Below are 56,027 nucleotides of genomic sequence, written 5' to 3' on the forward strand. Positions count from 1 at the left end.
GGAACCGGCTGGACCTGCCACACTGCGACCTTCTCCCAGGTCTCCGGAGCGGACGCGCCCGTCGGGGGCGAGTGGCGAAGCCGAATGACCCGAAGGCGAGCCCGTACGCGTCGAGGTCTCGCTGACCGTCGGCACGGCCGACAGCGCCGGCCGCAGGGCCGCGGCGAGCGCGACGGTCTGCCAGCGTGGTCGTCACCCCGGAGACCAGGGTGGCGCAGGCTGTGAAGAACGCCGCACGATCGGCCTCAACTCACCCTTGAACCAGGGGATTCCCTCACGCGCGCTTCACCGGCCCTCCTCATCGGCGTGCTTCACTCTCAGCTCAAGATCAACATCCCAACCAGACAGGCCGACAGTGAACATACGTGCGACCCGACGAGCGGCTGCAACCGCCCTGCTCTCCGTTGTGCTCCTCCCCGCCACCCTCGCCACCGCCAACGTCGCGCAGGCTGAGACGCCGTCCCCCAAGCCGAAGCTGACCATCGGCAAGCAGACCACCGACCCGCAGCAGGTGCGGGACTACTGGACTGCCGAGCGCGTCAACCGTGCCCTCGCCAACGAGAAGAGGGACCAGGCCGCCTTCAACAAGAAGGCGGCGGCCGCGACCGAGGCCGGTGACCGGAAGCCCGTCAAGCAGACGCTGCCGGCGCAGTCCAGGCCCGCGGTTTCCAGCAAGACGCTCACGCCTCTCGCCACCAGCACCACCACCGCCTCGGATGTGCCGGAGATGCCGTACGCTCAGCCGGTCCCGTTCCCGCAGTCCCAGCCTGCTGTCATGGTCGGGAAGATCCTGTTCACCGCCAAGGACGGCACCACGCACGGCTGCAGCGGATCGTCCATCGTCACCGCCAACAAGAACACCGTGTGGACCGCCGGTCACTGCATCCACCCCGGTGACGGAACCGGTGCGGAAGGCTTCTACCGGAACATCCTCTTCATCCCCGGCTACAAGAAGAACGACCAGGCCCCCAAGGGTTATGACGCTCCGTGGGGCGAGTGGGCCGCCAATGCGAAGGTCGCGCCCACTGCGTGGACTGCGGACGGGGACATGTTCTGGGGCGACATGGCAGCCTTCACGGTCGTTCCCCCGACCGGCTACACGAACCTGACCGACTCCGTCGGCGCCTTCGGCTACAACTTCGGCTCGGGCCCCAACTGGTCGGACATCATCGACTCGGGCTTCCCCGGTGACGGCTACAAGCGCACCGACATGGACGGTTACACGCAGTTCTACTGCACCGGCAACGCGGAGGACGCCACCCGGTTCTTCCCCGTGGATGACCGGCTGAAGTTCGACTGCGACATGGGCCATGGCGCCTCCGGCGGCCCGATGTCCACCCCGGAGGGTCAGATCGTCGGCGCCAACTCGCACGGCGAGGACGACGGAGCAGGCAACATCACCGCACCGCTCCTGTACAGCTCGGCACACGCTGACAACGCGATCGACGTCATCAACAGGATCGGCACGCTCAACTAGCAGCACGACACAAGGAAGCGGGCACCAGCCGAACATGGGCTGGTGCCCGCCCCCTTGACGTCAGTTGTCCGGGTTCTTGAAACCCGGGTCGAGCGCCGGGCCCGTCGGCGGCGGACCCGCGTTGGCCAGTTCCTGGCTCACGTACTCAGTCCGAATCTGGTTCGTCGACATCTTCTCCCAACCCTCGGGAAGCTTCAGGCCGGCATCAGCAAGCGACTTCTCCCACCGCGAGACCAAAGCCTGTCGCGTGCGAGGGATCTCATCAGCCGGCGGCGTGCGGCTTACGGTCACCCCCGACGATGGTTCGGCCAGCTCGGATACCGTCACCGCGGTCCCCACACCCAGCAGGAAGGCTGCTGCTATGGACAACCACGCCTTACGCCCCATCCCACTTCCCTCCTCCGTGCCAATCTGGCTGTGCTGAAGGAGCGTACCGGCATCGGTCAGCGGGCTTCCGAGCACGTCAGCGTCGCCAGGACTCTCCCCGAGGCCGGCGCTCAGGTGCCACGGCCGTGCCGTCAGGCCGGCGGGGGTCTGCACGAAGGCGGACGTATCTCTCGCGGATGAGAAACATGAGAACCGCACATTCATGACTTCTCCTTTACTTCCGCTGAGGTTCGTCCCGGCTGGTCAGCATGGCAAAGCGCCGCCCTCCCCGGTCGGCCGAACACCACCGCTCACCACTCCGCCCGGGAGACGAGATGCCGCTGAACCGCAGGGAATTGCTGAGCCGATCGGTGCTGGCCGGCGCCGGAGTCATGCTCGTCGGCAGTGCGGAGGCGCTGCTCACGGCGCCCGGGGCCGTGGCCGACACGGGCGCGACGGGCAGCGCCGTCGGCTACGGCCCGCTGGTCCCGGACCCCAAGGGCATCCTCGCCCTGCCCGAGGGCTTCTCCTACCGGATCCTGACCCGCACCGGCGAAACCACCCTGGAGTCGGGCCACACCACCCCGAGCAACCACGACGGCACGGGCGCGTTCGCAGTCGGCGGCGACGGCGATGATGACGACGACGCCGTGACCCTGCTGGTGAACAACCACGAGATCGACGACCCCATGGGCGTGGCCGAGCATCCCGTTCCGCACCTGGACGGGCTGGTCTACGACCCGGCGGCGGCCGGCGGGTGCACCGTCGTCGAGGTGTCCGGCGACTCCGTACGCGAATGGGTCGGCATCGCCGGCACCTCCACCAACTGCGCCGGCGGCGTCACCCCATGGGGGACCTGGCTCACCTGCGAGGAGACCGAGGACAAGGCCGGCATCAACGGCATGACCAAGGACCACGGCTACGTCTTCGAGGTCGACCCCGCACACGGCAGCGCCGCCAACCTCGACCCCGAGCCGATCAAGTGCCTCGGCCGCTACGCCCACGAGGCGGTCGTGGTCGACGAGTACCGCGGCCACCTGTACCTCACCGAGGACGCCTCCAAGCCCAACGGCCTGCTCTACCGCTGGACCCCGCCGGTCGGGTTCGCCCACGGCCCCGGCCAACTGCGGGCCCTGGCCGCCAACGCGGGCGTGCTGGAGGCGTTCAAGTGCTTCGACGCCGCCGGTCAGTACGTCGACGACCTCTCCCGCGCCGCACGGGCCGGCACCACGTACCGCGTGGACTGGGTCAAGGTGCCGGACCGGGACGCCCGCACCACGTCCGTGCGGAGGCAGTTCCTGGCCGGTGAGATCACCCGCTCCCGCAAGCTCGAAGGCATGTGGTGGGGCGACGGCGGCGCGTACTTCGTGTCCAGCTACGCCCGTACCGAAAGCCCGGGCACCCCACACGACGGACAGGTGTGGTTCTACGACCCGCGCAGCAGCACGATCACCCTCAAGGTGCTGCTGGCGGTCAACCCGGACACGTCCAAGGACGGTGCCTACGACGGCCCCGACAACATCACCGTCTCGCCGTTCGGCGGCCTGGTGATCGCCGAGGACGGCGAGGGCGTCTCCCACCTCTTCGGCGCCACCGCCGACGGCCGGACTTACCCCATCGCCCGCAACGAGCTGAACGTCGGCACCGCCGAGGCACCGGAGTACAGCGAGTTCGCGGGCGTCACCTTCTCCGCCGACGGCAAGACACTGTTCGCCAACATCCAGGACCCGGGCGTCCTCCTCGCCATCACCGGCCCGTGGTCGGGCGACGACGACTAGCCCCCGGGTACTTCCCCCGGTTTCCGCCCCCCACGGTTCGACCGGCTCGACCGGCTCGACCGGCTCAACGGCAGCGGCTCAACGGCGAGCCACTGCCGGACCCCCGCCAGTGGCACCTCTCCTCTCGAGGAAGCTGACATGCAAACCCTCATCGCACACGCACGGGCCTTCGCCCAGGCCCAGGGCGCCGAACTGGGCGAACTGGCCGCAGGGCAGTCGCCGTACGCCCTCTTCATCACCTGCTCCGACTCACGCGTCATCCCCTCGCTCATCACCGGTTCCCGCCCCGGTGAGCTCTTCGAACTGCGTACGGCGGGCAACATCGTCCCGCCGTACGGCGCGGGTCCCACCTCCGAGGCCGCGACGATCGAGTACGCCGTCGAGGTGCTCGGTGTCTCCGACATCGTGGTCTGCGGGCACTCCCACTGCGGTGCGGTCGGCGCGCTGGTACGCGGCGACGACCTGTCGGCCGTACCCGCCGTACGCGACTGGCTCGGTCACGCCGGCGGGCCGCCGGCCGGCGCGCCGGACGACCCGCTCGTCGCCGAGGCGGTCCAGCACCACGTGCTGGCCCAGGTGCTCCGGCTGAAGTCGTACCCGTGCGTGGAGACTCGCCTCCACGACGGGCGGCTGCGGGTCCATGCCTGGTTCTACGAGGTCCACACCGGCGGCGTGCTGGCGTACCGGGCCGAATCCGACTCCTTCGAGACGCTGTGAGGCATCCGATGAACACCGCTTGGTTCAAGCAGGACTTCGCCGCCTCCGTCGTCGTGTTCCTCGTCGCCCTGCCGCTGTGCGTCGGCGTGGCGGTCGCCTCCGGTGTGCCGGCCGAGCTCGGCATCGTCACCGGCATCGTCGGCGGTCTGGTCACGGGCATGCTGCCGGGCAGCAGCCTTCAGGTGTCGGGCCCCGCCGCCGGTCTGACCGTGCTGGTCTTCGAGGCCGTACACGCGCACGGGCTCGCCACGCTCGGCGTGGTCGTGCTGGCCACGGGCCTCTTGCAGCTCGGCATGGGGGCGCTGCGCTGGGGCCGCTGGTTCCGGGCCATCTCCGTCGCCGTGGTCGAGGGCATGCTCGCCGGGATCGGTCTGGTACTCATCGCCGGCCAGTTGTACGCGATGACCCACAGCACGGCACCGTCCTCCGGCATCGACAAGATCGCCGGGCTTCCGGGGATGCTCGCCGGCTCGCTGGACTCCGCCCCAGCCGTGGCGTCGCTGCTGCTGGGCGCGGGAACCGTCGCCGTACTGCTGCTGTGGCCGAAGCTGCCGAAGAAGGCCCGCCTCGTGCCGGGCCCGCTCGCGGCCGTCGCGCTCGCCACCGTCGCCTCCCTGGCCCTCGGCCTCCCCGTCACCAAGGTCACGGTGGAAGGCCTCGTCTCGGTGATCCAGCCGCCCGCGCCCTCCGCCTTCGCGGAGCTGGCGGACATCGGCGTGGTGAGCACCATCCTGGCGTTCACGCTGATCGCCTCGGCGGAGAGCCTGTTCAGCGCGGCGGCCGTGGACCGGCTGCACGACGGTCCGCGCACGCACTACGACAAGGAGCTGATGGCCCAGGGCGTGGGCAACACGGTGTGCGGACTGCTCGGCGCCCTGCCGATGACCGCGGTGATCGTACGCAGTGCGGCCAACGTCCAGGCGGGCGCCCGGACCAAGGCATCCCGGGTGATGCACGGTGCCTGGCTGCTGCTGTTCGCCGCCCTGCTCCCGGCCGCGCTGGGCGTCATCCCGATCCCGGCGCTCGCGGCCGTCCTGGTGTACTCCGGCTTCAAGCTGATCCCCGTGAAGGGCCTGGCCGCCCTCTGGCGCGGGCACCGCGGTGAGGCCGTGATCCTCGTCGTCACCGCGGTGTCGATCGTCGCGATCAGCATGTTCGAGGGCGTACTGATCGGCCTCGCGCTCGCCGTGGTCAAGACGGCCTGGGAGGCGTCCCACGTCAGGCTGGAGATCGTCGACAAGGGTGCGGGCCCCGTGCAGGCCCACCTGAGCGGCAACGCCACCTTCCTCCGGCTGCCGAAGATCCTCGACGCCCTGGAGGCCATCCCGCAGGACCGCCCCGTCGAGCTGAACCTGTCCCGGGTGCACCACCTCGACCACGCCTGCCGTACAGCCCTGGAGAACTGGGCGGAGCGGCACGGAGTGGCCGACACCGCATCGGCCAAGGTCATCATGGCCGTCTGAGCGGACGCGGGGGCGGCGCCGTAGGGGTGCCGCCCCGGCGTACCCGGCCGGCGCATCGCTCACACACAAAGTTCAAGAGCAGGTAATGCGGTCAGCGGGCCGCCGCCGGGCTCCTCTGGTACCCCTTCAGACGGGTCCGGCGCCGCACGGCCCTTTCAACAGGACACCCAGGACACCCAGGAGGTCGTACCCGCGTGACCCGCAGCCGGCGTCTCGCCGCTCTCGCGGCCGGCGCGATTCTGCTCGTCGGGATCCCCGTCTCCGGTGCCCATCAGGCGCCGCCGCCGGATCTCGGCGAACCCGTCGTCGTCGGCCGTACCGCACCCGGCCCCACGAGCAGTTCCGTACCGTCCCCGGGCAGCCGGGCAACGGTGACCCGGACCCCGACCAGGTCACCGTTGCCCGGCGCGACGACACGGACCTCCGACGCATACGGCGGCGAGGGCGCCGTGCCCCCCGCGCCCACCGGTGCGGAGCAGCCGGACGACACGGCCCCCGGCCGGGCGGACGAGGCGCGGCCCGTGTCACCGAAGGCCCCTGTCCCCGCCGGGGAGGCGTCCGACGACGATCCGACGCCCACCTACAGCCCGGTGGCATCAGCCTCCGGGACGCCCAGCACACCGGCAGGCGACGACGACGGAGACGACGAGGACACCGGTGAGGACGGCTGAGCCCGCACCGCCGAAGCGGGCCGCCGGCACGCCCGGGTGCCACCCGTTCCGGTCGATCCGCGTGCGCCTGCTCGGGCGGATGGTGGTGCTCGTCGGGCTGACGCTGGCGAGCCTCACGGGTGCGGAATCGTTCATCCTCACGGCTCGCCTGAACGAACGCGTCGACCGCGAACTCGCCCACGACACCGAGGCGTTCCGCTCCTTCGCGACCGGGACCGCGACCGCCACCGGGACCACGACCGCAGCCGGCTCCGGGCCGGCCCCCGGCGGAGTCCGCGCACTCTTCGTCTCCTACCTGGAGGGTTACGTACCGGAGCACGGCCAGACCCTGATCACCCTGGTCGACGGAGATCCGTACCGCCGCTCCGCCAAAGAGCCGCCGGCCCGCCTGGACACCGATCGCGCACTGATGCGACGGGCCGCCGGGGTCCGCTCACCCTCCTACGGGGACGCGAAGAGTGCCGCCGGCCCGGTACGGTTCGTGGCCGTGCCCGTCGGGGTGGCGGGCGACTCCGCACGGGGCGTCCTCGTCATCGCCACCTTCACCCAGCAGGAGCGCGACCACATCAACGAGTCGATCCGCACCCAAGTCTCTCTGGGCCTCGGCTCCCTGCTGCTCTCCGCCTCCGTCGGCTGGATCTTCGCCAGCCGTATCGTCGCGCCGCTGCGGCTCCTGGGTGACACCGCCCGCTCGATCCACGAGTCGGACATCACCCGCCGCATCCCCGTCCAGGACAGGGACGAGATCGGCCAACTGGCGAGCACCTTCAACGACATGCTCGATCGCCTCGACGACGCCTTCTCCACCAAGCGGCAGTTCATGAACGACGTGGGCCATGAACTGCGCACCCCCATCACCATCGTGCTCAGCCATCTGGAGACACTTCCCGACGACCCCGCCGGCCGCGACCGGACCGTGGCCATCGTCACCGGCGAACTCCAGCGCATGCACCGCATGACGGAGGAGCTCCTCATGCTGGCCAAGGCACGCCGCCCGGACGCCCTGCGCCCCGAGGACCTCAGCCTCTCCGAACTGATCGAGGAGGTGTACGTGAAGGCCGCCGCGCTGGCCGAACGCCGCTGGCTCCTCGACTTCGTGGAGAACCCGCACCGCGACACCCTCCACGCCGACCGTCAGCTCCTCACCCAGGCCATGATCCAACTCGCTCAGAACGCCGCTCAGCACACCGAGGAACACGGCCGGATCTGGATCGGCGGACGGGCCGGAGCCGACAGGGTGGAATTGTGGGTCAAGGACACCGGCCCCGGCATCCGGCTCGCGGACCAGCAACGCATCTTCGAGCGGTTCGCGCGTGCCGAGGAGAGCCGGGGCAGGTCCGGGGCGGGCCTCGGACTCGCCATCGTCAAGGCCATCGCCGAGGCGCACCACGGCGAGATCCAGGTGGACAGCAGCCCGGGCCGGGGCGCGACTTTCACCTTGCGCGTTCCGTACGTCACGCACGCCCTGAACGGCGGCCCCCGGAAACCATGAGCCAGAGCAGACAGCCCCGCCGCCACATCCTCATCGCCGAGGACGAGGCCCACATAGCCTCCTACCTCTCGGAACGCTTCACAGCCCATGGCTTCCGCACCACCGTGGTCACCGACGGAGGGACGGCGCGGCGCGCGGCCATGTCGGGCAGGTACGACCTGATGGTCCTGGACATCGGGCTGCCCGGCGAGGACGGCTTCACCGTGGTCACCCGCCTCCGCGCGGCGTCCAGTGCCCTCCCGGTCATCATCCTCACGGCCCGGGACACCGTCGCCGACACCGTGCACGGCCTGGAGGGCGGCGCCGACGACTACATGACCAAACCCTTCAGCTTCGAGGAACTCCTCGCCCGGGTCCGGCTGCGCCTGCGTCTGCGCGAGACCGACAGCTCCGTCCTGCGCCGTGCCGGAATCGCCCTGGAGACCCGCACCCGCCAGGCCTACGCCGACGGCCGGATCCTCCAGCTCAGTGCCCGGGAGGCCACCTTGCTGGAACACCTCATGCGCAACGCCGGCAACGTGCTCAGCCGCGAAGAGCTGCTCTCCGACGTCTGGGGGTACGAGGCGACCGAGGGCTCCAACATCGTCGACGTGTACGTCCGCTACCTCCGCCGCAAGCTGGGCGCCTCCAGGATCACCACGGTACGCGGGCAGGGCTACCGGCTGGAGGGCGACGAACTCGGGTGACGGGGGCAAGGCGCACAGCCACTACGCGCTCGACGACGCTGTACGGCTCCGGCGCTGCTCCTCGGCCGCCCCGCGAGCGGGCCGGCCGCCAGGCCGGGGCAAGGCGGGAACGCGCCTCGGGGGCCGCGAGGGGCCATGCGCATCGGCTTGCGGCGCCGGCCGGCCAAACGCCACTTGAGAGCCGGTACTCCCCCTCCCGTGACGCGCGCACCCATGCGTCGTTGATGGATCATGAGTCTTTCTGATGATCCCCCGGCCGTGGGTGTGTGTGACGACTCGAACGAGGCGGTTGTCTCAGCCGTCCGACAGCTCACCCGGGGCACTGCCTGGAGCGTGGTCGATCGTGTGCCGCTGGGCTTTCCCGCTCACCACCCGCAGGGAGTGACCCGAGGCTCCGACCACCGGCTGTACCTGTCGACTGCGGAGATCCTTGAGCCGACACGGGCCTACGAAAGCCCCGTGGACGGCTTCGACCGTACTCCTGGCCAAGGCGTTGGACACGTCGTTGTCACCGATGCCGGTGGTGGTGAACTCGGCCACGTGACGGTGGGCGAAGATGCCATCTACCATCCGGGCGGAATCGACTTCGACGGCGAATCCCTGTGGGTCCCCGTTGCGGAGTACCGGCCCGACTCCCGTTCCATCGTCTACCGGGTGGACCCCGAATCCCTGGAAGTCCGTGAGGCGTTCCGGTTCGGGGATCACATCGGTGGGATCGTCCGTGATCGCCAGAGCGGCCTGCTGCACGCGGTGACCTGGGGTTCCAGGCGTCTGCTCACCTTCACGCCTGACGGGCGTCTCACTCACCAGGTCGAGAACAAGAGCCACTTCGTCGACTACCAGACCTGCGTCAGCGTGGGCGGCGGTCGCATGGTGTGCACGGGCATCGCCGAATATCCCGTCCCCGGCGGCGTGTTCAGCCTCGGCGGCATCGCCGTCGTCGATGTCGACTCCGGACGGATCGAGCACGAGGCACCGATGACCGAGCTGTCGCCCGCGGGCCGAGTGGTCACATACAACGCCGTTCACCTGGAGACCGACGGTAGCGTCCTGCGGATGTTCGCCGTGCCGGACGACGGCGCGTCCTCGGGCGAATCCCACCTGCTCACGCTGGAAGCCGCACTGGCATGACCTGCCCGCCCCCGGCTCGCGGTCCGGCCGGGGGCTCCTGCCGCCTTCAGACGCGGACCGCCAGGAAGTACCGCCCGCAGTACATCAACGCCCCGCCCAGCTCCGCACGCAGGCTCTCGGGCGTGAAACGGCGCCGGAATATGGGGTATGTGGCTCCGGCGACGGTTCTCAACTCGATCTTCTCCTCATGTTGGTCGCCGTCACTGCGCAGGTCGATCACGACCAGTTCCTTTGCCGTCCGGGGTGCCTCCGCGAGAAAGGCCGCGCGCTCGTCAGGCCGCAACAGCCCGTAAAAGTTCGCGGTGACGATCCGGTCAAACGCGCCGTCGACAAACGGGAGTGGTGGGAACAAGGCCTGCACCGGCAGTACATGCGGCACCCGAGCACGTGTGAGTGTCAGCATCTCCGCGCTCTGGTCCAAGGCGATCACCGGGCCGCGCAGGAACTGTGTCCACACGCCCGTCCCGCAGCCCACGTCCAGCACCCGCCCCTCGGGCAGTACGGCGAGCAGCTTTCCGATGTCCGCTGTCTCCTGGTCCAGCCCGGCGTTCACCACGGCGTCGCCGCGGTAGCTGGTCACGTCATAGACCGGGGCACGATGCCGGTAGTACTGCTCCCGCACAGGATCACGCATGGCGGGAGCACTACCCCACGGCGAACAACAGGCAAACGAGGACTGTCGACCGGGTGTGGGAACGGCCGAGAATCTGTCCTTATCACGCTGGTGCGACGATTGGGTCCGTGGCTGTAATGCCCCGCTGCGCCTTTGGTGCCGAGTTGCCTCCGGGCACGTGCGTCGACCTGTTGGCCGGGCCAGGCCTCAGCTCAGATGAGGAGGGGGTGGTGTCCAGCGGTGCGTGTGAGCTGCGTAGGAGGGGACGTCGAAGTCCTTCTTCAGGTGTTCCGGGATGGCGTAGTGCATGACACGCCCACGGGTGAGCGAGCTGAGTTCGAAGAGGGTCGTCAGGTGGCCCAGCCGGTCCAGTGCCCAGGCGCCGACGGGTGAGCGGTCCTCGATGGTCTCCAGCACGTTGAGGAGGGCCGGGGCGAGTTTGACGACCGTGTCCCAGGAAGTGCGCGGCACTCGCAGCCAGTCGGCGCAGGTGTCGCCGATGAGGTAGCGGATGAGGGCGGATACGACGGGGTCGAAGAAGGTGCCCGGGACGACCTCCTCGTACAGGTCGATGAGCTGGCGTGTCAGCTCGGCGCCCTCCTCGCTGGGGCCCATGTGCCGGACCATGTACAGGTCGGAGAACGCGCGGGCGGCCTCCAGGTCGTGTGGGACGTGCTCCTGGTCGACGCCGAGCATCGCACCGACCACCCGCCAGGCGTAGTAGTACGACTCCGCGCCCTCGACGCTCATGTGGATGCCCAGGCGGTGCAGCGCGTCCAGGACCTGGATGGAGAACATCATCTGGCCGCCGATCATGTCCTCCTGGCAGATCGGCGTGCCGAGCGCAGCGGTGTCCCAGCGGTCCTCGCGTGCGAGGTGGTGGCGGATGGAGGCGTGCAGCAACCGCACCTTCTGGGCAGCGGGAATGAACCGGCTGCCGGCCTCGAAGGCATCGGGCTGCATGAGGTAGACGGTGAACTGGCCCGTCTCGGCCATCCGCTTGGAGGGGTACTTCAGCGAGTGGGTCGCCGACAGCAGCTTCGCCACGTGCGGCACAACGTAACAGGCGGGCATCGAAGCGAACGACAGTGCCGTGGAGATGTGGACGTTGTTGTCGATGAAGAACAGCCGTGCCTTCTCCATCTCGCCCCAGTCCACCCAAGCGGGCGGGCTGCTGGTTTCGTGCAGGTACTCCCGGGCCACGTCCGGCAGCCCGTCGGGCAGTTCCTGTCCGACGGTGGAGACGTAGCGCATGAGGGTGTTGAACTTGCCCACCTCTCCGCGCTCGAACAGCGTGGCCACGGTGGCGTCGGCCAGTTCGTCGCCCACCAGGCGCAGAGCGTCCAGGGACTGCTCGGTGTAGGTCATCAGGAGCTCCTCGTTCATCGACGCGCGCGGGTGCAGCACCGGTCGGCCGGGAGTGGTCAGCGCTCGCGTTCGGTGGCGGTACGGGCAAGGCCGGTGAGCGCGCGGGTGGCCTCGGCCGGCAGGTGCGCCTGGCCCAGGGCGCTGAGGGCGGCCCCGACCCGCTCGTTGATCATGTCCTCCACGCGGTGGGGCGCTCCCGTGCGGAGCATGACCGCCCGTACCCGGTCCACGTCCTCAGCGGTCAGGTCACGCCGGCCCAGGAGATCCCGCAGCTCACGCCGTTCGGATTCGCCGGCCTCCCGCCACGTGTGGGCGAGCAGCGCCGTGGGCCGTTGGGCGGCGATGTCGTCCCCGTTCGCCTTGCCGGTGCGCTCCGGGTCGCCGAACAGCCCGAGCAGGTCATCCCGGAGCTGGAACGCCTCGCCCAGAGGCAGCCCGTAATCGGAGAACGCCTCCCGCACATCAGCGGCGGCACCGGCCAGGGCGCCGCCGATGTGCAGAGGGTGCTCGACGGTGTACTTGGCCGTCTTGTAGCGGACCACCTTGAGGGACGCGGCCGTGTCGGGTCCGGCGCCGGTGCGCAGGATCTCCAGGCACTCCCCGGCCACCAGCTCCCGGGCGAGCACGCCCCACAGCGGGCGCGCCCGCGACAGGTAGGCCGCCGGCAGGCCGCAGGTGGTGAACATCTGCCCGGCCCAGGAGATCAGCAGGTCCCCCACCAGCATGGCCAGCGAGCGCGCAGCCGGTGCCGCCGCCTGCTGGCCGGCCACGGCCGCACGCAGCGCGTGCTGGGCGGTCGGCATTCCGCGGCGCAGCGGGCTTTCGTCGACGAGGTCGTCGTGGATGACCGCCGCGGCATGCACCAGCTCCATGGCCGCGGCGGCACACACCATCGCGTCGCTGTCGGGCTGTCCGCCCGCTCGCCATCCCCAGTAGCAGAACGCCGCGCGCAGCCGCTTTCCGTGCCCCGTGGCGATCCGCAACTGTTCCACCACCGGCGCCAGGTCCGCGTCGATCGCCAAGAGCTGGTCGGCCTCGTCCTCGACGAAGGCGAGCAGCACCTCATCAACACGGTCCTTGAGAGCGGCGTGCGTCCCGCCCTCAGACATCGCCGACCCCGGTGCGACGGGCCATCGCGTGCCGGGCCAGCGTCTCCATGTGCGGCGGCGTGGCCGCGGGAAGCCGGTGCAGAACCAGACGCCCACGGGCCGTCAGCTCGCGCCGCCCCTCCGCTGCCAACTCGGGCACATCGGCGCGGCGCAGCAGCCCCCGCGCGCTCCGGAAGGCGGACGACAGACCGCTGAAGGCCAGATCGGCGGCGCCCGCCGCCAACTGCACCAGCTCGTTGCCCGCGAGAACGCCGTCTCGCTGCTTCTGGTACCCCACTCTGCCCCCTGCTCGTCGGAAACCGGCGACCCTCCCCGACAGGATCCCGGACTCCCACGCGTGCACGCCGAAGATCAACGATCGAGTGACCTGGTGGACAGGCGTTCACGCGGAGGGTTGTGGGGACGCTGCCCCTCAGTCGAGACAGAATTCGTTGCCCTCGACGTCCTGCATCACGAGGCACGACTCGTTGTAGTCATCGGCGGTCAGGAGGCGCACGCGTACCGCGCCGAGTGCGACCAGTCGTGCGCATTCGGCCTCAAGTGCGGCCAAGCGCTCCGCACCCACGAGCCCGGTGCCGACCCGCACGTCGAGATGCACCCGATTCTTGACGACCTTGCCCTCGGGAACGCGCAGGAAGAGCAGTCGCGGGCCCACTCCTGAGGGATCAACGCACGCGAACGCTGAACCCTGACGCTCAGGCGGCAGCGAGCGGTCGAAATCGTCCCAAGTGGCAAACCCCTCCGGCGGGGGCGGTACGACGTAACCCAACACCTCGCACCAGAAACGGGCGACGCGCTCGGGCTCTGCGCAGTCGAAGGTGACTTGGAACTGCTTGATCGACGCCATCGGTCCACCATAGTGGCGCATGCTTCACCGCGGCCCTGGGGTGTCATCGCCGCGCCGGTCGAGGTCTCGCGTGACATGAGTGGCGTCCAACGGACCGGATCGCCGGAGGTTCGATGGCACAGGACACACGATTCGTCAGACCGTGTCCTCATCGGCGGGCTACCGTCGGACACGCCGCGTTGTCCACGATCGCCCGAGGAGGAATCCTGTGTCATCGCCCTGCGACCCTCAACACGCTCCCGCCGGCGATGTGGGTGCTGCTCTCATGGTGATCGACTCTCGGCTCAAAGCCCTCTACGACGGCGAGGCCGAGACCGACCCCGAACAGCAGCGGCTGAGCGACCAGTTCACCGCGTCACTCGGCCCCAATGAAGTCGATGACTTGCTCGACGGCACGTGCACGCTCATCTACATGTTCATGCGGTGGCTGCGGATGGCCTACGAGGACCACGACAGGGACGTCATTGAGTACGTCCTGCCCGGCTTCGTGGCCTCGATGCGCATGATGCCCAAGAGCGTTCGTCCCGAGGTCATCCCCACCATGGCCGGCCTGGTCGTCGCGGCCGGCACCGGCCTGAGCCCCAACCTGTGGCGCAAGCAGTACGGCGACTGGACCGGGAGCGAGATGAATCCCCTGGAAGCCACGGCCGTGCTGCTCGCAGAGCACATCAACCGGCTCACTGACGACCGCGACTTCGCCACCCGCGTGATCGCCGAAGCTTTGTCCAGCTCATCGCAGGACCCATGACCGGCGTGATCACTTGTCCGCGCGCGTTTTCGGCAGGCCCGCACTCAAAGGCAGGGGTGGAGGGCGCGCTCGGGCCGAGCGGCAGGTCCGGATGCGGGTCTCCGACCTGACGCGGGTGCCGCCGCCCCGAGGGGCGCCTAGCCGGCGGGGTGGAGGCGGTGGACGCGGGCGAGGACGAGCACCGTGTCGTCGTCGGGTGGGCCGGGCAGCAGGCCGGTCAGCATGCGGTCCGCGGCCGACTCCAAGTCGCCGCAGTCACCGCGCAGTTCGGCGCGTACCGCGTCCAGGCCCTCTTCGATGTCCCGGCCGCGGGCCTCGATGAGTCCGTCGGTGTACAGGGCGACGACGGCGCCCTCGGCCAGCTCGGCCTCAGTCGTCGTGAAGGGCAGGCCGCCCACCCCGAGCGGGACGCCCAGGACGTCGTCGATCGACTCGACCGTGCCGTCCGGGTTCCGTACCAGGGGCGGGGGGTGCCCGGCGCTGGCGATGCGGGCGCGCCCGGTGGCAGGGTCGTACAGGATGTAGAGGCAGGTCGCCAGCTCGATTCCGGCCTCCTGGGCGCAGGCGTCCAGCTCGTCGAGCAGGTCGCCCGGTTCCTGGTTGTGCCGCGCGAGCGCCTTGGCCGTGATGCGCAGCCGGCCCATGGCCGCGGCGGCCGGCACACCGTGCCCCATGACGTCACCGACCACGAGGGCGATCCGGCCGCCGGGCAGGCTGATCACGTCGTACCAGTCGCCGCCGACCTCGGTGATGTGGCTGCCGGGCACGTAGCGGTGGGCGACCTCCGTATAGGGGCTGGTCGCCAGGGCGCTGGGCAGCAGCGCGCGCTGGAGGGTGAGCGCGATGTCCTGGACCCGGCTGTAGAGACGGGCGTTGTCCAGGCAGAGCGCGGCGCGCGAGGCAAGCTCCCCGGCGAGGCCGTGGTCCTGGTCGGTGAAGGCGGGACGGGCCGCCGACCGGCCGAACATGGCGAGGCCCTGAACGGTGTCCCGGGCGATGAGCGGGGCGATGAGAATGCAGGTCAGGCCGCTGTCCCTCAGAAGCTGAGCCCGGTCCTGGTGAATGACGGTCCGGGTCACGAACTCGTCGTCCACCGGTACGGAGACGACGCCGCCCGTCTCCAGCATCCGGTGGATCGCGGAACCGGGTGGGTAGGTCACGTGCTCCAGTCCGCTCACGAGCTCCGTGGCGGGTGGTGGCAGGGTGGTGCCGGAGGAGATCCGGCGGGTGATCAGTGGGCGGCCGGGATCGAACACCTCGTGCTCGTCCATCCACTCCACGACCTCCACGACGGAGGCGTCGGCGAAGTCGGGTACGGCGGCTTCGACCAGTTCCCGGGCGGTGACGTTCACGTCGAGGGTGGTGCCGATGGCGGCAGCGGCCCGGTTGAGCAGGGCCAGCCGCTGACGGCCGGCGGTGGCCTCCATGATCGCCTGCTCCCGGTCGGTCACGTCCACCAGCAGGCCGCCCAGACCGGTTCGGCTGCCGACGGCCCCGCTGAGGGGGAAGAAGCTCACCGACCGCACCTGGTCGCGGTCCGGACGGCCCGGCGTGCGCACTCCCACCAGCGCGCCGACGACGGGGCGCCCCTCCTCCTCGACCTCCCGCAGCATCCGCACGTACGCGCCGCCGTCGGAGGTGATCATGATGTCGTCCATCCGTCGCCCGAGGTGCTCCTCGATGGAGAGTCCGTCCATGTCGGCGAGCGCCTGGTTGAGGTGGACGTAGCGCAGTTCCTCATCGAGCATGACCAGGCCGATGGGGCAGGTCTCGAAGAGGGAGTCGAGGAAGGCCAGATTGGTCTTCACCCGGTCGAGCTGGTCGCTCCGGCTGGCCAGCGCCATGACCACGGTCGCCCCTCCGACGCCGGTCACCGGAAACACCCGGAACCCGCAGTCGAAGACCGTGCCGTCCCGGTGGCGGGCCCGCAGCCGACCGCGCCAGTACCCGAGGGTGCGGCCCCGCTCGCTCAGCGACATCGGGGCGTCGGCCGCGTCAGAGCGCGGTTCCGCGAGGAGGACATCGGCCGGCCGGGACAGCGCCCCTGCCGGGTCGTGCCCGAAGAGATCGTGCGCGCCGGGCCCCCAGTAGCAGATCCGGTCGTCCTCACCGATGCCGAAGACCGCCACGCGTACGTGTTCCAGCAGCGTCCCGGGCTCGGACCAGAGCGAACCGGGAGCCTGCTCACGCCCCGACCCATCCGATGCCACCACCGGCCCCTTCCACCCTTGGCACGGCGGTCCGAGTCCGCGCGGACGGCACGCCGGTCACGCGACTCGGGCCCTCTGTCTCCATTGTGCGGACATCGGGACCGCATCGGCCCTCCGGGCGGGCCGTGGCCGAGGCCCCGCGTACCTCACCGTGACGGGCCGGCCCCGAAACGTGTCCTCGATCGCGACTCTCCGGATGGCGGCGACCACGGATCCCGGTCGACGCCTCTGTCGGGAACGGGAACCGCGCACGTCGCACTGGAGGCCGTCGGCTGCGTCATATCGGCGCAGCTCAGCGGACCCTCCCCCGTGGCTTCAGCGCCACCGGCGGGAGTTCGGGCGCGGGCAGGCGGCCGCCGGCGTAGCCGTGGACTTCGCCGAAGCGGGTGCCGGTCATCCAGTCGGCGCGGCACCACATACCGCGTCCTGCAGGTATCCATGCAGGTCAGGGACGTCTCGGGCCATCGACGGTCAGCAAACCGTCAGCAGTGGTCTCCGAGGAGTCTCCCCTCCTGGTGAGCAAGACCCTGGCCCACGGCATGGACACCTTCCTCAAAGACTGCGAGCACGCAAAATCGCGGTGGTCGAAGTGTCCACACCTGTACAAGGTCCGGTATCGGGATGCGGCCGGGAAGCAGGTGGAGGAGTGTCGGGCTTCGCCACCCAGGACGACGCGATCCAGCGGTTGACGGATGTCTACAACGCCAAGAAGGCAGCCTCCCGGACTCAGGCGCCCTCGACCACAAGGTCGTGGACGGGTTCATCCGCACCATGGAGCGCAACGGCGCCGGCCTGGCGACGCAGTCGAATGTCATGCCACCCCAGTACGACCCGAAACGCGCAGTCATCCCGTACCTCGCCAGCTACGGCAGATACGCGCCGCCGGCGACGAAACGTTCCTGCTGTTCGCCGACCTGATGAGCGGCTGCGGCATGCGCAACGGAGAAGCCGCCGCCGTCAACCTCGCACGCGGGGTCATCAAGCAGATCTGAAGCCGCGGCTGCAAATGCCCAACGCTGATGGCAGTCGTCCGTTGATGATGGGGGACGCACCTGAACATCGCACGGGCCCGGGACGAACTCATTCACTTCGCCAATCTCACGGCGCTGCGCGGCCCTGCCACGGCGGCCAACCTCAGCTCCAAGAGGGGGAGCAGATTCTCGACCGAGTGATACCGCTCTGGCGCACCGAAGTGCCGGACGACCGCAACTCCAAGGCCAACCGGCGGGTCCAGCACGGGGAAGCCGTCCTGCACGCGCTCGCTCTGCTCGAGCGCCAGGCAGAAGTGCGCGAGAAGGCCGGAGACGACGTTCCTCTGTTGAGCGCCGGCACCACGCATCCTTGGGCTTGGGAAGGCACCCGTCCACTGTGGCGAAGCGGACACGTCCGCGAGGCGATCACTGCTGCCGCGAGGCAGGTGAACGCCTAGGCGCAGAACAAGGCCGGTCGTTGCGACTCAAGCGAGACCGCCCTGTTCCAGAGCGCGTTCTCGAAGGACGCCCCCGAACCGGGACAGTCCCTCTGCGCCTGATGTCCGACGACGGCAGCGACACTGTCCGCAGTGGGCACCGCAGTGCAGCGCCGAGGGTTGCTTCGCTGGCAAACGCAACCCAAACAGCCATGAGGACGGCCTGCCTGAGTTGGCCGAGCACGCCAAGCTCGCATGGAATCGGTCTCCCAGAGTCCTCCACCACACTCGCCGCCTCCGCACTTGACTCCTCCGCCGCACCCACCTGGACCGTGGCCTCCCTCGCCGGAGGAAGAGTCCCCGAAGGCTGAGTTGCCGACGATGGCCACAAAGAGCCAGGCGCAGAATGTGACCGCCGCCATGACGATCGCGATGACAGAGAGCAGCGTCGACTGGACTGCGATGGCCAAAACGATGGTTGACACCGTGGCTGCGGTGATGACCCAGGCACCGAGAACCCGCCGCCTATAGCGCCACATATAGCTCCTCTCCTAGCCGGCGGCACTCACGTCTCCTGGGTGGTGTTACCCGACGCCCGGCCAGGGAGCGAGACCATGGCAGATCCGCAGATGGGCTGACGCCCCCCCGATGGGGCGGTGGCCTGGCGAAGGCGGGTAACCGCTGGTGAGGGCTGTGCGATCTGAACCGTCCGGCCGTGGCGTTGCCAGGATTCCAGCGCGGTGAACAGGGCCGAGTCGGCGAATGTGACGCTTCTGGTGTCGAAGACGAGGCGGCGGAAGCCACAGGCGGCTGCTGCGGTGAGCGTCACGCGCAGGGGGCCGGCGCTGTAGTGATCGATCTCGTACTGCAGTTCGATGATGAGGGTGTCGTCATCGTGGCTCCGGCACGCACGGACCACGGCTGGTATGACACCCGGCGGGGGGTCCGCGCCGGGGCGACATTCCGGTCAGTATGTGGCTCGGGCTTGCAGTGTTCACGTTCTGGTCAACGCTATTGCCTGCCTGCTGGGGCACGCGTCGGGTGCCGGTTTCACTCGCGTGTGTGGAGCATCTGGCCGGCGGCGAGCTTGCGGTAGGTGGGGCTGGTGGTGAGTAGTTCCTCGTGGCGTCCGCAGGCAGTAGCGCGGCCTTCGTCCAGGACGATGATCCGGTCGGCGTGCTGAACGGTGGAGAGGCGGTGTGCGATCACCAGGAGGGCACATTCCCGCGCAGCGTCCCTCAGCACGGTGGTGAGCGCGGTTTCGTTGATGCTGTCGAGGTGGGAGGTGGGTTCGTCGAGCAGGAGGAGTGAGGGGCGGGCGAGCAGGGCGCGCGCCAGGGCGATGCGTTGGCGTTCCCCGGCCGACAGGGTGCCGCCGCGTTGGCCGAGCATGCCCGACAGGCCGCCGGGCAGTCGCCGTGCGACTCCCTCCAGTTGGGCGAGCTCGACGACGCGCCGTACTTCGGCGTCGGTGGCGTGGGGTGCGGCATAGGTGATGTTGTCGCGCAGGGTGCCGTGGACGACGTGGGTGTTCTGATCGACGACCGCGATGCGTTCGCGGCAGGCGGTTCGGCTCAGTTCGGCGGCGGGCAGGCCGTCGAACAGCAAGCTTCCGGAATCGGGTTCGTAGAACCTGGCGACCAGGGCGAAGATGGTGCTCTTGCCTGCGCCCGACCGGCCGACCAGGGCTGTCTGGCTGCGGTGCGGGACGGTGAAGGAGACGCCGCGCAGCACTGGCCGGTCCGGGTCATAGCCGAAGCAGACGTTATGCACGGTGAGGGCTGCCGCTTCGTCCTGCCCCTTGTCCGTCGCAATGGGTGGGCGGGCATCGGTTCGGGCGGCCGGCCCGGCGTCCGCTTCCGACCGCCTCTGTTCGAGGGCTGGGGCCAGGTCCGGCTGGGTGGGCTCCGCAGGAAGAGCGAGGGCTTGCTCGATCCGCTGGTAGGCACCCATGCCGCGCTGGATCAGGCCGACCGCGCGGAAAACCGACGAGAGCGGCAGGACCAGGTACGAGGCGTACAGCAGGAAAGCGACCAGGTCACCGAGGGAGTTGGCCTGCCCGGTCACCCGCAGGCCGCCGATGACCAGGACGATCAGGAAGGAGCCCTGGACGGCGAGTTCAACTGCGGGGCTCATCACCGAGGCGAGTTTCGCGGTCCGTACGCCGGCGCTGTACGCCGTTTCCACACGCTCTCCGATGCGCGCCGCCTCACGGTCCTCCGCGCGGTGGACGCGCACCATCGGCAGGGCGCCGAGCGCGCGTTCCAGGTCGGCGGCGATCGCACCGACCGAGCCTTGCATGCGTTCGGAGGCGGCCCGGATGCCCTTCAGCAGGGAGGCGACGATCGCCGCGGCGGCTGCCACGGTCAGGGCCACAAGGAGCAGCAACAGCGGATCGATCCACACCATGAGGACGATCGCGCCCGCCGCGACGAGTGCCCCCGTGACGAGGTCGACCAGTGCCTGGGACGCCACTTCCCTCAGCAGGGTGGTGTCGGCGGTGACGCGGGAGATCAGGTCACCGCTGCGGTGCCGGTCGTACTCCCGCATCTCCAGCCGGAGCAGCCGCGCCACCAGACTGTGGCGCAACTGTCGTACGACACCCTCGCCCATGCGCTCCAGAACGAAGCGGCCCACCGCGCCCGTGGCCGCCTCCGTGACGAACAGCACGGCCAGGAGCAGCAGCAGGGGCCACAGCACCTGCCCCCGTCCACTGGCGTCCACGACCTGCTTGGCCACGAGCGGCTGAGCGAGGCCCAGCGCCGAGCCGGTCAGGGTGAGCATGGTGGCGACGACGATGGAACCCCGGTGTCCGGCGGTGAGCCGGTACATGGTGGCGACCGCGGCCCGGGTGGAGCGGTCGGTTTCCGCCGTCGCCCGTGCCTGGTCCATGGTGCTGTCGGTCATCGGCCCGATCGGCTCCTGGGGGCGACGGCGATGAGCCGGGTGAAGTAGTCGTCGGGTACGCCTTCGCCGACGGGGCGGCCGTCCGCCTCGATCCAGGCATGTGCGTTGAAGGGAGGCACCACGCTCACACCGGTGCACCAGGTCGGCCAGGCCCCCGACAAACGGCACAGCAGCGCCGCGCCCAGGGAGCGGGGCAGGCAGCCTTTGGGGCCGGCGCAGCGCAGGCTCACCGCGCACATGGCGTCCCGCGCGGCCTGGGCCTGGCCGGTGGTGGCGGGGGTGGCTCCGCGGCATGCCAGTTCCAGGACTGCGCGGATCCGGCGGGGCGGCAGGAGGGAGAGCGCGAGGGCGGGGAGCAGGAGGAAACGCGCGGCCTGGCGCCGCGCGAAGGACACTCCGGTGGGCCTCTCCAGGGCGCTGGGCGTTGTCATTCCGCCAGCCCCGCCGTCCGCAGCTCGGCCACCAACGCCGCGACGTCCTGTTCCGCCCGCCCGCGGTCGATGTCGAACTCGGCGGTCAGCGCGTCGGCCGCGGCTGCTTCGTCACCGCCCGCCATGAGCGTCTTGACCACCAGGGTGCCGGTGGGATTCAGTTCCCAGTACTCTCCGGCGCGTTCGTCCAGGAGGACCGTTCCGTAGTCGGTCTCCGCCGTGGAGACGTTGACGCCGAACCGCAATGCCATGGTGTGCGTACCTTTCCCGTGATCGAGTTCAGAGGCCGGTTCTAGGGACTGGTGGGGGCTGCGGACTTCGTGGTGCGGGGCAGGCCGCGCAGCCACACTTCGGCGGCGATGGTCGAGTAGAGGGTCGCGTGACGAAGCTCGGGTGTGGCGGGCCGCTCAGCGAGCCGGCGCAGGGCCTTTCCGTCCACGAGGCCCAGCCGTTCCAGTCGCGAGTCCTCCCACAGGGCCAGCAGATCGGCGCGGTGTTCCCGCAGCCCGTTGGAGGCGTCCATGGAGGCGGCGGCCTTGTTGCTGCGCCGCAGGCACGCGTCCGGCACGATCCCGTGCATGGCGGCGGACAGGAGCGGTTTGTACTGCCAGGGCGTGACGCGCTCGCTCGGGCGGACCGCGAGGCACGCCTCGATGACGCGGTCGTCGAGGAACGGCGAGGCCATCGGCACCCCGGCGCGGGCCGCCATCCGGTCCCACTGGCGGATGATGCGCGTGCAGGAAAGGATCTGTTCGAGGTCGGCGTGCAGGCCGCGGTCCGGGTGGAGCGGGGACGCGCTCTCCGCGGCCTCGTTCAGCGCCCGCCGGGCCGCCCGCTCGGCGTCGGGGGTGACCCAGTCGAAGAGCCGAGGGGGCATGCCCCAGCCGAGGCTGGTGGCCACGGTTGCGGGCAGCGGATCACGCAGGTGGCAGCGGGCGTCGGCCAGCCAGGTGCTGTAGGGCCGCGAGTCGGCCAGCGCGCGTGCCGTGGCGCCCAGGGGCCACTGCCACAAGGCCTTGAATCCGCGCAGTTGCCGCAGCGCGAACAGCGGGCGGGTGCGCAGCAGTCGGTGGTAGTACGCCTCGGAGCACCAGGCGACGTGGTCGCCGCCGATGCCGGTCAGGTGCAGCCGGCTGCCGCGCTCGGCCATGGCGGGCAGATGGTGCAGGACCCGTGAGCGGTCCATGACGCCGATGGTCGGTTCGTCCAGCAGGTCGTCGATGCCGAGCAGGTCGTCGTAGACCAGCGGGGAGGCGTCGGCGTCATGGACGACGTGCTCGACGTCCGGCAGTGACCGGATGGCCTGTTCGGCCCAGAAGAGATCGGTGTCGGCGGGGTCGCGGCCCGGCCAGGTGCTGGCGACCACCCGGGCCGGTGAGCGGTCCGCCAGGAAGCAGATGGAGGTGGAATCCAGGCCGCCGGACAGGTCGCAGCTGACCACGCCGCCTTGGCGGGTACGGGCCCCGACGGCCTCGCTGAGGGCCTCGCGGACGAGCGGGGCGCCGGCGGCGAGCGTCCGTACGGGCTCGGGCGGTGTCCACCAGCGCGAGTGGCGTACGGTCCGGCCGTCCGCCGCGACGATCAGCGCGTCCTGTGGGGACACGGCGGTGACGCCGCGCCACATGGGTGCCTCGGCGAGCGGCTGGGGAACCGGCCACAGCAGGCGGACCGCCACTTGCTCCGCGTCCGGTTCGGCGCCGAGCGCGGCGGCGAGTACGTCGGCGCGGCTGGCGGCCACCCGCACGCCGTCGACGGAGGTGTGGAAGACCAATCGGAGCCCGGACGCGGTGCCTTGCACTCTGAGCTGTCCGCCGAGCGCGGCGACGAGGTGGAAGCTGCCGGGAAGCGAGCGGGCCAGTGCGTCTGCTTCGGCGAGGTCGCGCAGCCGTCCGGCATGGCCTTCGAGTTCAGCGGCGTTGATCGGACAGCAGCCGATGACGGCGAGGGCCGCGTGGCCGGCGCGCGCGGTGACAATGTCCTGGTCGTGCCACTGCCCCACCAGCCAGGGGCGGCCCGAGGCATGCTCCAGGATGCGCGTTCCGGGGCGGGAGAAGGATCGGGCCACGGCGGCCGCGTCCTCACGGTCGGTGAAGACCGCGAAGTGCGCGTCGCCGGGGCCCGTCCCCGCACTCTCGTGCAGTTCAGTCATGACGTCGGGTCAGAACCGTCGATCGTCAGTTCTTGCTCAGGATCAGCCGGTCGTTGCCGGAGCTCTGCAGGAGCCCGGTCTTCTTCCGGAACGTCCCGAGCTTGGCGAGCGTCGGCGCTTCGTAAGCCTTCTTCATGACCTCTCCTCACGTGCAGGTGTCACGACCACCTCCCTGGCCGGCTGCGAACCGGAATCCGGCTCGCAGCCGCCGGCCCAGGGCTCATCGGGAGTCCGGGACGAGGAAGCGGCGTACGCAATAGCTATGCGCATGAAGGGATTCCCCGACAAGACGGCCAAGGAAAATAGGACTATATACGAAGTACAAATGTGGCCGAATTCGAACCTGTCGGCCACACGGATGGTCAAATATGAAACATTCGACGGGAGGTGTGCAGACAAGAGCGAAAGAACGTCTCGAGCTGCACATTGCAAAGGGCTCGACGGGCCAGATAGGGGGCGCGCGGCGTAGCAGGGCGACGGAGCCGCTGGAGCGCGCGCCGGTCCCGTTGACGCGCCTCCTCGCCCTTACTCCTCATGTCCAAATGGCTGGATACTGCCGTTGCCCGCTGCTGCCGCAGGCTGCAAGGGGTCAGATGCGGCGAGCGTATCGGGGTGCAGTTGTGCCCAGCAAATGAACGTTCACCGAAGATTTTTTGAAATACCTGGCGATGAAGAGTTGGCACGACTATGTCTCTCGGGGCTTCTGGTGGGCCGAGGGGATCCGTTGCCGGAAGTCGCGCGTACAGCATGAGCACGTGCAAATAGGTGATCTTGTTCTGTGTCCCATGTTGCCTGCTGTGCCGACGAAGCGGACGACGCCACTGTCCGCGAACGGGTTGATCGACGGTGATGGGTGAGGAGCCGTCGCCCGCACCTGGGCGGCCCGCTGGTTCTGCCACGCGAGCGCCTGCTCGACCTGCCACACCGCAGTCCGCCTTCGTCCGCCAGACGCTGAAGACCGATCCCATCGGCGTGGCGTCGAGCACCCGGGGGACTCTCCCCATCCACAGCTCTTCGTTGACGTACGGCCTGCGCGCACCTAGCTCGCGCAGAGCGGCCAGGTGCTCCTGAGAGCACGCCACTGTCACGGATTATGTCTGCCGGGACAAGCGGCGAAGGCTAACCGCAGTTACAGCACCAGAACGGCCGCGGAGGGCATCCTCCCTCCACCGTGGCGCACCACGTTCGCCGGTCCCCCACGGTACGCAAGGACGCACACAAGGGCGCCGCGACGTCGACATCCCTGTCGTAGGCGTCGAGGAGGATCCCGAGGCGCACGGCGTCGCGCTCGCCCGCCGCCTGCGAGTGCCCACCGTGATCGGCGACGTCACCCAGGAGGGCGTCGCGGACCTGCGCGTGGCCTTGCGGCTGTACGACGACGACTTCGCCACCGCCGTGTACCGCACCCTGCGCGCCGCCCACCCCGAGGCGCTCACCCGCAGCCGCAGCGTCTCCCACCTGGCCGCGCCCGCCTTCGCCGGAGCGATGATGGGCCGCCAGATCCTGGGCGCCATACCGGTCGAACGCAGGGTGCTGCTGTTCGCCGCGCTCGTGGTCGCCGGTCACCCGTGCTTGGAGGGCCGCACCATCGCGGAAACCTTCCGTCCCGGTGCCTGGCGCGTCCTCGCCCTCGACACCACCGCGCCCGCCGACCGGCACCCCGACCTGGCGACCCCGCGCCCGGCCGACGGCGAACACCACACCACCGGCCTGATCTGGGACCTCCACCCCGGCTACGTACTCAAACCCGAGGACCGCGTCGCCCCGGCCGCCACCCGCCGGGCCCTGGCCGAACTCCTCGGCAGGCATCAAAAGTCAGGATCTTTTGGCGGCGGTCCTGCCCTCCAGTCGTTGGTCCGGGTGTGCCGTTGACTTGACGCGCACGACCAGACCTTGGACTGCCGGTCGCCGATGATCGAGGCAGCGAACGACCTTCGGCTCCCGATTCCACTTACACGACCACCGGGATCGCAACACCCCTACGAGGCGGAACCCAGTCAGCGCATACCAGCGCAGCTCAGCGCACCCTCCCCCGTGGCTTCAGCGCCACCGGCGGGAGTTCGGGTGCGGGCAGGCGGCCGCCGGAGTAGCCGTGGACTTCGCCGAAGCGGGTGCCGGTCATCCAGTCGGCGCGGGCTTGGGCGATCTCCTCGTGGGTGCGGCCGACGAAGTTCCACCACATGACGATCTCCTCCTCGAACGGCTCGCCGCCCAGGAGCATCAGGCCCGCGTCGGATTCCGCGCGGAGGGGGAGGGAGGTGCGGCCGCAGCCGAGGTAGAGCATGGAGCCGGGGAGGACCGGGACGCCGTCGACGTGGGTTTCGCCGGACATGGCGAGCACGGCGTACTCGAAGTCGGGGTCGAGCGGCAGATGCGTTTCCGTGCCGCGGGTGAGGGCGAGGTCGGCGCCGACCAGGGGGGTGTAGGTGGTGCCGGGTGAGCGGGCGCCGTCGAGCTCGCCGAGGATGACCGTGGCGGTCAGGCCGGGGGCCGTGACGTGGGGGAGGTCGGCGTGGTACTGGAAGTCGGGCTCGACGTGGCGGTGGGCGTCGGGCAGGGCCACCCAGAGCTGGGCGCCGTGGAGGAAGCGGGCGTGCGGGCGGGGGCTTTCCTCGGAGTGGGAGATGGCCCGCCCGGAGGTCATCAGGCCGAGCTCGCGCGGGCGTACCGTCCGGAGGCTGCCGGTGCTGTCGCGGTGCAGCACCTCGCCCTCGTGGAGCCAGCTCACGGTCTGGAGGCCCATGTGCGGGTGGGGCGGCACCTGCATGCCGGGTTCGTCGGCGATGTCGTCCGGCCCGTAGTGGTCGACGAAGGCCCACGCGCCGACCATGCGGCGGCCGAGGTTGGGCAGCAGGCGGCGCACCTCGGTGGATTCACCGAGCTGTACGCGGCGGGGGCTGAGGAGCTCTCGTACCGGCTCGGCGACGACGAATCCGCGGCCGCCGCAGACGGAGAGCGCGGCCTGACGGTCTAGGTTGCTCATGCCGCCCAACCTACCGGCGGGCCCGCGGCCCGGGCTCCGGGCCCACAGAGCTTACGGGTCGTCAGACCACCCGTATGCCGGGCCAACAACGCCAGCAAAGCGGGCATATGACGTGCCATATGAGAACTCACATGCCCGAGCTCCGCGCCGCCGCCCGGCGCGTGGGGCGTCGTCACTTCCTCACCGTCGCCGGTGCCGCGGCCGCCCTGGCGTTCACCACGCACCTGCCGGCCGCCGGTGCGGCGAGCCCTTCCGTGCTGGACGCCAGGAAGATCGGCAAGGATCCGTTCACGCTGGGCGTCGCCTCCGGTGACCCGCTGCCGGACTCCGCCCTGCTGTGGACCCGGCTCGCGCCGAGCCCGTACGAGCCGGACGGCGGTCTCCCGGCGCAGCGGGTGGAGGTGCAGTGGGAGGTCGCGTACGACGAGCGCTTCTTCGTGGTCGTCAAGAGGGGGACCGCCACCGCCCATCCGGAGTACGCCCACAGTGTCCATGTGGAGGTGCCGGGCCTGGATGAGGACCGGGTCTATTACTACCGTTTCAAGGCCGGTACCTGGATCAGCCCCGTGGGCCGTGTCCGTACCGCCCCGTCGCCCGACTCCTTCTGGGTGACCAGCATGACGTTCGCCGCGGTGGCGTGTGCCGCCTACTTCGACGGCTACTACACGGCGTACAAGCACCTGGCGTCCGAGGACCTGGACATGGTGGTGCACCTCGGCGACTACATCTACGAGTACGGGGTCGACTCGGCCGGCGGACACCGGGGCTACACCGACCGGCAACTGCCCGCCCACTTCAACCGGGAGACCGTCACCCTGGAGGACTACCGGCTGCGCTACGCGCTCTACAAGAGCGATGCCGACCTCCAGGCCGCGCACGCGGCGCATCCGTTCGTCGTGACGTGGGACGACCACGAGACCGAGAACAACTACGCGGGGGCGGTTCCGGAGAACGGCGTACCGCCCGAGGAGTTCCTGCTGCGCCGCGCCGCCGCGTACCGGGCGTACTGGGAGCACCAGCCGCTGCGTCCGCCGCAGCGGCCCGTCGGCGCCGATATGCGGCTGTACCGGCGGCTGTCGTTCGGGAGCCTCGCGCAGTTCGACATCCTCGACACCCGCCAGTACCGCTCCAACCAGGCGTACGGCGACGGCTGGCACGCCCCGGGGCCCGAGTCGGAGGACACTTCGCGCACCATGACGGGCGCCGCGCAGGAGCGCTGGCTGCTCGACGGGTGGAAGGAGTCGGACGCGGTGTGGAACGTCGTGCCGCAGCAGGTCACCTTCGCCCAGCGGCGGAGCGCGCCCACGGCGAACTACACGCTCTCCATGGACGCGTGGGACGGCTATCCGGCCTCCCGCAAGCGCATCCTGGACGGCGCGGTCGCGGCGGGGCTGGACAACCTGATGGTGCTGTCCGGTGACGCCCACGTCGGTTACGGCTTCGACCTGAAGGCGGACTTCAACAACCCCGCCTCACGCGTCATCGGCACCGAGATCGCCACGACGTCCGTCACCAGCGGCAGGGACGGTGCCCAGAAGCCCGGCAACTGGAACAGCCTCACCCAGGCCAACCCGCACCTGAAGTTCTACGACGGGCGCCGGGGCTACACCGTCATCAGGCTGGGCCACCTCAGCGCCGACATCGCCTTCAAGACCGTCTCCACGGTCACCCGGCCCGGCGGCACGCTCAGCACGGCCGCCACCTTCTCCACCGGTACGGGCATGCCCGGCCTCCACCCCGCCTGACGGTGGCCGCCGGGCGCCGGATTCACCCGTTCGGCGCCACCCACGGGCACAGTGCCCGCTCCCGGCATTGCATGGGGCCATGGGCGACCTCACCTACCGGATACGGCGGCGGCACCGCCGTCCGCCACGCGCCGTCCTCGTCCTGGTCCTGGCGGCGCTCCCGCTCTCCCTGGCCGGGTGCTCGGCCGATGCCCCGTCACCCAGGGAGCGGGCCATCGCCGCGATCGACGCGTTCTGCGAGGACCTCGGGGCCATGCGGATGGACGCGGGCAAACTGGCCGACCTCAGCCCCAGGTCGAAGGGGCGCGAGGAGCTGAGGGACCTGCGGGAGGACGTCGCCCATGACCTCGGTCTCGTGACGCGCAGCGCGCGGGGTGTGCACAAGGCGCGGGCACGGGCACGCGCGCGTGCGGTGTCGGACGCGTACGGCAGGGTCAGCAGGGCCATCGACGAGCTGCCCGGCGGCGCCACGGGCACGCAGGCCGCCCAACTGATCAGGCCTCATTTGGAGGCGCTGGACCACGCCATCGCGGCGTCGCAGGCGTCCGTGAAGTGCTGAGCCGGGACGGGCCGGAGCGGGGCTCACCCCCGGTAGCTCTCCAGCAGCCGCAGCCACACCTCGCTGATGGTGGGGTACGCCGGGACCGCGTGCCACAGGCGGGCGATCGGGACCTCGCCGGCGACCGCGATGGTGGCCGAGTGGAGCAGTTCGCCGACCGCTGGGCCCACGAGGGTGACGCCGAGGAGGATCTCGCGTTCGAGGTCGACGACCATCCGGGCACGGCCGCGGTAGCCGTCCGCGTAGAGGCCGGAGCCGGCCACCGCCGCGAGATCCTGGTCGACCGCCCGTACCCGGTGGCCCGCCGCCTCCGCTTCGGCGAGGGTGAGGCCGACGGAGGCCGCCTCGGGGTCGCAGAAGACGACCTGCGGTACGGCGGCGTGGTCGGCGGTCGCGGCGTGCGCGCCCCAGGCTCCGGTGTCGAGCGGTGCTCCGCCGTCGGCGCGGACGCCGATGGCCGCCCCGGCGATACGGGCCTGGTACTTGCCCTGGTGGGTGAGGAGGGCCCGGTGGTTGACGTCGCCGACCGCGTAGAGCCAGTCGCTCCCGTCGACCAGGCAACTGTCGTCCACGAACAGCCAGGAGCCCGGTTCCAGGCCGACGGTCTCCAGGCCCAGGTCGTCGGTGCGGGGCGCGCGGCCGGTGGCGAAGAGGACCTCGTCGGCCTCGACGCGCTCGCCGTCGTCCAGGACGAGCGTGACCGGTCCGGTGGGGTGCGGGCGCTCCACGGCGGTGACCGAGACGCCGGTACGGATGTCGGCGCCCGCCTCGGTGAGCGCGTCGGCCACGTGCTCGCCGACGAACGGCTCCATGCGCGGCAGCAGGCCCCGGCCGCGTACCAGCACGGTGACGCGGGAGCCGAGCGCCTGCCAGGCGGTGGCCATCTCGGTGCCGACCACTCCCCCGCCCACCACGACGAGCCGGCCGGGCACGTCCTTGGCGCTGGTCGCCTCGCGGCTGGTCCAGGGCCGGGCGCCGGCGAGGCCCGGGATGTCGGGCAGGACGGCGCGGCTGCCGGTGCACAGGGCGACGGCGTGCCGGGCGGTCAGCACGCGCCGCTCGCCGTCGGGCCCCTCGACGGTGATCCTCTTGCCGCCGTCGAGCCTGCCGTGGCCGCGGTGGAGGCGGGCGCCGATCGAGTCGAGCCAGGCCGCCTGGCCGTCGTCCTTCCAGTGCGACACGTAGGCGTCGCGGTGGGCGAGCACCGCGGGGGCGTCGAGGGGGCCCTGTACGGCGCCGCGCAGGCCGGGGACCTTGCGGGCGTCGGCGCGGGCGATCGCCGGGCGGAGGAGTGCCTTGCTGGGCATACAGGCCCAGTACGAGCACTCGCCGCCGACCAGTTCGCTCTCGACCACCGCCACGCTCAGCCCGGCCGCCGCCGCCCGGTCGGCCACGTTCTCGCCGACGGGGCCCGCGCCCACCACGACGACGTCGTACTCCAGCGTCTCCACCGTTTCGGTCATGGGGTCAGTCTGGTGGTACGTGTGCGCCGTGGCCACATGGGCAGTCGGAATAGCGCGGCTCCGGGCACCGTTGTGCGGGGGCCGGGGCCAGCCCCACGTATACCGGACCGGAAGAGGTAGGCAGCATGAGCACCGTAGAGCTCACCAAGGACAACTTCGATCAGGTTGTGACGGACAACGACTTCATCCTGATCGACTTCTGGGCTGCCTGGTGCGGGCCGTGCCGCCAGTTCGCCCCGGTCTTCGAAAGCGCGTCCGAGCGCCATCCGGACCTGGTGTTCGCCAAGGTCGACACGGAGGCGCAGCAGGAGCTGGCCGCGGCGTTCGAGATCCGGTCGATTCCCACGCTGATGATCGTCCGTGACAACGTCGCGGTGTTCGCCCAGCCCGGGGCGCTGCCCGAGGCCGCCCTGGAGGACGTGATCGGGCAGGCCCGCAAGCTCGACATGGACGAGGTCCGCAAGTCCATCGAGAAGGGCAAGGCCGGGGCCTGACCCCCGGGGCCACCCCTTCGAGGGGGGACCGCCGGCGCCGGGCGCGGCCACCCGCGCGGGGCCGACGCGCGGGGCCGACGCGCGGGGCCGACGCGCGGGGCCGACGCGCGGGACCGACGCGCGGGACCGACGCGCGGGACCGCCGGCGCCGGGCGCGGCCACCCGCGCGGGGCCGACGCGCGGGGCCGACGCCCCGAACACCCGCGCCGGGCCGCCGCAGGGGCCGCCGCGCCGGCGCGCGGCCCGGTCAGCGCTCCAGCACCAGCGCCAGTCCCTGGCCCACCCCGATGCACAGCGCCGCGAGGCCCGTTCCCGAGCCCGCGGCCGCGAGCTGGTGGGCCACGGCCCCGGCCAGGCGGGCGCCCGAGGCGCCCAGCGGGTGGCCGATGGCGATGGCGCCGCCGCGCGGGTTGACCAGCGACGGGTCCAGCTCGGGCCACTCGGCGAGGCAGCCCAGCGACTGGGCGGCGAACGCCTCGTTCAGCTCGAAGGTGGTGAGGTCGGCGAACGTGCGGCCCGCCTTGGCGAGGGCGCGCTGGACGGCCTCCACCGGTCCGAGGCCGAAGAGCTGCGGCTCGATGCCCGTGACGGCGGAGGCGCGGATACGGGCGAGCGGCTCGCGGCCGCAGGCCTTCAGGCCCTCCTCGTCGACCAGCAGCAGCGCGGCGGCGCCGTCGTTGAGCGGCGAGGCGTTGCCGGCGGTCACGGTGCCGGTGCCGTCGGTGCGGAAGGAGGGCTTCAGCTTGGCGAGCGCCTCCATGGACGTGTTGTCACGGACGCACTCGTCGCGGGTGAGCTCCACTCCCCCGTACGGCACGACCTCACCGTCGTACAGCCCCTCCGCCCAGGCGGCCGCCGCCTTCTGATGACTCGTCAGGGCGAAGGCGTCCTGCTGCTCCCGGGTGATCGCGTGCTTGTCGGCGATCAGCTCGGCGCCCTCGCCGAGGGAGACGGTCCATTCGGCGGGCATCCTGGGGTTGGTCATGCGCCAGCCGAGCGTGGTCGAGTGGAGCTGCTGGTGGCCGGCCGGGAAGGCGCGCTCGGGCTTCTGGAGCACCCAGGGCGCCCGCGACATGGACTCGACGCCGCCCGCGAGGACGACCGACGCGTCGCCCAGCGCGATGGCCCGCGCGGCCTGGATGACCGCTTCGAGGCCGGAGCCGCACAGGCGGTTGACGGTGACGCCGGGTACGGAGACGGGGAGCCCGGCGAGCAGGACGGCCATGCGGGCCACGTCGCGGTTGTCCTCGCCGGCCCCGTTGGCGTCGCCGAAGTAGACGTCGTCCAGCCGGGCGGGGTCGAGGGCGGGCGTGCGGTCCATCAGCGCCCTGACGACGTGGGCGGCGAGGTCGTCCGGCCGTACGGACGAGAGGGCGCCCCCGAACTTGCCGATCGGTGTGCGGACGGCGTCGACGATGTAGACGTCGCGGATGCTCATCGGGTGCTCTCCCACGTGACCTCGCTGCCTCGGCTGTTCGCCAGGTGAAGTAATCTTCGTGGCCCGGCCTCGCCTGAGTTTCGGCCGGGGGCCCGGCCCCTGTCAACGGCGCGCGGTCAGCGGATGCGCGCCGAGAGCCCGTAGTCCAGTTCGGCGCCGTCCACCAGCAGGGCCTCCACCGTGCGGGTCTCGGGGTCGATGTCGGCCTCGACGCCCTCGCCGGCGTACCGGGGATAGCCCGACGCACCCGTCTCACCGGTGGCTTCGACGACGGCCGAACGGATCGCGACCTCCGCGAGGTGCGCCGGGTCGCGCCCCTCCGCGTGCTCGGGCACCAGCAGGATCTCGAAGCGCTGCGGATGTGTGCTCATGCAGGCGACGCTAGAGACGTTCGGCCCGCCACGCACCTCAGGTGCCCAAGGCACCGCAGGCGACCTCAGGTGGATTCGCGGTGGATCGCGCGGGCTCCCATGAGGTCGTGCCCCTCCGGCGTGCGGTCCGGGTCGCCGACCACGCGGTCGACCAGCTCGGCCAGGTGCTGGCCGGTCTCCATGTCGATCTGGACCGTGCTCAGCCGGGGCCTCAGCAGTTTGCCGAGCAGCAGGTCGTCGGCGCCCATCACGGCCGTGTCGTCCGGGACGGACACGCCCGCGTCCTGCAAGGCGCGCATCAGGAGCATCGCGTACTCGTCGTTGTACGCGAAGACGGCGTCCAGCCCCAGGGCGGGCCAGCGGGCGGCCAGGGCCCCGGCCGACTCCTCCGTGTAGGCCAGCGGCACCGGCACGACCTCCGCGCCGGTGCCCGCCACCGCGCCGCGCACCCCTTCGAGGCGGGGCCCGGAGAACAGGTCCAGACCGGCCTCCTCGGGCACGACGACACCGATGCGCCGGTACCCGCGCTCCAGCAGGTGGGCGCCCGCGCAGCCGCCCACCCGGCGCTGGTCCACGGCCAGGCTGTGGGCGCCCTCGACGGGCCGGGGCCCGAGGGTGATCACGGCCCGGGCGCCGGACCGCTTGAGGACGTCCACGCCCTGCGGGGTGAGCTCCACCTCGCCGAACGACACGACGGCGACAGGCCTCAGCTCCGCCCAGGCGCGGGCCGCCTCGTCCCCGTCCAGGCCCATGCCGGCGTACTGCACGACCGTGTAGTCGAGCCGGCGCAGCGCCCACTGGAGCTCGTTGAGGAAGTGGCCGTAGAGCGGGCCGACGGGGATGTGCGCCGTGGGCAGCAGCACGATCCGGGTGCGGCCGGCGCGCAGGCTGCGGGCGGCGGCGTGGGGTACGTAACCCAGCTCCTCGGCGGCCTCCCGCACGCGGCGGCGGGTCGGTTCGCTGATCCGTACGGCCGAGGTGTTGTTGAGGACGTACGAGACGGTGGCCCGGGAGACACCGGCCAGCCGCGCGACATCGGCGCTGGTCGGAACCGGGCGTGGCGCCGGAGGCCCGGCGGGCGGTCTGGGGGGTGTCTGGGTCATCGCTCTCGCATCTTTCCAGACCGGTCCCCGCCGGGGTCTGGCGGATGGCCGGAAAGGGGTGCTACACAGTCCCCCACCAGCTTACTGACACGTGTCACCATCGTGTGTGACCCCACCCCAGGAGGGCAACGTGGCCCTTTCCGCGTCCGGTGCGGAAACGTCCGGGACGTCCGGCACCGATTCGCCGTCCGACTCGCCGGCTTCTCCCCCGTCCCCAGCCCCCGCCCCCGTGCGGCGCCCCACGCGCGGACTGCTGCCGCTGCTCCTCATGGGAAACGCCGCCATGTACGCGCTGTACGTCGGCGTCCCGGGCGTCCTGCTGGCGCTCCAGATCGAGGACATCGACCCGGCCGGCAAGGTGACCAGTTTCGGACTCGTCTCCGGCGTCTCGGCGGTGTTCGCGACCGTCTTCAACCCGGTCGCGGGCGCGCTGTCGGACCGCTCGGGCCGCCGCAACCCGTGGATCCTCGCCGGAGGGCTCCTGGCCCTTCCCGTGATGCTGCTGCTCGGCAGCGTCGACACGATCCTTCTGGTGACGATCGCCTGGTGCCTGGGCCAGGCCGTGATGAACGTCTACCAGGCCGCCCTGACCTCGGTTGTCCCCGACCGGGTCCCGGTGGCCGCGCGCGGCCGGGCCTCGGCGGCCGTCGGCCTGGGCCTGCCCGTGGGCACCACCGCCGGCGCCCTGCTCGGCGCGGCGTTCTCGGAGGACTACCGCACCGGCTACCTGGTGTTCGGCGCCGTCGTGGCGGCCGCGGCCGTGCTGTTCACCGCCTGCGCCCGCGAGGAGCGGCTGCCCGCCCGCCGGCCGATGCCGTTCCGGGAACAGATCGCCGCGTTCGGCAGTGCGCTGCGGGCCCATGACTTCCGGTGGGCCTTCATCGGGCGGGCACTGCTGATCCTGGGGTACTTCGCGGTCGCCGCCTTCCAGCTCTACGTCCTCCAGGACCACACCGAGCTGCCCGCCGGGCTGAGCGCCGAGGAAGCCGTGGCGATCCTGATGCCGGTCAGCAGCGCGGCGATGGCCCTGTCCACCGTCGCCGGGGGCTGGCTGTCCGACCGCTTCGACCGCCGCAAGCTCTTCGTCGGCGCCTCGGCGGCGCTGACCGCGGCCGCCCTGCTGGTCCCGGCCGTGTCGGCGAGCTGGCCCGCCATGCTGGTCTTCTCCGTGCTCAACGGCCTGGGCTTCGGCTGCTACATGGCAGTCGACACGGCCCTCGTCACGATGGTGCTGCCCAAGGCCGAGGACGCCGCCCGGGACATGGGCGTGCTCAACATCGCCAACGCGGGACCGCAGATCGTCGCCCCGTTCGTCGCCTCGGTGATCGTCACCGCCACCGGCGGGTACACCGCTCTCTTCCTCGTCGCGGCCGCGCTGTCGGTGCTCGGCGCACTGGCCGTACGGCCGATCCGTACCGTGTCCTGATCACCCGTCGACACTCCTGCTACCAGAAGGGCAGCAACGTGCGTCTGCACACCACCACCTGGGGCGAGGGCGACCGCGTCGCCCTGCTCATCCACGGCATCATGGCCGACCACCGCACCTGGCGGCGGGTCGGGCCGGCCCTCGCCGAGCGGGGTTACCGCGTCCTCGCCGTCGACCTGCGCGGTCACGGCGCCAGCGGGCGGGCGGAGACGTACACGGCGCGGGACTTCGCCGACGACGTCGTCGACACCCTGCCGAAGGGCGCGGAGCTCGCCGTGGGGCACTCGCTCGGCGGCCTGACACTGTCCCTCGCCGTCGAGCGCCTCGCACCGCGCCGCGCGGTCTACTCGGACCCGGCGTGGCACCTGCCGGCGGGCGCGGAGGGCTTCCGTGGCGGACTGTTCGCCCAGTTCAAGGCCGCGACGCGGGAGATGGTGACGGCGATGAACCCGCGCTGGGAGGCGGCGGACGTCGACATCGAGCTGGAGACCCTGAAGGTGTGGGACGAGGCGACGGCGTACGGGCTCGAACCCGTCGCCGGGACCGATCTGCTGCCGCCCGCGCCCGTCGTCCCGTCGCTGGTGACCCTCGCCGATCCGAGTCAGCTCATATCCCCGGAGCGGGCCGCGCTGCTCCGGGAGCGCGGTTTCGAGGTCCGCACGGTCAAGGGGGCCGGGCACACCATCCACCGGGACGACTTCGACGCCTTCATGGCGGCGCTGGACGGATGGGTCTGACCGGCCCCGTCAGGCGACGGTGACGGCCGCGAAGGTGTCGCGGAACGCGCCCAGGGTCGTCGCCCCGGGCGTCCGGTCCAGCACCGCGAACACGACCTCGTCGAAGTGGCGGGCGAACCGGCCCTCCCCGGTCAGCAGCGCCCGGAAGGCGCGCGCCACCTCGGCGGGGTCGTTGCGGAAGACCCCGCATCCCCACGCGCCCAGCACGAGGCGCCGGTAGCCGCACACCGCCGCCGTCTCCAGCACGCGTTCCGCGCGCGAGGCCAGCGCCGCCGGTATGCGCCCGGCGTCCTCGGGCGTACGGCTGGTGATCACCCCGGCGTTGGGTGCGGGGGACGTGAGAAATCCCACTGTGTAAGGGGAGTTGAGGAGCCGGCCGCGGTCGTCGCGGAAGACCGGGACGCCCGGGGAGTGGATGACGCGGTCGGTGTAGAAGGGGCTGCGGTCGGCGCGGTGGTGGGCGTAGAACTCCGGTACGCGCAGCAGCGTGGCGTACAGCGCCGAGGCCCGGCACAGGGCCTCCTCCTGCGCCTGTGCTCCGTTCAGGTAGCCTCCGCCCGGGTTGCGGGCGGAGGAGAAGTTGAGGACGGCGACCTCGCCCGGGGCGTCGTGGGTGAACCGTCGCGCGGCCTCCAGGCTGGACTCGCCCGTGACCTCGAACCGGGTGGTCCGGTCGGTGTCCGGGGTCACCGCGACGGGCTCGGGGCCGTACATCGTGGTCCCGGCGAGGGCGGCGGCGGCCTCGGCGCCGATGGTGACGGGGCGGCCACCGGGGGCCTCGTACCGGCCGGCCCCGACGATCTCCTCGGTTCGCTTCGCGATCTCTCGCAGACGTGCACTCATACCCGGCATGGTCGATAATCATTCGAGCGCGCGGCAACCGGATTTCCGCCCCTGAGGGCACTCTTGTGCGATCACAGACCGGTGGCTTAGGTGGGACGGAACGCCTTCAGCAGGAGGAGCCCACATGCCACTGAACGACCTGCCGGACAGCGGCGGTCCACTGGCCGAGGACGAGGCCGAGGATCTGCTGCGCTGCATCTGTTTCAAGACCGGCCCCCCGCGCGCGGTGGGGGTCGAACTGGAGTGGTTCGTCCATGACCTGCACGTCCCGCACCTTCCCGTCACCCACGACCGGCTCCGTACCGCCTTCGGCGGATTGCGGGCCCTGCCGCTGAAGTCGGCACTCACCCTCGAACCCGGCGGGCAGCTCGAGCTCAGCTCGCCGCCCGCGGCGTCCCTCATGGAGTGCGTCGGCACCGTCTCGGCCGATCTGGCGGCCGTACGGACCGCACTGGGCGCCCTCGGCCTCACCCTCACCGGCTCCGGTACCGATCCCTGGTACCCGCCCCGCGACCGGCTGCTGAGCGAGCCGCGCTACGACGCGATGGAGAGCTACCTGGACCGTACGGGTCCGGCGGGGCGCGCCATGATGCGGGACACGGCCTCGGTGCAGGTGTGCCTGGACGCCGGTCACGAGGAGCCCGGGCCGCTGGGCTTCGAGCGGCGCTGGCGGCTGGCCCACCTGCTGGGTCCCGTCCTGGTCGCCGCGTTCGCCAACTCGCCGGTCCTGCACGGCAAACCGTCCGGTCTGCGGTCGGCCCGGCAGGGTCTGTGGGCGGACCTCGATCCGGTACGGGGCACGGCGCCCGGCACCGGGCTGGAGCCGCGCGCCGCGTGGGCGGCGCACGTGCTGGACGCGCCGGTGATGTGCGTCCGGGGCACGGACGGGGGCGGGCCCTGGGAGGTGCCCGAGGCGCTGACCTTACGGGAGTGGCTGCGGTCCGGGGGGCCGAGGCCCGCCACCCGCGCGGACCTCGACTACCACGTGACCACGCTGTTCCCGCCGGTCCGGCCGCGCGGGCACCTGGAACTGCGCATGATCGACGCCCAGCCGGGCGAGGACGGCTGGATCGTGCCGCTCGCGGTCACGACCGCGCTGTTCGACGACCCGGAGGCGGCCGAGGCCGCGTACCGGGTGGTCGAGCCCCTGGGGGCGACGGCGTCAATGGCCGACACCCCGCCGCGTGACGCGCTGTGGCGCGGCGCCGCCCGCGACGGCCTGGCCGCGCCCGCACTGCACGAGGCCGCCGTCGCCTGTTTCGCGCTCGCGCTGGAGGCCCTGCCCCGGCTGGGCGCCACCACCGCCGTCCTGGACGCGGTCGCCGCGTTCCACGAGCGCCATGTCGTACGGGGCCGGTGTCCCGCCGACGACCAGTTGACCCCCGCGACCACGACCGTGACCGGGGCACCCGGGAAGGACGCCAGCAGATGACCGACCCCGAGAAGCTCAGGCGGCGGGCGCTGGACGCGCTGACCACCGCCCGGGCTCGCACCGCGCTGCTCACGAGCTGTGTCGACGACGGTGAACTGACGGCCCAGCACTCGCCGTTGATGTCCCCGCTGGTGTGGGACCTGGCCCACATCTCCAACCAGGAGGAGCAGTGGCTCTGGCGGGCGGTGGCGGGCCGTGAGGCGCTGCGCCCCGAGATCGACTCGATCTACGACGCGTTCGAGCACCCCAGGGCCACCCGGCCCACGCTGCCGCTGCTGGCACCGGCCGAGGCGCGGGCGTACGCCTCCGACGTGCGCGACCGGGTGCTGGACGTCCTGGAGCGCACCCCGCTGGAGGGCGGCCGGCCGCTGGTGGACGCGGCCTTCGCCTTCGGGATGATCGCCCAGCACGAGCAGCAGCACGACGAGACGATGCTGATCACCCACCAACTGCGGCGCGGCCCCGCCGCGCTGGACGCCCCGGCGCCGCCGCCCGGTCCGGGTACGGCGGGCCTCCCCGCCGAAGTGCGGGTGCCGGGCGGTCCGTTCACCATGGGCACCTCGGCGGAGCCGTGGGCACTGGACAACGAACGCCCGGCGCACGCGCGCGTGGTGCCCGACTTCTTCATCGACACGGTGCCGGTCACCAACGGCGCGTACATGGCCTTCATCGCGGACGGCGGCTACCGCGACGAGCGCTGGTGGGCGCCGGAGGGCTGGGCGCAGATCCGCGAGCACGGCATCGGCGCGCCGCTGTTCTGGCGCCGTGAGGGCGGCCAGTGGCTGCGGCGCCGGTTCGGTGTCGTGGAGCCGGTGCCCGAGGACGAGCCGGTGCTGCACGTGAGCTGGTACGAGGCCGACGCCTACGCCCGCTGGGCGGGGCGGCGGCTGCCGACCGAGGAGGAGTGGGAGAAGGCCGCCCGGCACGACCCGGTCTCCGGCCGCTCGCGGCGCTACCCGTGGGGCGACGAGGACCCGGCGCCCGACCATGCCAACCTGGGCCAGCGCCATCTGCGGCCCGCGGCTGCCGGGAGCTATCCGGCGGGGCAGTCGCCGCTGGGCGTACGGCAGTTGATCGGCGACGTGTGGGAGTGGACGTCCAGCGACTTCCTGCCGTACCCCGGTTTCGTCGCCTTCCCGTACAAGGAGTACTCGGAGGTCTTCTTCGGGCCGGGGCACAAGGTGCTGCGCGGCGGTTCCTTCGCCGTGGACCCGGTGGCCTGCCGGGGCACGTTCCGCAACTGGGACCTGCCCGTCAGGCGGCAGATCTTCTCCGGGTTCCGTACGGCGAGGGACGCCTGATGTGCCGTCACATCGCCTACGTCGGGCCACCGGTACCGCTGGGCGAGGTGCTGGTGGAGCCGGCGCACGGCCTGTACCGGCAGTCCTGGGAGCCACGCCGGCAGCGGTACGGGACGGTGAACGCGGACGGGTTCGGTGTGGGCTGGTACGCGGACGGCGACCCCGTGCCGGCCCGCTACCGGCGCGCCGGGCCCATCTGGGCCGACCTGTCGTTCGCCGACCTGGCCAGGGTGGTACGCACCGGGGCCCTGCTGGCCGCCGTCCGGGACGCCACGCTGTCCGGGGCCGACGCGGAGGCGGCCGCCGCGCCGTACGCCGCCGGGCCGTGGCTGTTCAGCCACAACGGGGCGGTGCGCGGCTGGCCCGGTTCGCTGGCGCCGCTCGCGCGGCGGCTGCCGGGCGACGAGCTGCTGTCGCTGGAGGCCCGCAACGACTCGGCCCTGGTGTGGGCGCTGCTCCTGCACCGGCTGCGGGACGGCGACGACCCCGCCCGGGCGCTGGCCGACACCGTGTACGACGTCGCCGCCGCGGCGCCCGGGTCGCGGCTGAACCTGCTGCTCACCGATGGCGAGACCGTCTGGGCGACCGCCTGGGGCGACACCCTGTGGTACCTGGCCGAGCCGGGCCGGGGCCGCGCGGTCGTGGCCTCGGAGCCGTACGACGACGATCCGGGCTGGCGTGAGGTGCCCGACCGCACCGTGCTCGCCGCGACCCGCACCGATGTTCTTCCGACCCCGCTCAAGGAGCCACCCGCGTGAGCCCGTTCCTGCTGACCCGTACCCTGCCCGAGGACGCCACCGGTGCCGATCTGCGCGCCGACGTCCTGCACGGCCTGACCCGTACGCCCAAGGACCTGCCGCCCAAGTGGTTCTACGACGCGCGGGGCAGTGAACTGTTCGAGGAGATCACCAGGCTGCCCGAGTACTACCCGACCCGGGCGGAGCGGGAGATCCTGATCGCCCGCTCGGCGGAGATAGCCGCCGCCACCGGGGCCCGCACCCTGGTGGAGCTGGGCTCGGGCTCGTCGGAGAAGACCCGCCACCTGATCGACGCGCTGCTGCCGGGGCTGGAGAGCTACGTACCGGTGGACGTGAGCGAGAGCGCGCTGACGGGGGCGGCCGAGGCGCTGACCGCCGAGCACCCGGGGCTCCTGGTGCACGCGCTGATCGCCGACTTCACCCGGGGCCTGGCCCTGCCGGGCACGCCGGGGCCCCGGCTGGTCGCCTTCCTGGGCGGCACGATCGGCAACCTGCTCCCCGGGCAGCGGAAGGTGTTCCTGCGGTCCGTGCGTTCACTGCTGGCGCCCGGCGACGCGCTGCTGCTGGGCACGGACCTGGTGAAGGACGAGGCGACGCTGGTCGCGGCGTACGACGACGCGGCGGGCGTGACGGCCGCGTTCAACAAGAACGTGCTGGCGGTGCTGGCGCGCGAGCTGGGCGCGGACGCCGATCCGGCCGACTTCGACCACGTCGCGGTCTGGGACCGGGAGAAGGAGTGGATAGAGATGCGGCTGCGGGCGCGGGAGGCGCTGACCGTGAAGATCCCGGAGCTGGACCTGGCGGTCCCCTTCGATGCCGGTGAGGAGATGCGTACGGAGGTGTCGGCGAAGTTCCGTCAGGAGGGGGTGCGGGGCGAGCTGTCGGCCGCCGGGATGGAGCTGACGCACTGGTGGACGGACGAGGAGGGGCGGTTCGCGCTGTCGCTGGCGACAGCGGTGTGAATCGCGTTCTGAGCCGCCCGGGCCAGTGAGCGGCGGTCGGTGTGGCGACCGGCGGGGATCGGGGGCAGGATCCGGATCTCCGCCGTGAGCCCGCCGGCCGCCGCCACGCGCCACAGCGAGGCGGCGAGCGGGTCGTCGCCGACGAAGGCCGCCGGGCCGGCCGGGTGGTAGGTGACGCGTACGGGCTGGACGGCGGCGCCGGCGTCGAGCGCGGCCTGGAAGGCGGCGGGCCGGAACCGGCCGTGGGCGCGGCCGCACCAGGTGGAGCCCTCGGGGAAGACCACCACGCGGGAGCCGCCCCTGAGCGCCTCGGCGATGTCCCGGACCGTGCCGGGCAGGGAGCGCAGCCGGTCGCGTTCGAGGAAGAGGGTGCCGCCCCGGGCGGCGAGCGGGCCGAGCAGCGGCCACCGCCGTACCTCGCTCTTGGCGAGCATCCGGCCGGGCAGGACGGCGGCGACGAGCGGGATGTCGAGCCAGGAGATGTGGTTGGCGACCACGAGGCGCGGGCTGTCGTGTGGTGTGCCGGTGATCCGCAGGCGTACGCCGAAGGCGCGGATCACCGTCCGGCACCACAGGCGGGTGGCCCGCTCGCGGGCGGCGCGGCCGAGGGGCGCCGTGAGGGGCGCGAGGAGCACGCCGGCGAGGACGGCCAGGGTCCCGGCCGCCAGGCGCCCGACGGCCCGGACGCGGGAGGCGGCGGCCGCCGGTCCGGGTGTACGGGCGCAGTGCCGGGGCGTGCAGGGCGCGCCGGGCAGCCAGGCGCTCACCGGACGTCGGGGGCGAGGGAGAGGAAGTGGCGCAGGTAGCGGGGGTTGGTGCGGCGCAGCGACAGCAGCACGTACAGGTCGGCGACGCCGAAGTCGGCGTCGTGGGCGGGCGCGCCGCAGACCCAGGCGCCGAGGCGCAGGTATCCGCGCAGCAGGGGCGGGAGCTCGGTGCGGCCGGCGGGGCGGGCGACGCCGTCGGCGGACCAGAGCTTGTGCGGGGTGACCCAGTACTCCTCGGGGGCCAGGTGTTTGGCCCTGACCGTGTCCCAGGTCGCGGCGGCGAGGGCGCCGCCGTCGGCGAGCGGGAGGGAGCAGCAGCCGGCCAGCCAGGTGTGGCCGGTGCTGGTCATGTAGCGGGCGATGCCTGCCCAGATGAGGGAGATGACGGCGCCGTTGCGGTGCGCGGGGTGGACGCAGGAGCGGCCGACCTCGACGAGGTCGTCGCGGACCGGGGCGAGCCGGGTGAGGTCGAACTCGCCCTCGGAGTACAGCCGCCCGGCGACCCGGGCGCGCTCGGGCGGCAGCAGCCGGTAGGTGCCGACGACGTCGCCGGTGGCCTCCTCCCGTACCAGGAGGTGGTCGCAGTAGGCGTCGAACTCATCCGCGTCCAGGCCCGGTTCGGGCCCGTCGAGCCGGGCGCCGAGCTCTCCGGCGAACACCTGGTGACGCAGCCGCTGGGCGGCGCGCACCTCCTCCTGCTCGCGGGCGAGCGCGACGACGTAGCGGGGCTGGGGCGCGGTGGGGCTCTCCAGCGTGGCGGCGGGGGATGCGGGCATGGCGGTCTCCTGTGCCGGAGGGAAGGACCCGGGCCACGACTGCGGCGGCCCGGCCCCTTACTTCTTCCGTGGCCGGCTGGATTCGGCATGACCGTGCGGCGGAGCGAGGGTGTGCGCCTGCTGAATGCCCGGTACGCGACCCGCACGGATGGGTGCCCCCGTGGCGGCCACGGCCCGCTTACGCCCCAGCGCACGGACCGGGTTCACCCCTCGCCGCTTACCGGCCGGTGCCCCTGCCGCGCGCTCATGCGCCGGTGACCCGCGGCGCGCGCGACCCGGCCCGGTTACCCGGCGGCGCCCGTGGGCCGGTTACACCGCGACATGCGCGACCCGCCCCGGCAACCCCGTGGCCCGCTCGGGCCGGCTTACCCCTCGCCGCCTGGCGGCCGGTGACCTGCGGCGCTGGTGCGCCGTGTCCCCCGGCGGGCGCGGACCGGTTCACGCCTCGCCGCTTACTGGCCGGTGACCCGCGGCGCGCGTGACCCGGCCCCGTCATCCCGCAGCGCTCGCACCCCGTCCCCGGTCCCCTCGCCGCCCCTCGCCCGGCCCCCGTTACCCCTCGCCGGTCAGGATGGCGGTGATCCTGGCCGAGGCTGCCTGGGCCGCGGGCTTGGGGGGCCGGCCCTGGAGGACGGTGGTCATGTAGGGCTTGATGGGGTTGGCGGCCTCGACGGCGGCCCATTCCGGTGAGTTGGGTGTCGCACGGCCGCGTGCGGCGCCCGCGGCCATGGCGGCGGTGGCTTCCTGGCCGTCCACGGCGGCGGCGAGGGAGGCCTTGTTGGGGACGTAGCTCATGGTGCGGGCGAGGTCGGTCTGCCACTTCTCGCCGGCCAGCGCCGTGACGACGTCGATGGCGGCGTGCCGGTCGCGGGAGTTGAGCGGGACGATCAGGTCGGAGCCGCCGGTGAAGACCGCGCACGGCTTGCCGGCGGACTTGCCGGGGATGGGGAAGAAGCCGAGCTTGTCCTTGAGGGCGGGGTTGCGTTCCGTGATGGCGGCGGCGACGCTCGGCGGCGCGATGATCTGGGCGACGTCGCCCCGGGCGAAGACCTGGGCCTGGGGCGGGTTCTCCTCGTCGGCGTCCTCGGGGCCCTCGCCGAGTGCCTGGAGTTCTTTGTAGACGTCCATGCCGCGCAGGGCGGCCGGGGTGTCAAGGGCTCCGGTCCACCGGCCGTTCTTCCGGACGGCCAGCTCGCCTCCCTCGTCCCAGATGAACCCGGCCAGGGTGTACCAGTCCTGTCCGGCGAGGTAGATGCCCTGGGTGCCGCCGGCGCTGTCGTTGAGCTTCTCGGTGTCCTCCAGCCACTGCTCGCGGGTCTTCGGGGGCGTCTTGATCCCGGCCCGGTCGAACAGGTCCTTGTTGTAGACGACCACCCGGTTGGCCGCGTACCAGGGGATGCCGTACTGGGACCCGTTGACCTTGCCGGGTTCGGCGAGACCGGGCAGCCAGTCCTGGTAGCCGAGGTCGCGCACCGATTCGAGCGTCAAGTCGTACAGCAGCTCGGTCTCGGCGTACTGGGCGACCTGGGTGTTGCCGACCTCGATGACGTCGGGGGCGTCGTCGCTCTCCAGCGCGGCGGTGACCTTCTTGCCGATGCCGGTCCACTCCTGGAAGGTGACCTCCAGGTCGATGCCGGGGTGCTCCTTCTCGTACGCGGTGGTGAACCGCTTCAGGAAGTCGTCGGACACGCTGCCCTTCATCAGCCACACCGTCACCGTGCGGGTGCCGGCCTTGTCGTCGCCGGGCAGGAGGCCGCATCCGGTCAGGGCGGGCGCGGCCGCGACGACGAGCGCGCAGGCGCACGCCAGGAAGCGCTTCTTCACGTAGGTCACCTTTTGCGTGTGCGGAAGAGTGGACCCGACGTGGGGGGAAGCGAAGCGGGTTCGCCGCGGGCGTGATGGCTGGATTTTGGTATGGACCAAGTGGCGGGTCAAGGGTTCGGGGCAAGGGGTCGGCCTGGCGCCGCATCCCGTGCCCCATCGCCGCGCGGACCTCGGCCTGGTGGTGCACCGTGGAAGGAACGCACCACCGGGCGAACGAGGAGACCTCCATGTCGCAGCACACCTACCGCGTCACCGAGATCGTCGGCACCTCGCACGAGGGCGTGGACCACGCGATGCGCAACGGCATCGCGCGCGCCTCCGAGACGCTGCGGAATCTCGACTGGTTCGAGGTGACGCAGATCAGGGGGCACATCGAGAACGGGCGGATCGCCCACTACCAGGTCGGCCTGAAGGTGGGCTTCCGTCTGGAGGAAGGCACCGAGGCGGCAGGCTGATCAGGTCCGGCCCTCCTTCTCCTGGGCCTCCACCAGCGCCTGGGAGCTCTCCGCCCAGCGGGCCCGTACGACCCGGAAGCCCGCCCGTTCGGCGGCGTCGCAGACCAGTTCGTCGTCGTCGACGAGCATGCGGACCTCGCGGGTGCCGGAGAGCCGGCGCAGGATCTCCAGCTTGGTGACCCGGGCCGGGCGGCGGTCCTGGTTGCCGCGCATGTGCAGCGGGCCTTCGGGCAGGCCGTGCTCGGCGAGCCAGGCGACCGTGTCGGCGCGGCACCGTTCGGGCCGTCCGGTGAGGTAGACGACGTCGCACTCCCCGGCCGCCTCCAGGCACAGCTCCACGCCCCGCGCGAGCGGCGGGTCCTTGGGGGCGGCGGCGAAGAAGGCGTCCCAGTCGCGCGGCTTGCGCTCCAGGAACCGCTGCCGGTGCCGGGCGTCGGAGAGCGTGTTGTCCAGGTCGAATACGGCCAGTGGCCTGCTCTTTCGCGTCACGGCCCCCAGCGTAGGGAATCCCTGCCGGGCGCAGGCGTTGAATCAGGGCGTGAGCTCATTGATCGCTGCGACGCGACTGTCGGTACTGGACCGCTCCCGCACCCGCGAGGGCCAGGACGGCCCGCGGGCGCTGCGGGACACCGTGGCCCTCGCCCGGGAGCTGGAGGCGCTCGGCTACCACCGCTTCTGGGTCTCTGAGCACCACGGTGTGCCGGGCGTCGCGGGTTCGGCGCCGACCGTGCTGGCGGCCGCCGTCGCCGCCGCGACCGGCACCATCCGGGTGGGCACGGGCGGGGTGATGCTGCCCAACCACCAGCCCCTGGTGGTGGCCGAGCAGTTCGGGGTGCTGGAGTCCCTCTTCCCGGGCCGGATCGACATGGGCCTGGGCCGTTCCGTCGGGTTCACGGACGGGATACGGCGGGCGCTGGGCCGCGACAAGAAGGACGCCGACGACTTCGCGGGGCAGTTGGACGAGCTGCTGGGCTGGTTCACGGGTACGCAGACGGCGTACCCGCGGGTGCACGCCCGCCCCGCCGAGGGGCTGCGGGTGGCGCCGTACGTCCTCGCCACGGGCGAGGGCGCGGCCGTCGCCGCCGCGGCCGGGCTGCCGCTGGTGATAGGGGACCTGAAGGGCCGCTCGAAGGTGGTGGCCGCGATCGAGCGCTACCGCGCGGGCTTCCGCCCTTCCGTCTGGTCGGCGGAGCCGTACGTCGTCGTGGCGGGCACCGTCGCGGTCGCGGCGACCGAGGAGGAGGCGGCGCGGCTGCTGGTCCCGGAGGCGTGGTCGCTGGCGTACTCGCGCACCGAGGGCGTCTTCCCTCCGCTGGCGCCGCCGGAGCGGATCGAGCGCCTGACGATGACGGCCCGGCAGCGGGAGTTCTACGAGTCGGCGCTGCGCGGCCACATCCACGGCACCGAAGAGCAGGTGCGGGACGCGCTGGAGGAGGCCGTGAAGCAGACGGGTGCCGACGAGATCCTGGTCACGACCAGTACGTACGACCGCGCAGCGCTGCTGGACTCGTACGCCAGGCTCGCCCGTCTCGCGGGCCTGACCAGCGTAAACGCCTAGACTGACGGTCATGCGAGGCCCTTACGACCATGATCCGTACGTCCGTGTCCGGGGCGCCCGGGAGCACAATCTGCGCACCGTGGACGTGGACGTCCCACGGGACGCGATCGCCGTGTTCACGGGCGTGTCGGGCTCGGGCAAGTCGTCGCTCGCGTTCGGGACGATCTACGCGGAGGCGCAGCGGCGCTACTTCGAGTCGGTCGCGCCGTACGCGCGGCGGCTGATCCACCAGGTGGGGGCGCCGAAGGTCGGGGAGATCACCGGTCTGCCCCCGGCGGTGTCGCTGGAGCAGCGCCGCTCGTCGCCGGGCTCGCGCTCCTCGGTCGGTACGGTCACGACGCTGTCGAACTCGCTGCGGATGCTGTTCTCGCGGGCGGGCGACTACCCGGAGGGGGCGGAGCGGCTGGACTCGGACGCCTTCTCGCCGAACACGGCCGCCGGGGCGTGCCCCGAGTGCCATGGCCTGGGCCGCATCCACCGCACCAGCGAGGAGCTGCTGGTGCCCGATCCGGGCCTGTCGATCCGGGAGGGGGCGATCGCGGCCTGGCCGGGCGCCTGGCAGGGCAAGAACCTGCGGGACGTGCTGGACGCCCTCGGGTACGACGTCGACCGGCCGTGGCGGGAGCTGGCGCAGGGGGACCGGGACTGGATCCTGTTCACCGACGAGCAGCCGGTGGTCACGGTGCATCCGGTGCGGGAGGCGGGCCGTATCCAGCGTCCGTACCAGGGCACGTACATGAGCGCGCGGCGGTACGTCCTGCACACCTTCGCCGAGTCGAGGAGCCAGACGCTGCGGGCCAAGGCGGAACGCTTCCTCACCAGCGTGCCGTGCCCGGTGTGCGGCGGGAGCCGGCTGCGGCCCGAGGCCCTGGCGGTCACCTTCGCGGGGCGGACGATCGCGGAGCTGGCGGCGCTGCCGCTGACCGCGATGGCCGAGGTCCTCGCGCGGGACGCGGGCAGCGAGACGGCACGCGTACTGACCGCCGACCTGAGGGCCCGTATCGCCACCGTCACCGAGCTGGGGCTCGGCTATCTCAGCCTGGACCGCGCCACGCCGACGCTCTCCAGCGGTGAGCTGCAACGGCTGCGGCTGGCCACGCAGCTCCGCTCGGGCCTGTTCGGTGTGGTGTACGTGCTCGACGAGCCGTCCGCCGGTCTGCATCCGGCCGACACGGAGGCGCTGCTGGTGGTCCTGGACCGGCTGAAGGCGGCCGGCAACTCGGTGTTCGTGGTCGAGCACCACCTGGACGTGGTGCGGCACGCGGACTGGCTGGTGGACGTGGGTCCCCGGGCGGGCGAGCACGGCGGGCGGGTGCTGCACAGCGGCCCGCCGGAGGGGCTGCGCGGGGTGGCGGAGTCGGCGACGCGCCGGTTCCTGTTCGACCGGGGCCCGGCGCCCGCGCGGTCGGTGCGCGAGCCGTCCGGGTGGCTGAAGCTCGGCCCGGTCACGCGGCACAATCTGCGGGCCCTGGAGGCGGAGCTGCCGCTGGGCGCCCTGACGGCGGTGACGGGCGTGTCCGGTTCGGGCAAATCGACGCTCGTGGGTGAACTGACGGGTGAACTCCCCGGCCTGGATCGGGTGGTGACGGTGGACCAGCGGCCGATCGGCCGGACACCGCGCTCGAACCTGGCGACGTACACGGGCCTGTTCGACGTGGTCCGCAAGTTGTTCACGGGGACGGATGGTGCGCGGGCGCGCGGCTACAAGGCGGGGCGGTTCTCGTTCAATGTGGCGGGCGGGCGGTGCGAGACGTGCCAGGGCGAGGGGTTCGTCTCGGTGGAGCTGCTGTTCCTGCCCAGTACGTACGCCCCGTGCCCGGACTGCGGCGGCGCCCGCTACAACCCGGAGACGCTGACGGTGCGCTACCGGGGCCGGAACATCGCCGAGGTGCTGGACCTGACGGTGGAGGCGGCGTCGGAGTTCTTCGCGGACACGCCCGCCGCCGTGCGCAGCCTGGGCGCCCTGCTCGACGTGGGGCTCGGGTACCTGCGGCTGGGGCAGCCGGCGACGGAGCTGTCGGGGGGCGAGGCGCAACGCATCAAACTGGCCGCCGAGCTTCAGCGGCTGCGCCGCGGTCACACCCTGTACGTGCTGGACGAGCCGACGACCGGGCTGCACCCGGCCGATGTGGAGGTGCTGATGCGCCAGTTGCACGGCCTGGTGGACGCCGGCCACTCGGTGGTGGTCGTCGAGCACGACATGGACGTGGTGGCCGGCGCGGACTGGGTGGTCGACCTGGGCCCGGGCGGTGGCGACGCGGGCGGCCGGATCGTCGCCGCCGGCACACCGGCCGAGGTGGCGGGTGCGGCGGGCAGCCGCACCGCGCCGTACCTCGCGGCGGCTCTGGCGGGTCAGGCGGCCGTGTCGTAGGTGTAGTGGCGGGTGTGGTCGAGCATGTCCGCCGGGGTGACGTCGTTCCACGGGCGCATGGTGTCGTTCAGGTCGACGACGTTCGGTGTGCCGGCGGTGGGCAGGTACCCCGACCGGGGGTGGCGGGCCTGCCAGTCGGCCCACAGCTTGTCGATGAAGGCGTGGTGGAGCCAGAAGACCGGGTCGTTGGGGGAGGCACCGGTGGCCATGTGGCCGCCGACCCACACGTGGACGCGGTTGTGGAGGTTCGCGCCGCGCCAGCCCTCCAGGTGGTTGCGGAAGCCGTCGGACGCGCTGTTCCAGGGCGCCATGTCGTACGTCTCCATGGCGAGGACGGCGTCCACCTCGGCGCGGGTGGGGAGCTGGCGGCCGCCGGCCCCGAGGGCGCGGCGGAGGTAGTCGCGGCCGTCGACCCGTACGGAGACGGTCCAGCGGTTGGCGGAGCGGGCGAACGGCCCGTCCATGACCTGGCCGTCACGGGCGCGCCCGGTGCCGCCGAGGAAGTCGGGGGCCCACAGGGAGGCGCGGGGCGTGCGGTCCACGGTCCAGTCCCAGTAGGGCAGGGCGACGGACGGGTCGATGGCCTGGAGCGCCTGCTCGAACTGGAGGAGGAAGCGGCGGTGCCAGGGCAGGAAGGACGGCGAACGGTGGCCGACCCGGTCGCCGTTGTCGGTGTCGCTCATGATGAAGGCGTTGTGCGTGGTGACGAAGGTGTCGTACTGGCCGGTGCGCTTGAGCTCCAGCACGGCGTTGACGAAGCCGCGCTTCTCGGCGGCGGTGAGCTGGGCCTGGTTCTTGCGTACGGTCATGGTGGTGCGGCTCCGGGTTCGTGATCAGGCGGTGGCGAGGGGCACGAGCGGGGCGCCCTGGAGTTCACGGACGGCGGCCCGGGCCACGGCGCGGGGCGTGGTGAGCGGCTCGTAGTGGTTGATCACGCTGATCCAGGTGCCGTCGGCGTTCCGCATGACGTGCAGTTCCTCGCCGTCGATCCGTACGGCGTAGCCGCCGCCGTGGCCCCCGTGCTCCCCGCCCCCGTGGTGGCCGCCGCCGTGCGAGGGCCCTCCCTGTATGCGGCGCCCCTGGTAGATCTCGTCGAACGCCTCCGGCCCGGTGCCCGGACGGGCCGACGCGGCCGAAGCCCGGTCGGGCGCCGTGACGGCACGCCCGGCGGCGAGGCCCGCGGCGGCCGCGGCGGCGGCGCCGAGTGCGCGGCGGCGCGTGATGCTGGACATGGGTTACCCCCTGAGTGGTGCGGTGGTCGATTTCCGCCGGGGGTGTGGTCAGGTGCCCCCGGCACGGCCATGCCTATCGGGGGTTGTCGGAGCCTGGAATTCCGCAGGAGTCGGTTGGCCGCGATACGGACAACTCGCCATCTATAGTGCAGAATTGAACGAAGTTGATCTTGCTGTAGGCGAGCACGAGAAAGCCCCGGAACGAAAGTCTTGCGGAGAATGTGACGACTCCGTGAAGAATCTTCCGTCCCGGGGCGACAGGGGTGGCGCGGCTCACGCCCGGAGAGTGTCCGGAAATCAGTTGCGGCGCGGCGCCTTGCGCGTGGCCCGCAGCCACTCCTTGTTCATGGCCGCGATCGACGGCAGCGGGATGCCCTTCGGGCAGGCGGTGGCACACTCGCCGGTCAGGCTGCAACCGCCGAAACCCTCCTCGTCCATGACCCGGACCATGTCCAGGACGCGGGTCTCACGCTCCGGCGCGCCCTGCGGGAGCACATTGAGGTGGTTGACCTTCGCCGAGGTGAAGAGCATCGCCGAGCCGTTGGGGCAGGCCGCCACACAGGCGCCGCAGCCGATGCACTCGGCGTGCTCGAAGGCGAAGTCGGCGTCCGCCTTGGGGACGGGCGTGGCGTGCGCCTCCGGGGCCGATCCGGTGGGGGCGCTGATGTAGCCGCCGGCCTGGATGATCCGGTCGAAGGCGGAGCGGTCCACCACCAGGTCCTTGACGACCGGGAAGGCGGAGGCCCGCCACGGCTCGACGTCGATCGTGTCGCCGTCCTCGAACGCCCGCATGTGGAGCTGGCAGGTGGTGGTGCGCTCGGGGCCGTGCGCGTCGCCGTTGATGACGAGCGAGCACGCCCCGCAGATGCCCTCCCGGCAGTCGTGGTCGAAGGCGACGGGGTCCTCGCCCCGGAGGATCAGCTCCTCGTTGAGGGTGTCGAGCATCTCCAGGAACGACATGTCCTTGGAGATGCCGTCCACCTCGTAGGTGGCCATGGCGCCGGGGGCGTCGGCGTTCTTCTGGCGCCAGACGCGCAACTTGAGCCTCATGCGTAGCTCCGCTGGGTGGGGTGGACGTACTCGAAGACGAGGTCTTCCTTGTGCAGGACGGGAGCAGCACCTGTGAACTCCCAGGCGGCCGCGTACGCGAACTCCTCGTCCTTGCGGGCGGCTTCGCCGTCCGGCGTCTGGGACTCCTCGCGGAAGTGACCGCCGCAGGACTCGGAGCGGTGCAGGGCGTCGAGGCACATCAGCTCGGCCAGCTCCAGGTAGTCGACGACGCGGTTGGCCTTCTCCAGCGACTGGTTGAACTCCTCCCCCGTGCCCGGGACCTTGATCCGGCGCCAGAACTCCTCCCGGATCTGCGGTATCCGGTCGAGCGCCTTGCGCAGCCCGTCCGCCGTGCGGGCCATGCCGCAGAACTCCCACATCAGCTCGCCCACCTCGCGGTGGAAGGAGTCCGGGGTGCGGTCCCCGTCGACCGCCAGCAGGAGGTTCAGCCGGTCCTCGGTCTCGGCCACCACCTCCCGTACGGCCGGGTGGTCCGGGGTGACCTTGTCGCTCAGGGGGTTGCGGGCGAGGTAGTCGTTGATGGTGGACGGCAGGACGAAGTACCCGTCGGCCAGGCCCTGCATCAGCGCGGACGCGCCGAGCCGGTTGGCGCCGTGGTCGGAGAAGTTGGCCTCGCCGATGGCGAACAGGCCGGGGACGGTGGTCTGGAGGTCGTAGTCGACCCACAGGCCGCCCATCGTGTAGTGCACGGCGGGGTAGATCCGCATCGGCACCTCGTACGGGTTCTCCGCGGTGATCCGCTCGTACATGTCGAAGAGGTTGCCGTACTTCTCCTCCACCTTGGCCCGGCCCATGCGGCGGATGGCGTCGGCGAAGTCCAGGTAGACGCCCTGCCCCCCGGGGCCGACGCCACGGCCCTCGTCACAGACGTTCTTCGCGGCCCGGGAGGCGATGTCACGCGGGACGAGGTTGCCGAAGGACGGGTAGATCCGCTCCAGGTAGTAGTCCCGCTCGTCCTCGGGGATCTCGTTCGGCGGCCGCCGGTCGCCGCGCGCCTTCGGCACCCAGATGCGGCCGTCGTTGCGCAGCGACTCGCTCATCAGGGTCAGCTTGGACTGGTGGTCGCCGGTGCGCGGGATGCAGGTGGGGTGGATCTGGGTGAAACAGGGGTTGGCGAAGTACGCGCCGCGCCGGTGCGCCCGCCACACGGCGGTGGCGTTGGAGTTCATGGCGTTCGTCGACAGGTAGAAGACGTTGCCGTAGCCGCCGGACGCCAGGACCACCGCGTCCGCGAAGTGGGTGGAGATCTTCCCGGTGACGAGGTCACGGGCGACGATGCCGCGCGCCCGCCCGTCGATCACGATCAGGTCGAGCATCTCGGTGCGCGGGTGCATCTCCACGTTGCCCGCCGCGATCTGCCGGGAGAGCGCCTGGTAGGCGCCGAGCAGGAGCTGCTGGCCCGTCTGGCCGCGGGCGTAGAAGGTGCGGGAGACCTGGACGCCGCCGAAGGAGCGGGTGTCGAGGAGGCCGCCGTACTCGCGGGCGAAGGGCACGCCCTGGGCGACGCACTGGTCGATGATCTCGACGGAGATCTGGGCGAGGCGGTGCACATTGGACTCGCGGGCCCGGAAGTCGCCGCCCTTGACGGTGTCGTAGAAGAGGCGGTGGATGGAGTCGCCGTCGTTGCGGTAGTTCTTGGCCGCGTTGATGCCGCCCTGCGCGGCGATGGAGTGGGCGCGGCGTGGCGAGTCCTGGTAGCAGAACTGGACGACGTGGTAGCCCTGCTCGGCCAGCGTCGCGCCGGCGGAGCCGCCCGCGAGGCCGGTGCCGACGACGATGATCGTGTGCTTGCGGCGGTTGGCGGGATTGACCAGCCGGGCCTCGAAGCGGCGCTTGTCCCAGCGCTCGGCGATGGGCCCCTCGGGCGCTGCCGTGTCGGTGACAGGAGCGCCGGTCGTGTAGTCGAGGTAGCTCATGTCAGCTCACCACTCCGGTCATGACGGCGACGGGTACGGAGATGAAGCCCGCGGTCAGCACGAGCGCGAGGACGTTGGCGAGGGTCTTGAGCGCCCGGTCGCGCCGCGCGCTGCCCACGCCGAGGGTCTGGGCGGCGGACCAGAAGCCGTGCCGGATGTGCAGGCCGACGGCGAGCATCGCCACGATGTAGATGACGTTGCCGTACCAGGTGGAGAAGGTCGCGACGACGTTCTCGTACGGATGGCCCGGCTGGGCGTTCGGGTTCACGGTCAGCGTCGTCAGGTCCAGGATGTGCCAGACGATGAACAGCGCCACGATCACGCCGCCCCAGCGCATGGTGCGGGTCGCGTAGCTCGCGCGGCGCCGCTTGTGCACGTACGCGGTGGGGCGGGCCTTGATGTCGCGCCTGCTGAGCTGGTACGCGGAGACGCCGTGGGCGATGACGGCCGTGAGCAGCACCACGCGGGCGATCCACAGGCCCCACTCGTAGTGCAGGACGGGCTCGCCCATGGTGCGCAGCCAGTGGCCGTACGCGTTGAACTCGCCGGGGCCGAAGAAGACCTTCAGGTTGCCCATCACATGCGCGACGAGGTAAGCGATCATGATCAGGCCGCTGACGGCCATGACCGTCTTCTTGCCGACGGTCGATCCCCAGAACGTGCGCGTGAGGGACGGTTGTCGATCCGTCCGGGTTGCCAGAGCCATGGCTCCGACGCTAGGGGCGGACCGGGCCAGAGGTCCAAGACATGGTCCGGCTGATCTCCATAGGCAATGTCTATGGAGTTGGCTATGGTGGGTGCCATGCAGTTCCAGCAGCTCCTGTACTTCGTGGCGGTGGCCGAGACCCGGCACTTCACCCGGGCCGCCGAGCGCGTCCATGTCTCCCAGCCGTCGCTGTCGCAGCAGATCAGGGCGCTGGAGAAGGAGCTGGGCGCCGAGCTCTTCAGCCGGGCGCGCGGCAACATCGCGCTCACCGACGCCGGCGAGGCACTGCTGCCGCTGGCCCGCCGCATCCTGGCCGACGCCGACACCGCCCGCCACGAGGTGCAGGAGCTGGCGCAGCTCAGGCGCGGGCGGGTGCGGCTGGGGGCGACGCCGAGCCTGTGCACCGGGCTGCTGCCCGATGTGCTGCGCGCCTTCCACGACCTGCACCCGGGCGTCCAACTGCTGATCGAGGAGAGCGGCTCCCACGACCTCGTACGGGAGCTGGCGCGCGGGTCGCTCGACCTCGCCCTGGTGGTGCTGCCCCTGCCGACCCCGTCACCGGCGCTGACGACCGTGGAGCTGCTCCACGAGGACCTGGTCGTCGTCTCCTCGGCGGCGGCGCCCGCTCCTCGGCGGCCGGTGCGGATCGCGGACCTGGAGGGGCAGCCGCTGGTGATGTTCCGGCACGGCTACGACCTGCGGGAGCTGACGGTGGCGGCGTGCCGCGCGGAGGGGTTCGAGCCGTCGTTCACGGTGGAGGGCGGCGAGATGGACGCGGTGCTCGGCTTCGTCCGGGCGGGGCTGGGCGTGGCGGTGGTGCCCGCGATGGTGGCGGCCCGGGCGGGGCGGGACCTGCGGGTCACGGCGCTGGCGCGGCCGGGGCTGCGGCGCACGATCGGGCTGGCGCACCGCAGCGACGTGGCGCCGCCACGGGCCGCGCGGGAGCTCCAGCGGCTGCTGCTGGCGCGGCGGGGGTGAGCGGAACGACCGCCCACAACCACTCGCGCCGCGCCTGAGTACGCGTACTCAGGCGGTCTGCGTCGCTCGCCCCTGACGCGGCCGGTCGGCGTTCCCGACGATGGGGCGACTCAAGCCCGCGTCGGAAGAGGTGTCCATGGGCCGTGACTTGCAGCTCCGTACCGCCACTGCTGAGGATCTTCAGTGGGTCCACGAACTGCGTCATCGGGTGTACGCACAGGAGTTGGGCCAGCACGCGCCCGATCCGGCCGGCCGGCTGCGCGACGGGCTGGACGGCGACAACGTCTACCTGGTCGCGGCGCGCGGCGCGGACCGTATGGGCTTCGTCAGCCTGACGCCGCCCTGGCTGGGGCGGTACGCGCTGGACAAGTACCTGAGCCGTGACGAGTTGCCGCTGCTGGACGGGGCCGGCCTGTTCGAGGTGCGCATCCTGACCGTCGAGCCGCGCTGGCGGTCCACCGCGGCGGCGGCGCTGCTGATGTACGCGGCCCTGCGCTGGATCGCCGCCCGGGGCGGCCGCCGGGTCGTGGCGATGGGGCGCACCGAGCTGCTCCCCATGTACCTGGCCGCCGGCCTGCGCCCGGTCGGACGTACCGTCCACAGCGGTGCGTTGACGTTCGAGGTGCTGACCGGTGACGTGGCCGGGCTGACGAGGGCCACGATGGACCGTTACGGCACGATGCTGGAGCGCCTGCGGCCCCAGGTGGACTGGCGGCTCGACGTGCCGTTCGCGCCCCGGCCGGACGGGTGCGAGCACGGCGGCGCCTCGTTCACCGCCATCGGCACGGACTTCCGCACTCTGGAGCGGCGCCACCGGGTCGTCGCCGCCGACGTGCTGGACGCCTGGTTCCCGCCGGCCCCCGGGGTGCGGGCGGCGCTCGCGGACGATCCGGGCTGGGCCGCCCGGACCTCGCCGCCGACCGGCGCCGAGGGACTGGTGGCGGAGATCGCCACGGCCCGGGCGCTGCCTCCGGGGACGCTCGCGGTCGGCGCCGGTTCCTCGGACCTGATCTTCCGGGCGTTCGGCCAGTGGCTGACCCCCGACAGCAGGGTGCTGCTGATGGACCCGGGCTACGGCGAGTACGCCCACGTCACAGAGCGGGTGATCGGCTGCCGGGTGGACCGGTTCCGGTTGCGCCGCGAGGACGGCTGGCGGATCGATCCCGCCCGGCTGTCCGCCACCGTCG

52 protein-coding genes and 2 pseudogenes (1 of these 54 running past the window's edge) are annotated in these 56,027 nt (G+C 71.6%); 24 read left to right on the plus strand and 30 right to left on the minus strand.

The window, feature by feature from the left end; genetic code table 11:
- Positions 1-406 precede the first annotated feature (406 nt).
- Entirely contained in the window at positions 407-1,477 is a 1,071-nt protein-coding gene (locus AB0J57_RS02065) for a hypothetical protein (protein WP_366125969.1), read from the plus strand.
- Positions 1,478-1,537: 60 nt separating this feature from the next.
- Here the strand turns inward: AB0J57_RS02065 and AB0J57_RS02070 are convergent, their stop codons facing one another.
- Complete coding sequence (locus AB0J57_RS02070) at positions 1,538-2,068, minus strand: hypothetical protein (RefSeq protein ID WP_366125970.1); 531 nt, start codon at positions 2,066-2,068, stop codon at positions 1,538-1,540.
- Between the two features lie 110 nt (positions 2,069-2,178).
- Between AB0J57_RS02070 and AB0J57_RS02075 the strand changes: the two genes are divergently transcribed.
- The 7 genes from AB0J57_RS02075 to AB0J57_RS02105 all read left to right on the plus strand — a co-directional run bounded on the left by AB0J57_RS02075 (position 2,179) and on the right by AB0J57_RS02105 (position 9,781).
- Positions 2,179-3,621 (plus strand): alkaline phosphatase PhoX, encoded by a 1,443-nt coding sequence (locus tag AB0J57_RS02075; protein ID WP_366125971.1) that lies wholly within the window; start codon positions 2,179-2,181, stop codon positions 3,619-3,621.
- A 138-nt stretch (positions 3,622-3,759) separates the two neighbouring features.
- Positions 3,760-4,338, plus strand: coding sequence for a carbonic anhydrase (locus tag AB0J57_RS02080; protein ID WP_366125972.1), 579 nt, complete (start codon positions 3,760-3,762; stop codon positions 4,336-4,338).
- An 8-nt stretch (positions 4,339-4,346) separates the two neighbouring features.
- Entirely contained in the window at positions 4,347-5,801 is a 1,455-nt protein-coding gene (locus AB0J57_RS02085; RefSeq protein WP_366125973.1) for a SulP family inorganic anion transporter, read from the plus strand.
- 194 nt (positions 5,802-5,995) lie between these two features.
- Positions 5,996-6,472, plus strand: a complete 477-nt coding sequence (locus AB0J57_RS02090) for a hypothetical protein (RefSeq protein ID WP_366125974.1) — start codon at positions 5,996-5,998, stop codon at positions 6,470-6,472.
- Positions 6,459-7,964 (plus strand): HAMP domain-containing sensor histidine kinase, encoded by a 1,506-nt coding sequence (locus AB0J57_RS02095; RefSeq protein ID WP_366125975.1) that lies wholly within the window; start codon positions 6,459-6,461, stop codon positions 7,962-7,964. Before AB0J57_RS02090 ends, AB0J57_RS02095 begins: the two co-directional genes overlap by 14 nt.
- The gene (locus tag AB0J57_RS02100; protein WP_366125976.1) at positions 7,961-8,650 is read left to right on the plus strand and encodes a response regulator transcription factor; all 690 of its coding nucleotides are present in this window, start codon (positions 7,961-7,963) and stop codon (positions 8,648-8,650) included. The genes AB0J57_RS02095 and AB0J57_RS02100 overlap by 4 nt, the downstream gene beginning before the upstream one ends.
- Before the next feature lie 231 nt (positions 8,651-8,881).
- Positions 8,882-9,781 (plus strand): DUF6454 family protein, encoded by a 900-nt coding sequence (locus AB0J57_RS02105; protein WP_366125977.1) that lies wholly within the window; start codon positions 8,882-8,884, stop codon positions 9,779-9,781.
- A 46-nt stretch (positions 9,782-9,827) separates the two neighbouring features.
- Here AB0J57_RS02105 and AB0J57_RS02110 read toward each other — a convergent pair whose 3' ends face one another.
- The 5 genes from AB0J57_RS02110 to AB0J57_RS02130 form a co-directional block, all read right to left on the minus strand.
- A complete protein-coding gene (locus tag AB0J57_RS02110) occupies positions 9,828-10,415 on the minus strand; it encodes a class I SAM-dependent methyltransferase (RefSeq protein WP_366125978.1) in 588 nt (195 codons plus the stop codon).
- A 186-nt stretch (positions 10,416-10,601) separates the two neighbouring features.
- Positions 10,602-11,762, minus strand: a complete 1,161-nt coding sequence (locus AB0J57_RS02115) for an oxygenase MpaB family protein (protein WP_366125979.1) — start codon at positions 11,760-11,762, stop codon at positions 10,602-10,604.
- Positions 11,763-11,818: 56 nt separating this feature from the next.
- Positions 11,819-12,871: a polyprenyl synthetase family protein gene (locus AB0J57_RS02120; protein ID WP_366125980.1), complete on the minus strand. Its 1,053-nt coding sequence runs from the start codon at positions 12,869-12,871 to the stop codon at positions 11,819-11,821.
- A complete protein-coding gene (locus AB0J57_RS02125) occupies positions 12,864-13,148 on the minus strand; it encodes a polyprenyl synthetase (RefSeq protein WP_366125981.1) in 285 nt (94 codons plus the stop codon). The genes AB0J57_RS02120 and AB0J57_RS02125 overlap by 8 nt, the downstream gene beginning before the upstream one ends.
- Positions 13,149-13,283: 135 nt before the next feature.
- A complete protein-coding gene (locus AB0J57_RS02130) occupies positions 13,284-13,718 on the minus strand; it encodes a VOC family protein (protein ID WP_366125982.1) in 435 nt (144 codons plus the stop codon).
- A gap of 208 nt (positions 13,719-13,926) precedes the next feature.
- Between AB0J57_RS02130 and AB0J57_RS02135 the strand changes: the two genes are divergently transcribed.
- Positions 13,927-14,466 (plus strand): hypothetical protein, encoded by a 540-nt coding sequence (locus AB0J57_RS02135; protein ID WP_366125983.1) that lies wholly within the window; start codon positions 13,927-13,929, stop codon positions 14,464-14,466.
- Positions 14,467-14,603: 137 nt separating this feature from the next.
- Here the strand turns inward: AB0J57_RS02135 and AB0J57_RS02140 are convergent, their stop codons facing one another.
- The 9 genes and pseudogenes from AB0J57_RS02140 to AB0J57_RS02180 all read right to left on the minus strand — a co-directional run bounded on the left by AB0J57_RS02140 (position 14,604) and on the right by AB0J57_RS02180 (position 23,707).
- Positions 14,604-16,676: a SpoIIE family protein phosphatase gene (locus AB0J57_RS02140; RefSeq protein ID WP_366125984.1), complete on the minus strand. Its 2,073-nt coding sequence runs from the start codon at positions 16,674-16,676 to the stop codon at positions 14,604-14,606.
- Between the two features lie 292 nt (positions 16,677-16,968).
- Positions 16,969-17,085 (minus strand): annotated as a pseudogene (locus AB0J57_RS02145) (pirin family protein); the annotation flags it as partial.
- 454 nt (positions 17,086-17,539) lie between these two features.
- The gene (locus tag AB0J57_RS02150) at positions 17,540-17,764 is read right to left on the minus strand and encodes a hypothetical protein (protein WP_366125985.1); all 225 of its coding nucleotides are present in this window, start codon (positions 17,762-17,764) and stop codon (positions 17,540-17,542) included.
- Positions 17,765-18,649: 885 nt separating this feature from the next.
- Positions 18,650-19,003, minus strand: coding sequence for an STAS domain-containing protein (locus tag AB0J57_RS02155; RefSeq protein ID WP_366125986.1), 354 nt, complete (start codon positions 19,001-19,003; stop codon positions 18,650-18,652).
- Between the two features lie 131 nt (positions 19,004-19,134).
- Positions 19,135-20,991 carry an ABC transporter ATP-binding protein gene (locus tag AB0J57_RS02160; RefSeq protein ID WP_366125987.1) on the minus strand — a complete coding sequence of 619 codons (1,857 nt, stop codon included), beginning with the start codon at positions 20,989-20,991 and terminating at the stop codon, positions 19,135-19,137.
- Entirely contained in the window at positions 20,988-21,422 is a 435-nt protein-coding gene (locus tag AB0J57_RS02165) for a lasso peptide biosynthesis B2 protein (RefSeq protein ID WP_366125988.1), read from the minus strand. Before AB0J57_RS02165 ends, AB0J57_RS02160 begins: the two co-directional genes overlap by 4 nt.
- Positions 21,419-21,673 (minus strand): lasso peptide biosynthesis PqqD family chaperone, encoded by a 255-nt coding sequence (locus tag AB0J57_RS02170; RefSeq protein WP_366125989.1) that lies wholly within the window; start codon positions 21,671-21,673, stop codon positions 21,419-21,421. Before AB0J57_RS02170 ends, AB0J57_RS02165 begins: the two co-directional genes overlap by 4 nt.
- A gap of 41 nt (positions 21,674-21,714) precedes the next feature.
- Positions 21,715-23,571, minus strand: coding sequence for a lasso peptide isopeptide bond-forming cyclase (locus AB0J57_RS02175; protein ID WP_366125990.1), 1,857 nt, complete (start codon positions 23,569-23,571; stop codon positions 21,715-21,717).
- Between the two features lie 25 nt (positions 23,572-23,596).
- Positions 23,597-23,707: a keywimysin-related RiPP gene (locus tag AB0J57_RS02180; protein WP_215072813.1), complete on the minus strand. Its 111-nt coding sequence runs from the start codon at positions 23,705-23,707 to the stop codon at positions 23,597-23,599.
- 1,112 nt (positions 23,708-24,819) lie between these two features.
- Here AB0J57_RS02180 and AB0J57_RS02185 point away from each other — a divergent pair.
- Positions 24,820-25,443: pseudogene (locus AB0J57_RS02185) on the plus strand (potassium transporter TrkA); the annotation flags it as partial.
- A 145-nt stretch (positions 25,444-25,588) separates the two neighbouring features.
- Here the strand turns inward: AB0J57_RS02185 and AB0J57_RS02190 are convergent.
- Positions 25,589-26,554 carry a pirin family protein gene (locus AB0J57_RS02190; protein ID WP_366125991.1) on the minus strand — a complete coding sequence of 322 codons (966 nt, stop codon included), beginning with the start codon at positions 26,552-26,554 and terminating at the stop codon, positions 25,589-25,591.
- A gap of 131 nt (positions 26,555-26,685) precedes the next feature.
- Here AB0J57_RS02190 and AB0J57_RS02195 point away from each other — a divergent pair, with 131 nt between their 5' ends.
- The gene (locus tag AB0J57_RS02195; RefSeq protein ID WP_366125992.1) at positions 26,686-28,299 is read left to right on the plus strand and encodes an alkaline phosphatase D family protein; all 1,614 of its coding nucleotides are present in this window, start codon (positions 26,686-26,688) and stop codon (positions 28,297-28,299) included.
- A gap of 79 nt (positions 28,300-28,378) precedes the next feature.
- Entirely contained in the window at positions 28,379-28,858 is a 480-nt protein-coding gene (locus tag AB0J57_RS02200; protein WP_366125993.1) for a hypothetical protein, read from the plus strand.
- A 23-nt stretch (positions 28,859-28,881) separates the two neighbouring features.
- Here the strand turns inward: AB0J57_RS02200 and AB0J57_RS02205 are convergent, their stop codons facing one another.
- Complete coding sequence (locus tag AB0J57_RS02205; protein ID WP_366125994.1) at positions 28,882-30,321, minus strand: NAD(P)/FAD-dependent oxidoreductase; 1,440 nt, start codon at positions 30,319-30,321, stop codon at positions 28,882-28,884.
- A gap of 125 nt (positions 30,322-30,446) precedes the next feature.
- Here AB0J57_RS02205 and trxA point away from each other — a divergent pair, with 125 nt between their 5' ends.
- On the plus strand, positions 30,447-30,815 hold the full coding sequence (trxA, locus tag AB0J57_RS02210) for a thioredoxin (RefSeq protein ID WP_366125995.1): 369 nt from the start codon (positions 30,447-30,449) through the stop codon (positions 30,813-30,815).
- Between the two features lie 247 nt (positions 30,816-31,062).
- Here trxA and AB0J57_RS02215 read toward each other — a convergent pair whose 3' ends face one another.
- From AB0J57_RS02215 to AB0J57_RS02225, 3 genes are all read right to left on the minus strand, one after another.
- Complete coding sequence (locus AB0J57_RS02215; RefSeq protein ID WP_366125996.1) at positions 31,063-32,253, minus strand: thiolase family protein; 1,191 nt, start codon at positions 32,251-32,253, stop codon at positions 31,063-31,065.
- Between the two features lie 116 nt (positions 32,254-32,369).
- Positions 32,370-32,624, minus strand: a complete 255-nt coding sequence (locus AB0J57_RS02220; protein ID WP_366125997.1) for a hypothetical protein — start codon at positions 32,622-32,624, stop codon at positions 32,370-32,372.
- Positions 32,625-32,689: 65 nt separating this feature from the next.
- A complete protein-coding gene (locus AB0J57_RS02225; RefSeq protein WP_366125998.1) occupies positions 32,690-33,727 on the minus strand; it encodes a LacI family DNA-binding transcriptional regulator in 1,038 nt (345 codons plus the stop codon).
- 229 nt (positions 33,728-33,956) lie between these two features.
- Here AB0J57_RS02225 and AB0J57_RS02230 point away from each other — a divergent pair, with 229 nt between their 5' ends.
- Positions 33,957-35,153 carry an MFS transporter gene (locus AB0J57_RS02230; RefSeq protein ID WP_366125999.1) on the plus strand — a complete coding sequence of 399 codons (1,197 nt, stop codon included), beginning with the start codon at positions 33,957-33,959 and terminating at the stop codon, positions 35,151-35,153.
- Positions 35,154-35,191: 38 nt separating this feature from the next.
- Positions 35,192-35,890: an alpha/beta fold hydrolase gene (locus AB0J57_RS02235; RefSeq protein WP_366126000.1), complete on the plus strand. Its 699-nt coding sequence runs from the start codon at positions 35,192-35,194 to the stop codon at positions 35,888-35,890.
- Positions 35,891-35,899: 9 nt separating this feature from the next.
- Here the strand turns inward: AB0J57_RS02235 and AB0J57_RS02240 are convergent, their stop codons facing one another.
- A complete protein-coding gene (locus AB0J57_RS02240; RefSeq protein ID WP_366126001.1) occupies positions 35,900-36,733 on the minus strand; it encodes a TIGR02452 family protein in 834 nt (277 codons plus the stop codon).
- Positions 36,734-36,857: 124 nt separating this feature from the next.
- Between AB0J57_RS02240 and egtA the strand changes: the two genes are divergently transcribed.
- From egtA to egtD, 4 genes are read left to right on the plus strand one after another with little or no spacing between them, the layout of a single operon-like run.
- Positions 36,858-38,165 (plus strand): ergothioneine biosynthesis glutamate--cysteine ligase EgtA, encoded by a 1,308-nt coding sequence (egtA, locus tag AB0J57_RS02245; RefSeq protein ID WP_366126002.1) that lies wholly within the window; start codon positions 36,858-36,860, stop codon positions 38,163-38,165.
- Entirely contained in the window at positions 38,162-39,466 is a 1,305-nt protein-coding gene (gene egtB / locus AB0J57_RS02250) for an ergothioneine biosynthesis protein EgtB (protein ID WP_366126003.1), read from the plus strand. Before egtA ends, egtB begins: the two co-directional genes overlap by 4 nt.
- Complete coding sequence (gene egtC / locus AB0J57_RS02255; RefSeq protein WP_366126004.1) at positions 39,466-40,224, plus strand: ergothioneine biosynthesis protein EgtC; 759 nt, start codon at positions 39,466-39,468, stop codon at positions 40,222-40,224. Before egtB ends, egtC begins: the two co-directional genes overlap by 1 nt.
- The gene (gene egtD, locus AB0J57_RS02260; protein ID WP_366126005.1) at positions 40,221-41,186 is read left to right on the plus strand and encodes an L-histidine N(alpha)-methyltransferase; all 966 of its coding nucleotides are present in this window, start codon (positions 40,221-40,223) and stop codon (positions 41,184-41,186) included. The genes egtC and egtD overlap by 4 nt, the downstream gene beginning before the upstream one ends.
- Here egtD and AB0J57_RS02265 read toward each other — a convergent pair.
- From AB0J57_RS02265 to AB0J57_RS02275, 3 genes are all read right to left on the minus strand, one after another.
- The gene (locus tag AB0J57_RS02265) at positions 41,081-41,953 is read right to left on the minus strand and encodes a lysophospholipid acyltransferase family protein (protein ID WP_366126006.1); all 873 of its coding nucleotides are present in this window, start codon (positions 41,951-41,953) and stop codon (positions 41,081-41,083) included. The two genes, egtD and AB0J57_RS02265, sit on opposite strands and share 106 nt — an antisense overlap.
- Positions 41,950-42,729, minus strand: a complete 780-nt coding sequence (locus AB0J57_RS02270) for a GNAT family N-acyltransferase (protein WP_366126007.1) — start codon at positions 42,727-42,729, stop codon at positions 41,950-41,952. Before AB0J57_RS02270 ends, AB0J57_RS02265 begins: the two co-directional genes overlap by 4 nt.
- Before the next feature lie 552 nt (positions 42,730-43,281).
- The gene (locus AB0J57_RS02275) at positions 43,282-44,553 is read right to left on the minus strand and encodes an extracellular solute-binding protein (RefSeq protein WP_366126008.1); all 1,272 of its coding nucleotides are present in this window, start codon (positions 44,551-44,553) and stop codon (positions 43,282-43,284) included.
- Positions 44,554-44,780: 227 nt separating this feature from the next.
- Here AB0J57_RS02275 and AB0J57_RS02280 point away from each other — a divergent pair, with 227 nt between their 5' ends.
- Positions 44,781-45,008: a dodecin gene (locus AB0J57_RS02280; RefSeq protein ID WP_366126009.1), complete on the plus strand. Its 228-nt coding sequence runs from the start codon at positions 44,781-44,783 to the stop codon at positions 45,006-45,008.
- Here the strand turns inward: AB0J57_RS02280 and AB0J57_RS02285 are convergent, their stop codons facing one another.
- Complete coding sequence (locus AB0J57_RS02285) at positions 45,009-45,497, minus strand: hypothetical protein (protein ID WP_366126010.1); 489 nt, start codon at positions 45,495-45,497, stop codon at positions 45,009-45,011.
- Positions 45,498-45,546: 49 nt separating this feature from the next.
- Here AB0J57_RS02285 and AB0J57_RS02290 point away from each other — a divergent pair, with 49 nt between their 5' ends.
- A complete protein-coding gene (locus AB0J57_RS02290; RefSeq protein ID WP_366126011.1) occupies positions 45,547-46,566 on the plus strand; it encodes an MsnO8 family LLM class oxidoreductase in 1,020 nt (339 codons plus the stop codon).
- Between the two features lie 10 nt (positions 46,567-46,576).
- Positions 46,577-48,937 (plus strand): excinuclease ABC subunit UvrA, encoded by a 2,361-nt coding sequence (locus AB0J57_RS02295; RefSeq protein ID WP_366126012.1) that lies wholly within the window; start codon positions 46,577-46,579, stop codon positions 48,935-48,937.
- Here AB0J57_RS02295 and AB0J57_RS02300 read toward each other — a convergent pair.
- From AB0J57_RS02300 to AB0J57_RS02320, 5 genes are all read right to left on the minus strand, one after another.
- Complete coding sequence (locus AB0J57_RS02300) at positions 48,919-49,746, minus strand: tyrosinase family protein (protein ID WP_366126013.1); 828 nt, start codon at positions 49,744-49,746, stop codon at positions 48,919-48,921. The genes AB0J57_RS02295 and AB0J57_RS02300 overlap by 19 nt on opposite strands.
- A gap of 24 nt (positions 49,747-49,770) precedes the next feature.
- Positions 49,771-50,169 (minus strand): tyrosinase cofactor, encoded by a 399-nt coding sequence (locus AB0J57_RS02305; protein WP_366126014.1) that lies wholly within the window; start codon positions 50,167-50,169, stop codon positions 49,771-49,773.
- A gap of 297 nt (positions 50,170-50,466) precedes the next feature.
- Positions 50,467-51,219: a succinate dehydrogenase/fumarate reductase iron-sulfur subunit gene (locus tag AB0J57_RS02310; RefSeq protein ID WP_366126015.1), complete on the minus strand. Its 753-nt coding sequence runs from the start codon at positions 51,217-51,219 to the stop codon at positions 50,467-50,469.
- Positions 51,216-53,156, minus strand: coding sequence for a fumarate reductase/succinate dehydrogenase flavoprotein subunit (locus AB0J57_RS02315; protein WP_366126016.1), 1,941 nt, complete (start codon positions 53,154-53,156; stop codon positions 51,216-51,218). Before AB0J57_RS02315 ends, AB0J57_RS02310 begins: the two co-directional genes overlap by 4 nt.
- A 1-nt stretch (position 53,157) precedes the next feature.
- Positions 53,158-53,862 carry a succinate dehydrogenase cytochrome b subunit gene (locus tag AB0J57_RS02320; protein WP_366126017.1) on the minus strand — a complete coding sequence of 235 codons (705 nt, stop codon included), beginning with the start codon at positions 53,860-53,862 and terminating at the stop codon, positions 53,158-53,160.
- Between the two features lie 96 nt (positions 53,863-53,958).
- Between AB0J57_RS02320 and AB0J57_RS02325 the strand changes: the two genes are divergently transcribed.
- Both AB0J57_RS02325 and AB0J57_RS02330 read left to right on the plus strand, forming a co-directional pair.
- The gene (locus AB0J57_RS02325; protein ID WP_366126018.1) at positions 53,959-54,840 is read left to right on the plus strand and encodes a LysR substrate-binding domain-containing protein; all 882 of its coding nucleotides are present in this window, start codon (positions 53,959-53,961) and stop codon (positions 54,838-54,840) included.
- 136 nt (positions 54,841-54,976) lie between these two features.
- A protein-coding gene (locus AB0J57_RS02330; protein ID WP_366126019.1) for a histidinol-phosphate transaminase crosses the window boundary here: on the plus strand, positions 54,977-56,027 show its 5' portion. The gene runs 722 nt beyond the window's last position; 1,051 of the gene's 1,773 nt are visible here — the first part of the coding sequence; its start codon is at positions 54,977-54,979; its stop codon lies off the right edge, out of view.

The sequence above is a fragment of the Streptomyces sp. NPDC049837 genome, assembly GCF_040674455.1.
Lineage (GTDB): Bacteria > Actinomycetota > Actinomycetes > Streptomycetales > Streptomycetaceae > Streptomyces.

Coding starts and splice junctions, on each gene's coding strand:
- AB0J57_RS02200 (WP_366125993.1), top strand. CDS start 28,379: ATGGGCGACCTCACCTACCGGATACGGCGGCGGCACCGCCGTCCGCCA.
- AB0J57_RS02075 (WP_366125971.1), top strand. CDS start 2,179: ATGCCGCTGAACCGCAGGGAATTGCTGAGCCGATCGGTGCTGGCCGGC.
- AB0J57_RS02215 (WP_366125996.1), bottom strand. CDS start 32,253: ATGAGCATCCGCGACGTCTACATCGTCGACGCCGTCCGCACACCGATC.
- AB0J57_RS02070 (WP_366125970.1), bottom strand. CDS start 2,068: ATGAATGTGCGGTTCTCATGTTTCTCATCCGCGAGAGATACGTCCGCC.
- AB0J57_RS02170 (WP_366125989.1), bottom strand. CDS start 21,673: ATGGCATTGCGGTTCGGCGTCAACGTCTCCACGGCGGAGACCGACTAC.
- egtB (WP_366126003.1), top strand. CDS start 38,162: ATGACCGACCCCGAGAAGCTCAGGCGGCGGGCGCTGGACGCGCTGACC.
- egtC (WP_366126004.1), top strand. CDS start 39,466: ATGTGCCGTCACATCGCCTACGTCGGGCCACCGGTACCGCTGGGCGAG.
- AB0J57_RS02300 (WP_366126013.1), bottom strand. CDS start 49,746: ATGACCGTACGCAAGAACCAGGCCCAGCTCACCGCCGCCGAGAAGCGC.
- AB0J57_RS02325 (WP_366126018.1), top strand. CDS start 53,959: ATGCAGTTCCAGCAGCTCCTGTACTTCGTGGCGGTGGCCGAGACCCGG.
- AB0J57_RS02205 (WP_366125994.1), bottom strand. CDS start 30,321: ATGACCGAAACGGTGGAGACGCTGGAGTACGACGTCGTCGTGGTGGGC.
- AB0J57_RS02115 (WP_366125979.1), bottom strand. CDS start 11,762: ATGACCTACACCGAGCAGTCCCTGGACGCTCTGCGCCTGGTGGGCGAC.
- AB0J57_RS02305 (WP_366126014.1), bottom strand. CDS start 50,169: ATGTCCAGCATCACGCGCCGCCGCGCACTCGGCGCCGCCGCCGCGGCC.
- AB0J57_RS02295 (WP_366126012.1), top strand. CDS start 46,577: ATGCGAGGCCCTTACGACCATGATCCGTACGTCCGTGTCCGGGGCGCC.
- AB0J57_RS02160 (WP_366125987.1), bottom strand. CDS start 20,991: ATGACCGACAGCACCATGGACCAGGCACGGGCGACGGCGGAAACCGAC.
- AB0J57_RS02320 (WP_366126017.1), bottom strand. CDS start 53,862: ATGGCTCTGGCAACCCGGACGGATCGACAACCGTCCCTCACGCGCACG.
- AB0J57_RS02220 (WP_366125997.1), bottom strand. CDS start 32,624: ATGAGCACACATCCGCAGCGCTTCGAGATCCTGCTGGTGCCCGAGCAC.
- AB0J57_RS02130 (WP_366125982.1), bottom strand. CDS start 13,718: ATGGCGTCGATCAAGCAGTTCCAAGTCACCTTCGACTGCGCAGAGCCC.
- AB0J57_RS02195 (WP_366125992.1), top strand. CDS start 26,686: ATGCCCGAGCTCCGCGCCGCCGCCCGGCGCGTGGGGCGTCGTCACTTC.
- AB0J57_RS02085 (WP_366125973.1), top strand. CDS start 4,347: ATGAACACCGCTTGGTTCAAGCAGGACTTCGCCGCCTCCGTCGTCGTG.
- AB0J57_RS02310 (WP_366126015.1), bottom strand. CDS start 51,219: ATGAGGCTCAAGTTGCGCGTCTGGCGCCAGAAGAACGCCGACGCCCCC.
- AB0J57_RS02270 (WP_366126007.1), bottom strand. CDS start 42,729: ATGCCCGCATCCCCCGCCGCCACGCTGGAGAGCCCCACCGCGCCCCAG.
- AB0J57_RS02280 (WP_366126009.1), top strand. CDS start 44,781: ATGTCGCAGCACACCTACCGCGTCACCGAGATCGTCGGCACCTCGCAC.
- AB0J57_RS02315 (WP_366126016.1), bottom strand. CDS start 53,156: ATGAGCTACCTCGACTACACGACCGGCGCTCCTGTCACCGACACGGCA.
- AB0J57_RS02110 (WP_366125978.1), bottom strand. CDS start 10,415: ATGCGTGATCCTGTGCGGGAGCAGTACTACCGGCATCGTGCCCCGGTC.
- AB0J57_RS02165 (WP_366125988.1), bottom strand. CDS start 21,422: ATGACAACGCCCAGCGCCCTGGAGAGGCCCACCGGAGTGTCCTTCGCG.
- AB0J57_RS02100 (WP_366125976.1), top strand. CDS start 7,961: ATGAGCCAGAGCAGACAGCCCCGCCGCCACATCCTCATCGCCGAGGAC.
- AB0J57_RS02080 (WP_366125972.1), top strand. CDS start 3,760: ATGCAAACCCTCATCGCACACGCACGGGCCTTCGCCCAGGCCCAGGGC.
- AB0J57_RS02175 (WP_366125990.1), bottom strand. CDS start 23,571: ATGACTGAACTGCACGAGAGTGCGGGGACGGGCCCCGGCGACGCGCAC.
- AB0J57_RS02180 (WP_215072813.1), bottom strand. CDS start 23,707: ATGAAGAAGGCTTACGAAGCGCCGACGCTCGCCAAGCTCGGGACGTTC.
- AB0J57_RS02190 (WP_366125991.1), bottom strand. CDS start 26,554: ATGAGCAACCTAGACCGTCAGGCCGCGCTCTCCGTCTGCGGCGGCCGC.
- AB0J57_RS02240 (WP_366126001.1), bottom strand. CDS start 36,733: ATGAGTGCACGTCTGCGAGAGATCGCGAAGCGAACCGAGGAGATCGTC.
- AB0J57_RS02105 (WP_366125977.1), top strand. CDS start 8,882: ATGAGTCTTTCTGATGATCCCCCGGCCGTGGGTGTGTGTGACGACTCG.
- trxA (WP_366125995.1), top strand. CDS start 30,447: ATGAGCACCGTAGAGCTCACCAAGGACAACTTCGATCAGGTTGTGACG.
- AB0J57_RS02225 (WP_366125998.1), bottom strand. CDS start 33,727: ATGACCCAGACACCCCCCAGACCGCCCGCCGGGCCTCCGGCGCCACGC.
- egtA (WP_366126002.1), top strand. CDS start 36,858: ATGCCACTGAACGACCTGCCGGACAGCGGCGGTCCACTGGCCGAGGAC.
- AB0J57_RS02120 (WP_366125980.1), bottom strand. CDS start 12,871: ATGTCTGAGGGCGGGACGCACGCCGCTCTCAAGGACCGTGTTGATGAG.